Annotated in this window: 66 protein-coding genes (2 of these 66 running past the window's edge); 42 read left to right on the top strand and 24 right to left on the bottom strand. The window is 34.5% G+C overall.

Annotated features, from left to right (window positions below; translation table 11 throughout):
- From CAV_RS02975 to dnaG, 16 genes are all read left to right on the top strand, one after another.
- On the top strand, positions 1–236 hold the end of the coding sequence (locus tag CAV_RS02975; RefSeq protein WP_094325030.1) for a site-specific integrase. It extends 904 nt beyond the left edge of the window; the window shows 236 of its 1,140 coding nt (coding positions 905–1,140); the start codon falls outside the window, past its left edge; its stop codon occupies positions 234–236.
- Positions 229–489, top strand: a complete 261-nt coding sequence (locus tag CAV_RS02970) for a hypothetical protein (protein WP_094325029.1) — start codon at positions 229–231, stop codon at positions 487–489. The genes CAV_RS02975 and CAV_RS02970 overlap by 8 nt, the downstream gene beginning before the upstream one ends.
- Positions 486–1,124, top strand: a complete 639-nt coding sequence (locus CAV_RS02965; protein WP_094325028.1) for a hypothetical protein — start codon at positions 486–488, stop codon at positions 1,122–1,124. The genes CAV_RS02970 and CAV_RS02965 overlap by 4 nt, the downstream gene beginning before the upstream one ends.
- Complete coding sequence (locus CAV_RS02960; protein WP_094325027.1) at positions 1,121–1,399, top strand: hypothetical protein; 279 nt, start codon at positions 1,121–1,123, stop codon at positions 1,397–1,399. The genes CAV_RS02965 and CAV_RS02960 overlap by 4 nt, the downstream gene beginning before the upstream one ends.
- Positions 1,392–1,619 (top strand): hypothetical protein, encoded by a 228-nt coding sequence (locus CAV_RS02955; protein ID WP_094325026.1) that lies wholly within the window; start codon positions 1,392–1,394, stop codon positions 1,617–1,619. The genes CAV_RS02960 and CAV_RS02955 overlap by 8 nt, the downstream gene beginning before the upstream one ends.
- 72 nt (positions 1,620–1,691) lie before the next feature.
- Complete coding sequence (locus tag CAV_RS02950; RefSeq protein ID WP_094325025.1) at positions 1,692–2,297, top strand: hypothetical protein; 606 nt, start codon at positions 1,692–1,694, stop codon at positions 2,295–2,297.
- A gap of 2 nt (positions 2,298–2,299) precedes the next feature.
- Positions 2,300–2,458: a hypothetical protein gene (locus CAV_RS08870; RefSeq protein ID WP_157676307.1), complete on the top strand. Its 159-nt coding sequence runs from the start codon at positions 2,300–2,302 to the stop codon at positions 2,456–2,458.
- Positions 2,455–3,555, top strand: a complete 1,101-nt coding sequence (locus tag CAV_RS02945; protein WP_094325024.1) for a helix-turn-helix domain-containing protein — start codon at positions 2,455–2,457, stop codon at positions 3,553–3,555. The genes CAV_RS08870 and CAV_RS02945 overlap by 4 nt, the downstream gene beginning before the upstream one ends.
- Positions 3,555–3,839 (top strand): hypothetical protein, encoded by a 285-nt coding sequence (locus CAV_RS02940; RefSeq protein WP_094325023.1) that lies wholly within the window; start codon positions 3,555–3,557, stop codon positions 3,837–3,839. The genes CAV_RS02945 and CAV_RS02940 overlap by 1 nt, the downstream gene beginning before the upstream one ends.
- Positions 3,840–3,929: 90 nt before the next feature.
- Positions 3,930–4,271, top strand: a complete 342-nt coding sequence (locus tag CAV_RS02935) for a hypothetical protein (RefSeq protein WP_094325022.1) — start codon at positions 3,930–3,932, stop codon at positions 4,269–4,271.
- A gap of 12 nt (positions 4,272–4,283) precedes the next feature.
- Positions 4,284–5,486, top strand: coding sequence for an ATPase domain-containing protein (locus CAV_RS02930; protein WP_094325021.1), 1,203 nt, complete (start codon positions 4,284–4,286; stop codon positions 5,484–5,486).
- A 156-nt stretch (positions 5,487–5,642) separates the two neighbouring features.
- Positions 5,643–5,876, top strand: coding sequence for a hypothetical protein (locus CAV_RS02925; RefSeq protein WP_094325020.1), 234 nt, complete (start codon positions 5,643–5,645; stop codon positions 5,874–5,876).
- A gap of 394 nt (positions 5,877–6,270) precedes the next feature.
- Positions 6,271–6,477: a hypothetical protein gene (locus CAV_RS02920; protein ID WP_094325019.1), complete on the top strand. Its 207-nt coding sequence runs from the start codon at positions 6,271–6,273 to the stop codon at positions 6,475–6,477.
- Positions 6,477–6,821, top strand: a complete 345-nt coding sequence (locus tag CAV_RS02915; RefSeq protein ID WP_094325018.1) for a hypothetical protein — start codon at positions 6,477–6,479, stop codon at positions 6,819–6,821. Before CAV_RS02920 ends, CAV_RS02915 begins: the two co-directional genes overlap by 1 nt.
- Entirely contained in the window at positions 6,818–6,979 is a 162-nt protein-coding gene (locus tag CAV_RS09025; RefSeq protein ID WP_186821776.1) for a hypothetical protein, read from the top strand. The genes CAV_RS02915 and CAV_RS09025 overlap by 4 nt, the downstream gene beginning before the upstream one ends.
- Complete coding sequence (dnaG, locus tag CAV_RS02910; RefSeq protein WP_094325017.1) at positions 6,969–8,570, top strand: DNA primase; 1,602 nt, start codon at positions 6,969–6,971, stop codon at positions 8,568–8,570. Before CAV_RS09025 ends, dnaG begins: the two co-directional genes overlap by 11 nt.
- Before the next feature lie 43 nt (positions 8,571–8,613).
- On the opposite strand, the gene CAV_RS02905 is transcribed toward dnaG, so the two are convergent.
- The 4 genes from CAV_RS02905 to CAV_RS02890 all read right to left on the bottom strand — a co-directional run bounded on the left by CAV_RS02905 (position 8,614) and on the right by CAV_RS02890 (position 12,225).
- Positions 8,614–8,814 (bottom strand): hypothetical protein, encoded by a 201-nt coding sequence (locus tag CAV_RS02905; RefSeq protein ID WP_094325016.1) that lies wholly within the window; start codon positions 8,812–8,814, stop codon positions 8,614–8,616.
- Positions 8,815–9,251: 437 nt separating this feature from the next.
- Complete coding sequence (locus CAV_RS02900; protein WP_094325015.1) at positions 9,252–9,641, bottom strand: D-Ala-D-Ala carboxypeptidase family metallohydrolase; 390 nt, start codon at positions 9,639–9,641, stop codon at positions 9,252–9,254.
- A 448-nt stretch (positions 9,642–10,089) separates the two neighbouring features.
- Positions 10,090–11,904, bottom strand: a complete 1,815-nt coding sequence (locus CAV_RS02895) for a hypothetical protein (RefSeq protein WP_094325014.1) — start codon at positions 11,902–11,904, stop codon at positions 10,090–10,092.
- A 3-nt stretch (positions 11,905–11,907) separates the two neighbouring features.
- Positions 11,908–12,225, bottom strand: a complete 318-nt coding sequence (locus CAV_RS02890; protein WP_094325013.1) for a hypothetical protein — start codon at positions 12,223–12,225, stop codon at positions 11,908–11,910.
- 196 nt (positions 12,226–12,421) lie between these two features.
- Between CAV_RS02890 and CAV_RS02885 the strand changes: the two genes are divergently transcribed.
- From CAV_RS02885 to CAV_RS02875, 3 genes are read left to right on the top strand one after another with little or no spacing between them, the layout of a single operon-like run.
- Positions 12,422–12,991, top strand: coding sequence for a hypothetical protein (locus CAV_RS02885; protein WP_094325012.1), 570 nt, complete (start codon positions 12,422–12,424; stop codon positions 12,989–12,991).
- A 9-nt stretch (positions 12,992–13,000) separates the two neighbouring features.
- On the top strand, positions 13,001–13,366 hold the full coding sequence (locus tag CAV_RS02880; protein ID WP_094325011.1) for a hypothetical protein: 366 nt from the start codon (positions 13,001–13,003) through the stop codon (positions 13,364–13,366).
- A 15-nt stretch (positions 13,367–13,381) separates the two neighbouring features.
- Positions 13,382–14,563 carry a phage capsid family protein gene (locus tag CAV_RS02875; protein ID WP_094325010.1) on the top strand — a complete coding sequence of 394 codons (1,182 nt, stop codon included), beginning with the start codon at positions 13,382–13,384 and terminating at the stop codon, positions 14,561–14,563.
- 356 nt (positions 14,564–14,919) lie between these two features.
- On the opposite strand, the gene CAV_RS02870 is transcribed toward CAV_RS02875, so the two are convergent.
- Entirely contained in the window at positions 14,920–15,123 is a 204-nt protein-coding gene (locus CAV_RS02870) for a hypothetical protein (protein ID WP_094325009.1), read from the bottom strand.
- Positions 15,124–15,604: 481 nt separating this feature from the next.
- Between CAV_RS02870 and CAV_RS02865 the strand changes: the two genes are divergently transcribed.
- The 5 genes from CAV_RS02865 to CAV_RS02845 all read left to right on the top strand — a co-directional run bounded on the left by CAV_RS02865 (position 15,605) and on the right by CAV_RS02845 (position 20,460).
- A complete protein-coding gene (locus CAV_RS02865) occupies positions 15,605–16,525 on the top strand; it encodes a GumC domain-containing protein (RefSeq protein WP_094325008.1) in 921 nt (306 codons plus the stop codon).
- Positions 16,525–17,427, top strand: coding sequence for a hypothetical protein (locus CAV_RS02860; protein ID WP_094325007.1), 903 nt, complete (start codon positions 16,525–16,527; stop codon positions 17,425–17,427). Before CAV_RS02865 ends, CAV_RS02860 begins: the two co-directional genes overlap by 1 nt.
- 3 nt (positions 17,428–17,430) lie before the next feature.
- The gene (locus tag CAV_RS02855; protein WP_094752809.1) at positions 17,431–19,854 is read left to right on the top strand and encodes a hypothetical protein; all 2,424 of its coding nucleotides are present in this window, start codon (positions 17,431–17,433) and stop codon (positions 19,852–19,854) included.
- A gap of 92 nt (positions 19,855–19,946) precedes the next feature.
- Positions 19,947–20,288: a hypothetical protein gene (locus CAV_RS02850; RefSeq protein ID WP_094325005.1), complete on the top strand. Its 342-nt coding sequence runs from the start codon at positions 19,947–19,949 to the stop codon at positions 20,286–20,288.
- A gap of 16 nt (positions 20,289–20,304) precedes the next feature.
- Positions 20,305–20,460, top strand: a complete 156-nt coding sequence (locus tag CAV_RS02845; protein ID WP_245807426.1) for a hypothetical protein — start codon at positions 20,305–20,307, stop codon at positions 20,458–20,460.
- A 197-nt stretch (positions 20,461–20,657) separates the two neighbouring features.
- Here CAV_RS02845 and CAV_RS02840 read toward each other — a convergent pair whose 3' ends face one another.
- Positions 20,658–21,080 (bottom strand): hypothetical protein, encoded by a 423-nt coding sequence (locus CAV_RS02840; RefSeq protein ID WP_148131215.1) that lies wholly within the window; start codon positions 21,078–21,080, stop codon positions 20,658–20,660.
- A 180-nt stretch (positions 21,081–21,260) separates the two neighbouring features.
- On the opposite strand from CAV_RS02840, the gene CAV_RS02835 reads away from it, so the two are divergent.
- The 4 genes from CAV_RS02835 to CAV_RS02820 are packed head-to-tail and all read left to right on the top strand — an operon-like array spanning position 21,261 to position 22,957.
- Positions 21,261–21,734, top strand: coding sequence for an ImmA/IrrE family metallo-endopeptidase (locus CAV_RS02835; RefSeq protein WP_094325002.1), 474 nt, complete (start codon positions 21,261–21,263; stop codon positions 21,732–21,734).
- Positions 21,727–22,140, top strand: a complete 414-nt coding sequence (locus CAV_RS02830) for a hypothetical protein (RefSeq protein WP_094325001.1) — start codon at positions 21,727–21,729, stop codon at positions 22,138–22,140. The genes CAV_RS02835 and CAV_RS02830 overlap by 8 nt, the downstream gene beginning before the upstream one ends.
- 42 nt (positions 22,141–22,182) lie before the next feature.
- Entirely contained in the window at positions 22,183–22,716 is a 534-nt protein-coding gene (locus CAV_RS02825; RefSeq protein ID WP_094325000.1) for a Panacea domain-containing protein, read from the top strand.
- On the top strand, positions 22,703–22,957 hold the full coding sequence (locus tag CAV_RS02820; protein WP_094324999.1) for a hypothetical protein: 255 nt from the start codon (positions 22,703–22,705) through the stop codon (positions 22,955–22,957). Before CAV_RS02825 ends, CAV_RS02820 begins: the two co-directional genes overlap by 14 nt.
- A gap of 378 nt (positions 22,958–23,335) precedes the next feature.
- On the opposite strand, the gene CAV_RS02815 is transcribed toward CAV_RS02820, so the two are convergent.
- The gene (locus tag CAV_RS02815; protein WP_094324998.1) at positions 23,336–23,752 is read right to left on the bottom strand and encodes a hypothetical protein; all 417 of its coding nucleotides are present in this window, start codon (positions 23,750–23,752) and stop codon (positions 23,336–23,338) included.
- A 143-nt stretch (positions 23,753–23,895) separates the two neighbouring features.
- A complete protein-coding gene (locus tag CAV_RS02810; protein ID WP_094752807.1) occupies positions 23,896–31,389 on the bottom strand; it encodes an ADP-ribosyltransferase-containing protein in 7,494 nt (2,497 codons plus the stop codon).
- A 139-nt stretch (positions 31,390–31,528) separates the two neighbouring features.
- Here CAV_RS02810 and CAV_RS02805 point away from each other — a divergent pair, with 139 nt between their 5' ends.
- From CAV_RS02805 to CAV_RS02770, 7 genes are all read left to right on the top strand, one after another.
- Complete coding sequence (locus CAV_RS02805; RefSeq protein WP_094324996.1) at positions 31,529–32,971, top strand: hypothetical protein; 1,443 nt, start codon at positions 31,529–31,531, stop codon at positions 32,969–32,971.
- Between the two features lie 179 nt (positions 32,972–33,150).
- Positions 33,151–33,774, top strand: a complete 624-nt coding sequence (locus CAV_RS02795) for a hypothetical protein (RefSeq protein WP_094324994.1) — start codon at positions 33,151–33,153, stop codon at positions 33,772–33,774.
- On the top strand, positions 33,775–34,437 hold the full coding sequence (locus tag CAV_RS02790) for a hypothetical protein (protein ID WP_094324993.1): 663 nt from the start codon (positions 33,775–33,777) through the stop codon (positions 34,435–34,437). It abuts the gene before it with no gap.
- A 3-nt stretch (positions 34,438–34,440) separates the two neighbouring features.
- Positions 34,441–36,126, top strand: a complete 1,686-nt coding sequence (locus CAV_RS02785) for a portal protein (protein ID WP_094324992.1) — start codon at positions 34,441–34,443, stop codon at positions 36,124–36,126.
- Between the two features lie 34 nt (positions 36,127–36,160).
- Positions 36,161–36,649 (top strand): hypothetical protein, encoded by a 489-nt coding sequence (locus CAV_RS02780; protein ID WP_094752806.1) that lies wholly within the window; start codon positions 36,161–36,163, stop codon positions 36,647–36,649.
- Between the two features lie 307 nt (positions 36,650–36,956).
- Positions 36,957–37,154 carry a hypothetical protein gene (locus CAV_RS02775; protein WP_094324990.1) on the top strand — a complete coding sequence of 66 codons (198 nt, stop codon included), beginning with the start codon at positions 36,957–36,959 and terminating at the stop codon, positions 37,152–37,154.
- Positions 37,155–37,602: 448 nt separating this feature from the next.
- Positions 37,603–38,403: a hypothetical protein gene (locus tag CAV_RS02770; protein WP_094324989.1), complete on the top strand. Its 801-nt coding sequence runs from the start codon at positions 37,603–37,605 to the stop codon at positions 38,401–38,403.
- Here the strand turns inward: CAV_RS02770 and CAV_RS02765 are convergent.
- Complete coding sequence (locus tag CAV_RS02765) at positions 38,400–38,606, bottom strand: hypothetical protein (protein WP_094324988.1); 207 nt, start codon at positions 38,604–38,606, stop codon at positions 38,400–38,402. The two genes, CAV_RS02770 and CAV_RS02765, sit on opposite strands and share 4 nt — an antisense overlap.
- A 541-nt stretch (positions 38,607–39,147) precedes the next feature.
- Positions 39,148–39,348, bottom strand: a complete 201-nt coding sequence (locus CAV_RS02760) for a hypothetical protein (RefSeq protein WP_094752805.1) — start codon at positions 39,346–39,348, stop codon at positions 39,148–39,150.
- A gap of 313 nt (positions 39,349–39,661) precedes the next feature.
- Between CAV_RS02760 and CAV_RS02755 the strand changes: the two genes are divergently transcribed.
- Positions 39,662–41,227, top strand: coding sequence for a terminase large subunit domain-containing protein (locus CAV_RS02755; protein WP_148131214.1), 1,566 nt, complete (start codon positions 39,662–39,664; stop codon positions 41,225–41,227).
- A 233-nt stretch (positions 41,228–41,460) separates the two neighbouring features.
- Complete coding sequence (locus CAV_RS02750; RefSeq protein ID WP_094324986.1) at positions 41,461–41,676, top strand: helix-turn-helix domain-containing protein; 216 nt, start codon at positions 41,461–41,463, stop codon at positions 41,674–41,676.
- 2 nt (positions 41,677–41,678) lie between these two features.
- On the opposite strand, the gene CAV_RS02745 is transcribed toward CAV_RS02750, so the two are convergent.
- Together CAV_RS02745 and CAV_RS02740 are read right to left on the bottom strand one after the other, a co-directional pair.
- Complete coding sequence (locus CAV_RS02745; protein ID WP_094324985.1) at positions 41,679–41,885, bottom strand: hypothetical protein; 207 nt, start codon at positions 41,883–41,885, stop codon at positions 41,679–41,681.
- A 286-nt stretch (positions 41,886–42,171) separates the two neighbouring features.
- Entirely contained in the window at positions 42,172–42,576 is a 405-nt protein-coding gene (locus CAV_RS02740; protein ID WP_094324984.1) for a hypothetical protein, read from the bottom strand.
- Between the two features lie 589 nt (positions 42,577–43,165).
- Between CAV_RS02740 and CAV_RS02735 the strand changes: the two genes are divergently transcribed.
- A complete protein-coding gene (locus tag CAV_RS02735; protein WP_094324983.1) occupies positions 43,166–43,417 on the top strand; it encodes a helix-turn-helix domain-containing protein in 252 nt (83 codons plus the stop codon).
- A 432-nt stretch (positions 43,418–43,849) separates the two neighbouring features.
- Positions 43,850–44,062, top strand: coding sequence for a hypothetical protein (locus CAV_RS02730; RefSeq protein ID WP_094324982.1), 213 nt, complete (start codon positions 43,850–43,852; stop codon positions 44,060–44,062).
- A gap of 56 nt (positions 44,063–44,118) precedes the next feature.
- Here CAV_RS02730 and CAV_RS02725 read toward each other — a convergent pair whose 3' ends face one another.
- From CAV_RS02725 to CAV_RS02695, 8 genes are all read right to left on the bottom strand, one after another.
- Positions 44,119–44,355 (bottom strand): hypothetical protein, encoded by a 237-nt coding sequence (locus CAV_RS02725; RefSeq protein ID WP_094752804.1) that lies wholly within the window; start codon positions 44,353–44,355, stop codon positions 44,119–44,121.
- Entirely contained in the window at positions 44,355–44,672 is a 318-nt protein-coding gene (locus CAV_RS02720; RefSeq protein ID WP_094324980.1) for a hypothetical protein, read from the bottom strand. Before CAV_RS02720 ends, CAV_RS02725 begins: the two co-directional genes overlap by 1 nt.
- An 8-nt stretch (positions 44,673–44,680) precedes the next feature.
- Positions 44,681–44,854, bottom strand: coding sequence for a hypothetical protein (locus CAV_RS08970; protein WP_169711633.1), 174 nt, complete (start codon positions 44,852–44,854; stop codon positions 44,681–44,683).
- A gap of 1,368 nt (positions 44,855–46,222) precedes the next feature.
- Positions 46,223–48,262, bottom strand: coding sequence for an autotransporter outer membrane beta-barrel domain-containing protein (locus tag CAV_RS02715; RefSeq protein ID WP_094752803.1), 2,040 nt, complete (start codon positions 48,260–48,262; stop codon positions 46,223–46,225).
- 308 nt (positions 48,263–48,570) lie between these two features.
- Positions 48,571–48,840, bottom strand: coding sequence for a type II toxin-antitoxin system YafQ family toxin (locus CAV_RS02710; RefSeq protein ID WP_094324977.1), 270 nt, complete (start codon positions 48,838–48,840; stop codon positions 48,571–48,573).
- Positions 48,837–49,055 (bottom strand): hypothetical protein, encoded by a 219-nt coding sequence (locus CAV_RS02705; protein ID WP_094752802.1) that lies wholly within the window; start codon positions 49,053–49,055, stop codon positions 48,837–48,839. The genes CAV_RS02710 and CAV_RS02705 overlap by 4 nt, the downstream gene beginning before the upstream one ends.
- Before the next feature lie 40 nt (positions 49,056–49,095).
- Positions 49,096–49,584, bottom strand: coding sequence for a phosphohistidine phosphatase SixA (gene sixA / locus CAV_RS02700; protein WP_094752801.1), 489 nt, complete (start codon positions 49,582–49,584; stop codon positions 49,096–49,098).
- Positions 49,581–50,102 (bottom strand): rhomboid family intramembrane serine protease, encoded by a 522-nt coding sequence (locus tag CAV_RS02695; RefSeq protein WP_094752800.1) that lies wholly within the window; start codon positions 50,100–50,102, stop codon positions 49,581–49,583. The genes sixA and CAV_RS02695 overlap by 4 nt, the downstream gene beginning before the upstream one ends.
- 101 nt (positions 50,103–50,203) lie before the next feature.
- On the opposite strand from CAV_RS02695, the gene CAV_RS02690 reads away from it, so the two are divergent.
- Positions 50,204–50,617 carry a PepSY-like domain-containing protein gene (locus CAV_RS02690; RefSeq protein WP_094324973.1) on the top strand — a complete coding sequence of 138 codons (414 nt, stop codon included), beginning with the start codon at positions 50,204–50,206 and terminating at the stop codon, positions 50,615–50,617.
- An 11-nt stretch (positions 50,618–50,628) separates the two neighbouring features.
- Here the strand turns inward: CAV_RS02690 and CAV_RS02685 are convergent, their stop codons facing one another.
- On the bottom strand, positions 50,629–51,897 hold the full coding sequence (locus tag CAV_RS02685) for an aminotransferase class V-fold PLP-dependent enzyme (protein ID WP_094752799.1): 1,269 nt from the start codon (positions 51,895–51,897) through the stop codon (positions 50,629–50,631).
- A 122-nt stretch (positions 51,898–52,019) separates the two neighbouring features.
- Between CAV_RS02685 and CAV_RS02680 the strand changes: the two genes are divergently transcribed.
- Entirely contained in the window at positions 52,020–52,862 is an 843-nt protein-coding gene (locus CAV_RS02680; protein ID WP_425426151.1) for a DUF234 domain-containing protein, read from the top strand.
- Positions 52,828–53,844: a sensor histidine kinase gene (locus CAV_RS02675; RefSeq protein WP_094324970.1), complete on the top strand. Its 1,017-nt coding sequence runs from the start codon at positions 52,828–52,830 to the stop codon at positions 53,842–53,844. Before CAV_RS02680 ends, CAV_RS02675 begins: the two co-directional genes overlap by 35 nt.
- Here the strand turns inward: CAV_RS02675 and CAV_RS02670 are convergent.
- From CAV_RS02670 to CAV_RS02660, 3 genes are all read right to left on the bottom strand, one after another.
- Complete coding sequence (locus tag CAV_RS02670) at positions 53,839–54,408, bottom strand: LysE family translocator (RefSeq protein WP_169711632.1); 570 nt, start codon at positions 54,406–54,408, stop codon at positions 53,839–53,841. The genes CAV_RS02675 and CAV_RS02670 overlap by 6 nt on opposite strands.
- Before the next feature lie 166 nt (positions 54,409–54,574).
- Positions 54,575–54,907 carry an ArsC/Spx/MgsR family protein gene (locus tag CAV_RS02665; protein ID WP_094325530.1) on the bottom strand — a complete coding sequence of 111 codons (333 nt, stop codon included), beginning with the start codon at positions 54,905–54,907 and terminating at the stop codon, positions 54,575–54,577.
- Positions 54,907–55,563, bottom strand: the 3' portion of a protein-coding gene (locus CAV_RS02660; protein WP_094324969.1) for a class II 3-deoxy-7-phosphoheptulonate synthase. 690 nt of this gene lie beyond the right edge of the window; 657 of the gene's 1,347 nt are visible here — the last part of the coding sequence; its start codon lies beyond the right edge, outside the window; it ends in the stop codon at positions 54,907–54,909. The genes CAV_RS02665 and CAV_RS02660 overlap by 1 nt, the downstream gene beginning before the upstream one ends.

The following is a 55,563-nucleotide window of genomic DNA, read 5'->3' as shown; positions in this document are numbered from 1 at the left end:
GAAGCGATTTTAAAGCCTTGTTAAAGGACTTAAATTTGCCTGAGCTTCGCCTTTATGATACCAGACACAGCTTTGCAAGTATTATGCTAAGCAAGGGCGAAGAGCCTATGTGGGTTGGTTGTAAGATGTTAGGGCATAAAAACCTAAACGAAACCTTTAAAACTTACGCCAAATACCTGCCACAAGAGGTCAAACAAAGGGCAAGTTTTATAAATGAAGGAGAATTTGATGAGTGACAAGCTAAAAGAGGAAATAATAAAAGAGGAGCTAAAAGAGCTTATAGATGAAATGCTTATAAATTTCATCTCGGTTTTACATATCGACAGCTCTTATGCTTTGACTTATCTTGAAAATGCCTTAGCAAATTTCAAGGCTTTTATAAGGCTAAAAGGAAGCGATGAGAGTGAAATTTTAAAGGAGTTAAATATAGCAAGTGATGAAAAGGCAGATGAGATAGTAAGAAAACTTTTAAGAGAGGATAAGAGATGAAAGTAAAAGAGCTTACTAAGTTTGACAAAACGTTAAAAGAGAGGTTTTGCAATTATTTAAAGAAGTATTTCAAGGAGGATTGCGAAGTAACCTGGGTATTTGATGACAAAATATCAATTGATATTGATTTTGAAGTTGTAGATGAAAAAGAGCATGCATATTTAAGAATTACAGATGGGGAGAGTTACAAAATATACTTAAATGAATTAAGTAGTAATATAAACATTCTAGACTTTAAAAAATACATAGATAAGTTTTTAAATGAGGAATATAAAAAGAAAGACTATATAAACACAAGGGATTTTAAAAAGATATGTGCTTTGTATGATAGCCTTGGTGTGAAATATAAAAAGGACGATATAAAAGAATTTTACAAGGCAATAGCCTCCGTTTTAAGCAAAGATCGCAAGCCTTATATTTTGGATAGTAAGAAAATTTTTGCTTATTCTAATAAAAGATGCGCGCAACAAGATATATATAGCGATGGAGAAACGCTTACTTTTGCGGTGCATTTATGGAACGATTTAAGAATTATTAAGACGTCTTTTGATGTTAATTACGAACAAATAAACATTTTAACACTGGCGCAAGAGCTGGTAAATATGCAAAAGAAGCTGGAGGAGATTATAAAATGAAGCGATACAGCTTAAATAGCATAGTTGGCGGACGCTATAAGGCTATTATTTTAAAACAGCTTATTAAGTCCTTAGTAGATGTTAAGACTTTAGGTGAGAGGCAAGGTAGCAGATTACCTAAATTTTACACATTAGAGGAGCTTAGGATAATTAGGGACGCTTGTTTGAAAAGACGGGCAACAATCAAAATCGCATATTATGCAGAAACAGAGGAAGCGCGCATTTTTTCAAAGTTGGCAACATTTATAAAAGAGGAGGAGCAAAAACATGCTTAACACAAAGGAAATAATTAAGAATTTAAAACAAAGACTAAGCGCTAAGGATAGGGTAATTGAAAACTTAATGGAGGAAAACCAAAGACTAAATACACAAATTAAAAATATAGTTGATTTACACCTTGAAAAGCTTAAAAATGAGCTTCACGAAAAAAAGCTTAAAGAGCAAAGCTACGAGGGTTGGAAAGCCTTGCAAGAAGATAGCTTTATAAGGGGCTAAGATGAATATTATTTTAGCAGGTTTATTAGGTGTGAATTTCTTTTTTGATTTTAACGCAACAAGGAGTGAAATATGCTCATAAAGGACTTTATCACAAGAATTAGAACTAGGCTAAAAGACACGGGCTCTTACAAAAGATACAGCGATGGTGAGCTTATGGATACCATAAATCAGGAGCAAAACATAATCATTTATGAATTTGATATGAATGTAGGCCATTTTACAAAGCAAATAAGCCCTGATGATAATGCCCTAAGCTTACCAAAGGTTATGCTTAAGGTGGTGCATTCAAAGCTTGATAATACGAATTTAAGCCTTAGAAATTACAAAGAGCACCTGCAAAATCCACAAAGTAGCGTGCATTTAATGAGCTTTTCAAATATGCAAACAGTAGCGGTTGTTCCAAAGGACAAGGCAAATGGCAACTTAGAACTTTGGGCGAATTTATGCGTTTTTCATAAAGAGCTAGATGAGAGCCTTTTTGTGAATGATTTGTTTGTATCTTTGCTTTTGTATGGCTGTTTAAGGACTATTTTACAAGCTGAAAATAGCGAGGTGTCTTTGCAAAAACTAGCATATTACGAAAGCATGTATAAAAAGGAAATGGCAAGTATAAAAGACATAAGCTCAAGGGTAAAAGAGGAAAATATCTTTTACTCAAAGGTAAATAAGGTTTAAAAATGAATGTTGCTTTCAATAAAAATGATGGCTTGCTCGGTAGATCGGGGCAGGCCTTTAGCAAAGAGAGTGCGAAGCACAAGAGTAAAGTGGCTTTAACGCATTACTACTTAGACATAAATTTATTTTTTGATTTTAATAATACAAAGGATATAAAATGATAATCAAACCAAAATATAACAGCAATTATTCAGTTATACCAAATGAGTTAATAAAATGCGAGCATTTAAGCGATAAGGCTTTCCGTTTAGCTTGTTATTTGCTTTCCTTGCCAGCTTCTTGGGAGGTAAATACCGCTCATTTAGCTAAGGTTAGCGGGGGTTCTACAAGAAGCATACAAAGAGCCTTAAAAGATCTTATAGACTTAGGTTTTTTGCAAAAAATTCAACACATCGATGAAAAAAGCGGCAAATTCTTAAGAAAGGCTACTTATGTTTTTATAAACAACGAAGAAGAAAAAGAAAGCTCACAAGAGATAGAAAAAGAGCTTAAAGAACAAATTGATTTAAGCATTAAAAAAGAGCTAAATTTGCCTTTAAAAGATGAGTGGATTGCTGAAAAGATAGAGGAGATTAAAGCCCTTGATAAAGAGGATTTAAAAGAAATTGAGCAAGAGCAAAGCTCTAATTTAAACGGCTTTGAAAGCAAGGAACAAAAGCAAGAGCCTAAAAATGCAGATTTTAAAGATGGCGACAAAAACACGACAAGCGGATTTATGTCGCACATATTAAATAAAGAATTTTTACAAAGTAAAAATTCATTCCTATCAGCTTTTTTAAAGAAAAATTCCTTTGCTAAGGACTGCTATTTGATGAAAACAAATGACAAATCCTTGCTTTTTTTATACTCTAAAAAACAAAATGTAAAGCCTAATACCTTTGATTTTAGCGGACTAAGTGATTTTGAAATTTTAAAGCTAAATGAGTTTTTTGCCTACAAGCAAAAAAGTGGCAAAAGATTACTAGCACTTTCAAAGCAAAAGATTATAAATCAGTGCAAGGACTTTAAGCTAAAAGGACAAAATATAGGGCTTATCATCGATAGAAGTATAAGAAATGGCTGGGCTGGGCTTTTTTCACTTAAGACAGATTTACACACAAAAAAGGCTAAAGAGCTTAGTCAAAAAGAGATTTTAAGGCTGGTTTTAGAACAAGAGCCAAATTTTAATTTCAGCCAAGATTATGACTTAAGCAAGATTAGCATAAATGGCAAAAGCGTTAGCTACATCGAAGACAAAGACGAGTTTAAGGTTGTTTGATGGCTTATCTTTATAAAGAGGCAAATCCTAGAGTAAAAATTCACAGCTCAAGCTTTTATCTAGAGCAGGATTTTTTAAACAGACTTGATGCGATGGCAAATTATTTTGGCACTTCAAGGTCGGTTTTTGTGGAGGGTGTTTTAAAACTAGCTTTTAAAAGCTGTTTTGATGAAAGGGTATTTTATGAAGAATTTGAAAGAAAAAAAGCTAAGAAAAAAATTTTTAATGCAAAAAAGCACCATAAAAAAGCTAAACAAAGTAAGCAAGGCACAAAACTTGTCTAAGAATAAAATTTTACTTTTAAGTGTGAAGCTTTTTAAGGATAGCTTTTTAAAATCTGATTTATTTGCTGATGAAATTTTAGAGGACAAAAAATGACAAAAAGCGATTTTAAAGCAGCGGTTTTAAGCTCTGAGTTTTGTAAATTTAGCAAGGATGAGAAGAGGCATTTTTTAGAGCTTTTAGAAAGTTTTGAACCACTTTTTGAGGACTTTTTTGAAAATGTTTTTTTTGCACTTATCTTAAATCACCGCTTTTTTTATCTCAAAGAGCTTATAGAGCTTTTTAAGCAAGAGACAGAAAATGACCTAGAAAAGTTAGCAAAGCAAACGAGGATTAAAAATTTTAATCAAAAGCTTTTTTTAAGCGAGAGCGAACTTATAAAAAGATTTTTTAGGAAAAAACTTTATGAAAAATTACCTAAATGGTTTATATAAAAGGAATAAATAATGCTGGAACAAGAGATCTTGAAATCTTTCATAGCCTATCCGCATTTAATAGATGATTTCTTAGAAAAAGCACCCTTAAAATGCTTTTCAAAAGAGGCACAGCCTTATTTAAAAATCATCTTGGATTTAAAGGATAAGAATTTATTAAATTTGTCTGTTTTTATGCAAAGTGTGGATAAAAATCAGCAAAAAAGTGAGTATTTTTTAGGACTTTTGTCTGCTGATGAGAGCCCTTTATTTGTGCAATACGCTTCTTATTTGCTAAAGGCATACAAGCTTAAAAAACAAGAGGAAATTGCAAACACCTTAATGCAGGCTAGCAACGCAAACACGCTTTTAGACTTGGACTTTTTAAGCAAGGAGCTTGAAGTTGAGGCTAAGGACATTTTGGACCTAAATAAATGGCTTGAGTATTACGAAAAAAAGCCAAGTATGACAAAGTATAGCACCTCCTTAGCCTTTTTAGATAATGCCTTTGAGGGTGGTTTTGAGTTAGCCCAGCTTATGCTTATAAGCGGCGATGAAGAAAGCGGAAAAACTACGCTTTGTGTGCAAATTTTAGAAGAATTAGCAAAGACCACAAAGGTGGCTTTCTTTTCTTTTGAATTTACTGTGGAGCAGTATTTAAGAAGCTTTAAGGAGCTAAACAAAAAAACCCGCTTTGAAAATTTCTTTTTGATAAATGATGGGTATGAACTTTTTGAAATCGTAGATAATATCAAAAAACTAGCAAAGCAAGGCGTAAAGTTTTTTTTAATCGATTCACAAATGCGTATAGAGGTAGATAGCAAGGGCAAACAAGCCTTAAATATGGAGGAAAAAGAAAGCTTGAAATTTTCAACACTTGCTAAGCTTTGCCACGCCTTAGAAATCTTTGTGTTTTTGATAGTTCAAACTAGCAAAAGCGACACTACAAGCCCAACAGGCTCTAAAAAAGGGGCTCACGAGGCAAGTATCATCCTAAGGATAGAAAAGATAAAGCCTGATAAAAACGACATCGCACAAAAAAATAATGACTTTGATGAGTTTAAAAGGGTTTTAATCTTAAAGAAAAACAAGCAAACAGGCAAGCATTTTAAGGGCGAGGTTGCTTTTAATCCACAAAAACGCAAATTTTCAGACCTAGGAGTGGCCCAAAAGCCAAAATCTTATGTTGATATGAAAGAGATTAAAAGCGAACTTGAGTATTTGGATATATTTTAGGCGGCTCTCTTGGACTGGCTTTGTTTTTAGAGGGTTTAAACTCGCAGGGCTTGGACTTGGTCGGGCAGGCCTTTGGCAAAGAGAGTGCGAAGCACAAGAGTAAAGCGATTTTTACGAAACTTGTTTTGTAAAAATGATAGCAATAAAAGGAAAAAGATGAATTACATAGCAAAACTAAGAAAATTAGGCGAGGCAGAGCAAAAACTGCAGGATTTAATGGTGCATTGTGAAAATGGCAAAAGTATGAAATTTAGCAAATTTCAAAAAGACTTTGACTTTTTAAGATTTAAGTTGCAAGGCTACGAGCTTACGCCTAAAAGCAAGGAAGCGGTAGCAAAAGCAAGGAGCGAGTTTTTAAAAGCTAAAAAAGAAGTTAAGAAAAGGAGTTAAGGATGTATTTTATTTTAGGATTTATAACAGGGCTTTTTGCCTATATCAATGTGTATTTTTGGGGCAAAATTTATAGAGAAAAAAAGAGTAAAAAAACTTGACAAAACAAATTAAAAATGTTATAATAAACCTACAAAACAAAGATAAAATGTTTTGTAGGAAGGAGGTTTTAAAGCTATGGGAAAACTTGATTTAATGATTAAAATTGCCGTTTTAGTCTATATCCTAATCAAGACCCTTAAGCTTTTACTAGCTTAAGTAAAAGGGCTTTTAAGCCCTTTACAAAGCTTTTAAAAAATTATAGCACAAGGAGATAAAAAATGAGTGAAATTTTAGATATTTTAGAACTTGTCATACTTGCTTATATAGCCATTATGATAACAAAGGACAAAAAATGACTTATGAAGAATTTAGCCTCAGGCTTAAAGAGCTAGGTTTAAGCAAAAAGGACTTTGCAAATTTAACAGGACTTGAGGCTACAAGTGTTACAAATTGGAAGGCAAAAAACGAGGTAAAATCAAGCTGGGTAAAATCTTGGCTTGATAATTACGAAAAGGCTTTAAAATTTGAGAAAATCAAAGAGCTTGTAAGGGAGTTTTGATGTTTGATAGTATTTTAAGTTTTTTGTTATCAAGTGCAAGTGTTGATTTTTTTGTGGGATTTTTACTAGGTTTGGCTGTAGCTTCTATTATTTGCTATAAAATTTTAACAGACAGGGCAAAAGTGCAAGAAGAAAGCTTAAAAGAAAAAGATAGATTGCTACACGATAAAGAAAAAGAATATCAAAAGCTTTTAAACGAAAAAGAACGTTTAAGGCTTGATGAGATAAAGGCAAAGAATGAGGAAATTAAAGAGTTAAAAGCAGAGATTAACTATCTACACAAAGACCTTGCAAGGCATAATATGCAAGAATCCTTTGTAAATGTTTTTGGAAGTGAAAAATGAAAAAAGATTTAAATTATTACCTATATTTGCCTTATGAAATCATCTTAAGAAAGTTAAGCGATGATGAAGCTTATCAAGCAAAGCAGCAGTGCGGTCGCAGGGCTTGGACGGGTTTTGTAAAAATGATAGCAATAAAAAAGGCTTACAATGATTTCTAACATAGATGAGATAAAGGCAAAGGCTGATATTTTAAGCGTGGTGGAGCATTTTTTGCCCTTGCAAAAGGCAAACGGACTTTTTAAGTGTTGTTGTCCTTTTCACGAGGAAAAAACGCCCTCATTTACTCTAAATACAAGGCATAACTACTTTTATTGCTTTGGTTGCAATGAAAAAGGCGATGTCTTTTCTTTCGTGCAAAAATACAAGCACCTAGACTTCACAGAAGCTGTAAAAGAGGTCGCTAGGATTTGTAATATCGAGCTAAAAGAAGCAGGACAAGCTTTAAAAAGAGCTGATTACACAGAGCTTTTGGAAAATATCAACTCCTTTTTAAAAAGCTCTTTAAAAGAGGATGAAAAGGCACTTGATGAGCTTTATAAAAGAGGCTTAGAAGCTGAGGATATAAACAAATTTGACATAGGATTTTTTAAGGATTTGCCAGCTTTGATGAAGCTTTTAAGCAAGGAGGATTTAAAAAGAGCCTGTGAGCTTGGTTTCATCTCTTTTAATGCCAAAAACAACAGCTATTACTCAATGTTTATAAACCGCTTTACCTTTGCCTTAAGGGATAATGCTTATAAAATCATAGGCTTTTCATCACGCAAAACAAGCTTTTTAAAATGCCTAAACGAGGAGGCTAAGTACTACAACTCAAAGGAAAGCTTTTTGTTTAAAAAAAGCGAGTTTTTGTATAATCTCGTAAATGCCCGCCAAAGTATCTTAAAAGAAAAAGAAGTCATCATTTTAGAGGGCTTTTTTGATGTTTTTTGTGCTAGAAAATACGCACTTTCAAACTGCGTAGCAACTTGTGGCACGGCACTCAGCTTAGCTCATTTATCCCAGCTTAAAAAGCTAAGCGATGATTTAACTTATATCCTGTTTTTTGACAAGGATAATGCCGGAGAAAATGCAAATTTAAAGGCTTTAAAACTCTTTTTTAAGGAGGGCATTTTTAAGCTAAAGGTTAGAGTTTTAAAGACCAGGTGTAAGGATTTGGGCGATTTGCTCTTAAAAAAGGAAGTAAATGCTGAGAATTTAAAGGAGTATTTTCACGATTACACAGGGCTTGAGTATTACATAAAGCTAAATTTATTAAGAGCGAACAAGGACAGCCACAAAGAAAACGAGCTTTTTAAGGAGATAAAAGAGCTTGTAAATTCGCAAAATTTCTTTTTAAGGAGCGAGCTTGTAAAGGAAGCTGCAAGGCATTTTAAGTGCGAGGAAAGGCTTTTTAACCTAAATGAGAGCTTAAACAAGGCAAAGCCTGTTTTATCTTTAGAAAAAAGCATTTTAAAGGCTGTTGCAAGTGATGAAAAGAGCCTTTTTTTAGCTAAGAATTATCTGCATAAAAGCGATTTTAAGGAATGCGGTGCTGATTTTGATGCCTTTGTAAATGAAAATGTCTTAAGTGAAAGCTTAAAGATGATTTTGCTTGATGAAAATATCTTAAAACCTGATGAAAAGCTTTTTAAAGAGTGCCTAAAAGGACTTAAAAAGCTATCTTTAGAGGCTGATTTAAAAAAGGCTAAGCTAAGTGCAAATTTAAATTTGATAGTGGAGCTAAAAGAAAGGATGAAAGGCCTTGCCTAAGTGCTCTTTTACAATGTTTTTAGCACCAAAGGCGTATCTAAAACTACTCTTTGCGTTTTAGCTCTTGTCTTAGTTCTATTATCATAGTAATGAGTGGCAAAAACCAGCTAGGCACCTCGCAAACAAAGCCCCATTTAGAAACCGTATCGCTTTTATAACCTACAAAGCGTGAAAATTCAGCCTTGCTTTTAAACCCAGCCCTTTTTACAAGTGAGCTTATTTCTTTTTGACTTAATTTCTGCATATTTAGCCTTTAAGCCTCAGCCCGTCCTACACAACTGAGACTTTAAATTTTATTTATCTGTTTAAGCAAGGACTAAGTAGGACGAACCTATAATTAAGCAGGTTGTTTTATTGAAAGTAGCACGGCTTAGCTTTTAAGAGCTAAGACCAGTGCGGTTAAAACTATCGTAAAAGCGATAAGTTCCACCATCGCAACTCCTTTCAGCTAAAGCCTCAGTCAGTCGCCTTAAACATTGGATAAATTATACCCATATTTTACTTATATCTTACTTAAAAACTTATATAGTTATAACAATTTTAGTTATAAAACACTTCAAAATCGCAGGAAAAATAAGAAGTGCTGTCGTTATACATATGCCTATAACTTTTCTTCCCCCCCCCCCCTCAAGTCCTACCTGAGTTGTTGGGGTGTGGAAAAATTCTTTTTGAATTTTAATATTAATTATAAGTCCATCTAGCCTTTTTGCCTCTTGTGTCTAAATGCACAAAGCCTTTGTAAGCGTCGTTGTAATTATGCTTTATGGCTATTCCGTAAGGCTTATCGCCGTATTTTTCCAAGACGAAGCTATGCACATCAGCAGTCTTAACGCCCTTAACGATAAAATCCACCGCAGAACCTATAGTGTGCTGTGAGGATTTCGCACCGCCTACCTTTGCATTGTGCGTAGGGCAACGATAGCCCGAGTTTATGATAATAGGAGCCTTATAATGCTCTCTTATCTCGCATAAAGTGTCGATAAGCTCATCACTTGGCACATTTTCAGGTAATTTACACTTGCCACACCTGCACTTAAATTCATCGATTATAAAATATGGGTTTGATTTCATTTTTACCTACTTTCTATGCTATCATTTTTACAAAACAAGTTTTGTAAAAATCGCTTCTCTAAAGGCCGAGCCCGCCCTGTCCTGTGGCTATCATTTTTTGCCAACAAGTTGCCAAAAAATCGCTTCTCTAAAGGCCTGCCCCGTCCCGTCCATTGCGACTGCCTTTGCTTAACAAGTGAAGCAAAGGCCGCACACTAAAAGCCGAGCCCGTCCTGTCCTTTTTAAACCTACTTTTATTACTATCATTTTTACAAAACAAGTTTTGTAAATTTAAACTAAACAGGGCAGCCTAAGCTACCCTGTTACTTAAGAAATTGTAAATTGTTTTAAAGCTTGTCCTGCTAAAGCAGGTGTTAAAAGAGCTTAACTCTAAACCTCAAGGAAAGATACAAGAGAATTAAAACAAAAAATGAAAATCTTAAAAAGGGTTAAAAAGCTAGAAAGAGAGCTAAACTCCCTCTTCCTCGAACAAAAGCCTCACATACTCATCAAAATGCTTTTGCAAAAGCTTGTCAAGCTCTTGTTTTTGTGTCTCGTCTTTAACAGGGATTTCTAAAAAGCCTTGTTCAAGGCTATCTTTTAAAAATTTGATGATTGTCTTATCCTCAAGATTAGCTAGATATTCTTTATCGTCTAAGTAGATAAGCTTAGGGTGCTCAAAGGCTGGTTTGCTTTTGTCGATGGTGTGTTGCCAATATGTCCAAACGCCTCCATTGTTGCCACCAATAGTGTTGGGTGTCGTACGTGTACTAATCTTAAAAATATCTACTTCTATATTATCAACAATTAAATATTTATTATCCCACAGATTATATTTATCTCCTATATCAACATAAGCAAAGTTGTTAATTATAGTCTTTTCACCCATGCAAAATTTAGCAAAACTTAAAAAACTTTCATAAGTAGGGAACATCTTTTTAAAGTCATTTTCTTTCATATTATCGAAAGAAAAAAGGTAAGTGCTAAAAAGATTAAACGAATTTTTATAATTAGTGTTGTTGTAATTAGTTACTGTAAGTGGATTATATGAAGGCGATAATTTGTGATTATAAAAAATATACTTGGCCACAGAACTCATATCGCCAATCCGTTCAACGCTAAACACCTCCTCGCCCAAAAACACAGCTTCAAACACTTGCCCTAGCATATCCACATAAAACATAGCCTTTTCATCATCAGGGATATTTGTGGCAAACAGCTCTTTTAAATCCTTATACATCGTTTCATACACGCTTTGTTCTTGATTTTTTATATCCACCTCAGGCACCTTAAAATGATACATCTCCTGCGTAAAAAAGTCCCTTAAAAGCCCCTTTTGATATGCCCTGTTTTTTTCTAAAAAATCAAGCTGACATTTTTGAGACTGAAAGGGCTTTATGGTTGCAGCATCTATCCTATTCCAAGTGTATTGAAAGGTATTAGAATCACCAACTCCTAAGCCGTAACCTTGCTCAAGCATTTTTTGAAAGCCGCTCGTGCTTTTAATGCACCTTGCCTTATAAGCCTCATCCACAAGCATAGCGTATTCGTTCGTGCTGATAGCCTTTACTAAAGGCACATCACCGCCTAGTGTCTCGTTAGCGTAGTTGATATTGCCCGCGTCCTTTTTTTGATAGCGGTTATAGCTCATCTCCTCAGCCTCATCTAAGGGCTTAAGCTCGCCATTTATGCCTTTCATCGCGTCGTAAGGCTCGCTGTATCTAAAATTTGTGTTTTGTCCGCCTAGTTGGTTATCATTATAAACGCTACCTTTTGGCAGGATTTCATAAGGGGCGTAGATTAAAGAATTTGTTAAGGTTTCACTTTTTGCCTTGGCCATTCTAGCATCTTGTACGCTTTCGTTTAAGCTTGAGCTTGCTATCTCACCATACGCTCCTATCTCGGCATTTAAAAGCTTTTGTTGATTGTAAGCAGTGCTAACTACGGAGGCTATATTAGCTGTTATATTCGCAGCAGAGACTAAAGAACTAAACCAAGCAGGCAGGGTCGAATTCGCTATCACATTTAAGCCAGGTATAAACTGAACCACGATATAAACGGCTAGGATTAGCAAATTCACAGGGTTTGTGATGATATTTACCAAAGCACCTAAGAACCCTCTTTGAGCCATTATATAGCCGTAATCGTTTGCTTCGCTGTAAAGTGAATTTACATCTATTCTTAGGTCATATTCTTTTATCGTGCGTCCCCAATTTTCAAGGGCTCGGTTGCGAAATTTTTTTATCCTTTTTGCAAGCAGTGTCTTTTTTAAAGAAAAAGCCATATTTTAGTATCTTGAAAAGACTGAGCCTATCATATCTACATTGTCTTGCAAATTCTTTTTATTTTCCTCGTAGCGTTGGTTTTCTAGCCTTGCTTGCTCTTTTTGTAGATTTAGATTATCCTTTGCGATATTCACCATTTTTTTACCATTTCCAAAAGCAGAGTCCAAAGCACCAAATAAAGACCCAACACCACCTAATAACGAGCCTATTCCTTCTAACATTCCTCCTCCTTTCGCAGCTTTTGTTCTCTCTTTGCTTGCTTGCGGGGCACCAGCACCGGTACCGGCGAAAAATCCTCCAGCTATACCATCGGGAAACATCATGCCACCTTTGAGATTATCATTTATAAAAGAATTTAAACAAAAATAAGAGCTTTAAAAAAGGGTTAAAAACAGTAAAAATAAAAAAGGATTATTCCTTTTAAACATTATACACAAAAAGAGCTTGCAAAACTTTAACCCTTTTTAAAATTTGAAAAAAGCCTTAAGATTTGACAAATTTTTATAAAGGAAAAGTATGCAAGAAAATCAACCATCCCCTTACGACACCTCGCAAGATAAGGCTAGGTTTGAGGCTTTAAACAACGAATTAGCACAGGCTGAGGCTTCTTTAGAAAACAACTTCATAGATTTTGCAGTGCAAAATTTAGATGAAAAGGCTGAAGAGCTCTTTTTTGAGGATAAAAAAGCCTTTATTAAAAACCTGCTAGATATGCAAAACGCTCACTACGCCCAGCAAGTAGGCAGTAAAAAAGAGGAGTTAGCAAGCTTAGAAAACTCCATTAAAGAAAAAGAAGGCTTGCAAGGCATAGAAGCTGCGCAAAATGAGTTTTTGCAAAAGCACCCTGAAGCTGACATAAACACTTTAACCGAGTTTTATAACGAGGATTTGGGTAACAAATACAAGGCCGAGCTTGATAAACTAGCACCAAATGAGTTTTTTGAAGTGCTTTATCAAATTTATCAAAGTGCAACAGGCACAGCAGCTAAGCAAGAAGAGGACTTGCCAAAGCAACTGCAAGCAAACGCAAGCGATACACAAACAACATCTTTAAGCAGTGATGAACTGCCAATGAGTAGAATTTAAGGAGAAACAATGGCTATACAGTATGTAAATAATGTCTCTTATCTAGCAAGAGCACAGGTAAATTTAAACGAGGTAGAAAAGGAAAATTTCAAGGCTTTAATGCTGCCTAAGGGTGCTGAAATTTTGCACTTAAGCGTAGAGATAGTAGAGCCTGATACGATGGGAAATACCCTTGATGTAGGGCTTGATGAGGAAAAAAGCTTTTTTATAAGCTCCTTAGGGCTTGATAGCAAAAAAAGCGAGTTAAGCTCTGTGATAACCAGCACGAAACAAAACTCCTTTGTCAGCATTTCAAGAAGCGAGGCTAGTGCTGATGGCGTTGTGGTTATCAGGGCTGAGTATTTTTTACCATCTTTAATAAAGACTGAATATTAGAATAAAGGATAAACAATGTATGCAGAATTAAATCAAATCAATATCGAAAATTGGCAAAGTGACCCAAATGTAAGTATAAACATAGGCAAGGTTATAGAGCTTGCTTCTTGGAAAAAAAGCCCTTTTGAACCCTTTGTTGGAAGCGGAACAGATAGAGGCATAAGAACTTATAAGGTCGATGTTAAAGCACCTTACCGCCCAAGACTTCAAGCTCCTTTAACAGGAAGCGGAGTTAGAGGTAATGCTGACTTTGATACAAATTTAGACACTATGGAGATTTTAAGCCAAACCGTAGAGCCTGATAATGTAGGCAACTCGATGAAAAGCGAGATTAAACAATACTCAGACATTAAAAATATCGACTTCGTAAAACAAGCCGTGCCTAGCCTTACGGATTGGATAGTAAGAAAAAGGGATAAATACTTCGTTACAGCCTTAAGTAATGATGTAACAAATTGCGTAGTAGCTGATGCGGGTGCTACTGGCTTTAAGGACGGAAGCAATGCTAAAAGCGTAAATGAATTAAGCAGACAAATTCAAAAAGGCGATGTTTTAACGGTTAAGGCTTTAAGCAAGGCTATATTTATGGCTAAAAACGGAGTTAAATACAACGGCAAAGAAGCCTTTCCTATAAAGCCTATGCGTTCTACAAGACACACCGTAGGAGGCATTAACATAGAAAATTACTCTTATGTTATCTTGCTTGATAGCTATCAGTGCAACCAGCTAAGAAATGACCCTTTGTGGCGTGAAATGCAAAAAATCGGCGTAAGAGGTAATGAAAACAACATCTTCACAGGTCTTGTTGGAATTATAGAAAATTGCCCTGTTATTGATATGGGTGTTTGGACCAAGCTAAATGTAGGACTTTTAAATAGCGAGGTTAGCGATGCTGAGTATAAAGAAAATATCATAGCCGCTAATTTTTCTAATAAAATCACGCCTCCATCTTACTACACAGACACCCAGCCTTTAAGTATGGGCTTTTTAATCGGTGCTTCTGCTTTGCTAATGGTAGGAAGCGAGCAAACTAAATTTTATATTGATGATATGCAAGATGTTGGAAGAAAGACGATTTGTGGTGTTGATAAGCTCTTTGCTATCTCAAAGGCTAGGTTTCAAAGTCCAGCAGGACAAAGAACTATTTTTGATAACCAAGACTTTGCCACCATAGCAATCTTTTCATCTAAGGAATAAAGGTTACGCCCGTCCCGACCTAAATATCATTTATTCTGTTTTAAAGTTTAGCCGCCGCTGTGCTTTTCTAACGGCTAAAATATTCTCTAAGCTAGGCTTAAGCACAGCTTTTATAGAATTTCGTTCAGTTTGAGAAAGATTTAGTTAAGGAGGTTCAAAATCTCTTTAACTAATGTTAGTATTAGTATCAAGATAGTGAGTATCCTCTCAACCATTAAACCCTCCTTTCCGCCGAAAGAAGTAAGTCTTTAACGCTTAGATGAAATAATTATACCGAAACAAACTTGGAATAACCTTGCAATGTAAGATATTTATTAATCCTTGCAAAGGCGGTGGCGATGTCAAGCTATTAATTTTTAAGCTTCTATCTTTTCATACTTTGAAAGCCTTTTAATAAAATCTAAACAAGGCAAAAACCAGCTAGGAACATTTCTTTGTTTTGTCCACATACCTACGCTATTTGGATTAAGCCCAAAATGACGAGCAAAAGAAGCCTTAGACTTAAATCCCGCTTCTTTTACAAGCCTTGTTATATCTTCTTGTGTTAAATTTTCTTGCATTTTTATCCCTTAAAAGTCTTAGTCCGTCCTACACAACTAAGACTTTAAAAAATTTTATTTATCTGTTTAAGCAAGGACTAAGTAGGACGAACTTATAATTAAATAAGTGTTTTATAAAATTAGCACCGTCTTAGCTTTTTATTGCTAAGACCAGTGCGGTCAAGGTTATTTAAAAATAGTTATCTCAACCATCCACAACCTCCTTTCAGCTAAAGCCTCAGTCAGTCGCTTAAACATTAGATAAATTATACCGAAACAAACTTGGAATAACCTTACAATGTAAGATATTTTATTAACCCTTTCATTTTTTTAAAAAAATCTGCAAAATTAATATAAAAAAGTCAAAATGGGCTTTGCCTAGCAAAAGCACGGGTAGGCTTTAGGTTTAGGTGGCCACTCGGTCGGTCGGGTGCGGCCTTTAGTCTGCGATTTTTACGGAACTTGTTTCGTAAAAATGATAGCATAGAAAAGTAGGTTTTAAATGAACTATGAAAATGAAGCTTTAGATACTATAAATCAAAATTTACAAGAAAGCAAGGAGCTTTTAAGCGAGGCAAAAAGCACCCTTGCTTCTGTAAATTCACAAATCGATACTAAGTTAAGCGAGGCTAAAAGCACCTTACAAAGTGAGTTAAACTCAAAAAGCAAGGAGCTAGAACAGGCCTTACAAGCTAACTTACAAAGCCTAGCAAAAAGTGAGCTTTTAAAGCTTTATACAAGTGAGCAAGAAAATATAAAAAACTCGCTAAAGCAAAACATAGACTTGGAAGCACTTAGCGAAAAAATAGCGAGTTCTTTTACATCTCAAAACGAAAGCAACTTAAAAGAAGCTGTAAAAGAGGCCTTAAAAGAGGATGAAATTTACATCTTTTTAAATAGCAAAAAGCAAGAACTACAAAACGAGATACAAAACAGCTTTAATGAAATAGACGAGCTTAGCCAAAAAGAGCTTAAAAAGCTTGATGAAAAGATAGAGGCTAGATTTATGCTTTATCTAAACACCTTAAAAGAGCAAAGCAAAGAGCTTTTAAAGGAGTATATAAACGAGCATAAAACGGAGCTTTTTAAGCCCTTTAAGCTGGATTTTTTAAAAAAGGACTTGCTAAGAGATGAGGATTTTAAAAAGAGCTTTAAGGATGTGGCCTTGCAAAGTGTGGTTACTTTTATAAACACTACGAGTTTTAAGGATGAGATAGATGAGAGGCTTTTAGCCTTGAATGCTAAAATCAGCGAGGATTTTTTTAACTCGATTTATCTGCAAAAGCAAAAACACATCGCAAATAATATTTTGATGTCTATTTCTTTGAGCTCTGCCTTAAAAGAAATCAGCAAGGAGCTTGATAAAATCTCGCTTAAAGATGAAACGCTTTTAAAAAGTCAAAAAATATTTAAGGTTATTTAATGCAAGATGAACTTTTAAGTAAGTTAAGCCAAAGTTTAGAAGAAAAGAACGAGCAAAAGCAAGATAAAAAGGATTTAAGCTTTGATGAGTTTTTCTCTAATGAATTACAAGATTTAAACGAGCAAAACGAGGCTAAAGAGCAAGAAAATTTAAAGTCAAAGAAGCCTTTAGAGCCTTTAAAAGAGGAGCCTAAGCAAAATTTAGCACAAGAGCCCACAGCTTATGATATATATCACGCTAAAAAATACGGCTATTTTGAGCAAAAATACCCTGAACTTGCAAGCAATGAAAACCCAGACGCCTTAAACTTAAAGCTTAAAAAGCTAAGCGGTGAAAAAGAGTATCAAGAATTACAAAGCATAAACAAAGCCTTGGGAAATTTAAACGACATCGTAAGTTTAAGTAACGATACAAGCGGCACTATAAATGCTCTTGATAGATGGGCAGGAAGCGTTACAAATAACTTCTTAACTCCAAGCGAGAAAAACATACAAAGGGCAAATGCAAATTCCAGCCTTTACACAAACTATCTTAACGCCGTATCGCTAAGAAGCGGAGGCACGGCAAGAGAAAGGGCAAAGATAAGCGAGAGCGTGAATTTTGGTGCGATGAACGCAAGAGATACAAGAGTAAGAGCCTTAAAAGTGGCTGATGACTTGCTAAAAAGGCAAAATGTAGCCCTTGATACCCTAAGGGCTAAAGGATACGATGATAAGCTTATATTTGCAAACGAAGGCACGGATATAAATAGCTTTAACAAGAATTTAAACGCTTATGAATACTTAAAAAACAATCTTAAAAGCTTTGATGAAAAAGAATTTGAAAGCATTTTAAGCAATGGCAGCCTTTTTAATAGGCTAAATGAAAGCCGTTTAAAAAGATTAAAACAAGATGAAAGGTAAAAGATGTTAGACAATGAAAATTTAGAGCTTAGAACAAAGCCAAATACACAAGAGCAAGAAAAAACACTTTTAGAGCAAATCACAAGTGCCTTAAATGATAATGCTAAATTCACAGAGCAAATCAAACTTTCCTTACTAGCCTTACACGAAATTTTAACATCTCACAAGGCACTAGAGGATACTTACGCCTTTTTGGTTGATGAGTGCTCTAGCTTAATAACTGAGCTTGAGAACAAAAAAGGAAGCTTTGAAGCAAGAGCTAAGGAGTATTTAAGCCAATTTGACGCCCTTTTAGAACAAACAAACACAGCTAAGGATGAGAGCTTAGAAAATGCAGAGGATGCAGCCGAGCTTCACAGGCAAAATACCGAGATAAAAACGCAGTGTGAAGCCTTTTTAAATGAAATCAAAACAAAGTCTTTGGAGTTTGAAACTCAACTAGCCTTTTTAAAGCAAGTTAGCGAGGAAGAATTGCCAAAGATAGAAGAGGCACTAAATCTAATCCCTAGCAAAATAACAGAGCTAGAAAGCAAAAAGCAAGAGATTTTACAAGAATTTCAAAGCCTTGCAGCTGAAGTGCTAACAAAGGCAAATGAGGCTTTAAGCTTGATAGATGAAAAGATTTTAAGCTTTGATAAAAAATACACCAGCATTAAATTTATAAACAACACCGAGCCCACAAACACGGACGGCGTAAGGCTTAGTGATTTATGGCTTGATACCAAGCAAGGCATTATAAGAGCTTACACACAAAATCCTTTCTTTTCACACTACGGCACTAGCTACCCTCAGCACTTAGCAAGGCTTAGCGATTTATGGTTAAATTTAAGCAATGAGCTTTTTTGCTTAAGAGAGGATAGCGACTTAAATCTTAAGTTTTTAAAGGTAAATGAAAAGGTCTTAGAGGCTAAGTATAAGCAAAATACTGAGCCTAGTTTAGCACAGGCAAAGCTTGGGGATTTATGGTTTAAGTGTGAGCCTATGCAGGTGTATTACCTAGAAAATAAAAGCTGGGTGCAAATTGACCAAAAGCTAGTAAGATTTAAGCAAAATACCGAGCCACAAGCAAGCGATACAAATGTGATAGAGATAAACGACATCTGGCAAAACACAGACACAAACAGCTTTTACATTTACGCAAACAAGGGCGAGGCTAATGAGTGGATAAAGCTTGAAGAGGTTTTTAACTATACTAAATTTAAGGGCAGTGATTTTCCTGAACTTGCAAAGGATGATAGCGAGGACATCGCAAACAAGGCTTTAATGCGTGATTTATACTTTAAATGTGATGAAAGTGAGCTTTATATCTGTTTGCAAACTAACACGGATAAGGTTTTTAAAAAGATAAGCGAGGCAAAAGAGGAGGCTAAGTATAAACAGGAGCTAGAGCCTAGCATTTTAAAAGAAAATGTGCTTATTTTTAAAAATGAAAATGACGATGAGAACGAGGACGGCTTTTACACAGGCGAAGTTTATGCGTATAAACCGCAAAACTACGAGGATAAGTGGCTAAGGCTAAATTACCTAAAAGAAAATGCGCATTTTAAGGATAATGATAGCTTTGAGATTTCAAGTCGTTATGCAAGGGCTTACGATGTTTGGTATAAAGAAAGTGAGGACGAGCTTTATATTTATTTACCTAAAAATGAGGAGCCAAATTCAGTCTTTGAGTGGAAAAAAATAGCCTTTAAGACCCCAACTTACGCTCACACGAGCATTGAAACGGATAGAGAAAACGCAAAGCTTGGCGAGGTTTATCATAGTGTAGAAAATGACAGCAATCCTTACATTTTTAGCAAAAAAGGCATAAATTTAGACTTTGTTAAAATCACAAATGCCGAGCTTTTAGAAAGGGAAATCAAGCCTTTTTGGTGGTATAACTCGCTTTTAAAGGACTTTTACGCTAGAGTTAAAAAAGTCGATTATAAACTAAGTAAGCTTGATAAGGATTTAAGGGAGTTAATTGCCAGTGAAAGTGCTAAGCTTAGCACCGCTTTAAACGAGGCAAAAGTTGAGCTAACAAACAATCTAAACAGTGCTAAAACAGACTTAGACAGCAAGATAACACAGACAAATACAGAGCTTACAAACACAATCAACACAAAGGCTACTAGCTTACAAACTAGTATAAATAATGTAAATGCTAGGTATAACTACGCTTACAAGGTCTTAGCTACAAATGTCGCGGCAATTGATTTTAGAACGGCTTTAAATTTCAAACTTACCTTAACAGCTGCAAAGCAAATCACAAGCGTTTCGGTTGCTGGTTGTGAAGGTAAAACAGGAGTGATTTTCGTGCAAGGTGCAAATTTCATAAGCTCTTTTGCAAGTCCTTTTAATTTTAGGATAGCTCAAAGTGGCTTTGGAACTTGGGAGCTTTTTTCTTACTGCATAATAAACGGCATTATAAGACTAACAAGAAGTTAGGTTTATTGCCATCATCAGGCCGGGGCCTGCCCGACCTACCGAAATATTATTAACCCTTTAGAAAATAGGGCGTTTTACTCTAAACTTTAGCTATGAAATTAAAGATAATTTTAGGCATTTTACTTTTTTCTGCTTTTGTCTCCTTACTTTTTTACATCAAAGCTTTAAAAGCTGACAATGAAAGGCTTAATCTTGAGCTAAATTTAGCCATAAATGCTAATAAAAGCTTAGAAGCCTCCTTAAATGAAAGCCTTAAAAGGCACGAAAAAGAACTTAGGCTTTTAAGTGAGGCTAGGCAGGATGAAAAAGAAGTGCAAGAAAAAATCATAAAGGTTAAAGAATATGTATATAAAAGTAAGGAAAATAATCTTACTAAGCTTTTTAACGATGTTGTTTCTAGGCTGTGGACAAAGGCAAATACTAACGCAAACTAAGACTATAAAGCAAAAAGTGCCAGCCGAGCTCTTAAGCCTTGAAGAGCTTAAAAAGCCTGTTGTTGAGAATGATATAGACATTATAAACGCTTACTCTACGCTGTTTTTGCACTATAAACAATGCGAGATAAAAATTCAAAAGATTAAGGCTTTGCAGGAGGGCGAAAAATGAGCTTATAAAAATACACGCTAGGCTTGTGGCTTCCCTCTCTTGTTTGCTCTACCACAAACAAAGGATTTTTAAAGGTTTCAAAAAATCCGCCTTTTATATTGTCTCTATTTGTGTTGTAGGTATTGTGCCTAAAATGATTGTAGGCATACTTTGCTCAAGATTTTCGTTTTCTTTTTGCTTTTAAAAATTATAAAAAATCAAAAATAAATCTCCATATCACAAGAAAAAAATGTTTTATTTGCTTCGTAATAGCTAGAGTAAATGGGATTTCTACCATTAAATCCTAACCTAAAAGCACCTCTTATACCCAAATGCTCACTCCTTATATCGTGGTAAAAATTTTCTCTTTTAAACATTATGGTTTTAGCTGGAGGTAAGGTCATTTGGTCTACTACCCTACCATAAGACATAATATCAACATAAGCGTATTGCCACTCTGGGCGACGCACGTTAGAATAAACTATTATCTTTTTAACAAAAATTTTAGAATTTAGAGGTATGTGCGTAAAATATTCATTTGTAACAGGGTGATTTTCAAGAAAAAATGCTTTTTCAAAATACCTAAGCCCCCCCCCCGTATCTACTTCATATGCACTTGTGTTTAAAAGTATGTTTCCCATCTTTTTTCTCCTTTTTTGACATATTGGCTGTATTTGTGCTAAAGCAAACATTAAAATCCTTGTTTTTGCTAAATTTTAATGAAAAAGTAAGGTATAAAAAAAGGCTTAAAAAATAAATATAAGCTTTGCTTAAAGCTAGAATATGCTAAAATAGTTTTGAAATAAGTTCAAGGCAAGGCAATGAATGAGGCAAAAATTATAGCAAAGGCAGATGAGGCAAGAAAGCTTACAAATCAGCTTTTCCCTATTGACCCTATACTTATTGCTAAAGCTATGGGATTAAAGGTTTTTACGGCTTCTTTGCCTAGAGATGTAAGCGGAGAGATATTTTACAAAGAAAAAAAGATTTTTATAGAGCAAACAGACTACATCACAAGACAGGTTTTTTCTGTAGCACACGAACTAGGGCATTACATACTTCATAATGACGGCACAAGCCATATAAGCAAAAGAGATACTACAAGCTCCCAAGGCATAGATATAAAAGAAATAGAGGCAAATTTTTTCGCCGCAAATCTCTTAATGCCACAAGATGAAGTTTTAAGGCTCACAGGCTTAAAATTTACCTTAGATTCTATGGCTAGTTATTTTAATGTATCACCACTTGCTATGCAATACCGCTTAGAAAAATTAGGAATATCAGCTTATGTCTAATGAAATCCCAAAAAATGCTAATCTTGCTGAAAGTATAGAATCTTTAGCTAGTAATGATAAATTACAAGAATTAAAACTGCAAAACAAAATATCCAAAGAACTTATTGAGATAAAAAATAATGAAAAAAAAGAAAACGATGCACAGGCAATCCTACATAACACTAAAATCTTAAATAGCTTAAGTAAAAACTTGGTTAAAATCTTTTTTAGCTCTTGCTTTTTTCTTTGGATTGCATTTTATATTATCTTAAATGTAGTGTTAGATTATTATTTTAAAGATAAGGCTTATTTTTATATTTCTTTATTAGATAAAGTCGTGTTATTTGTAATAGTCTGTGTTTTAGGCAAATTCTTAAAAGATAATCTAAGCCTTTTTATAGAAATGTTAAGAAAAGACAAAGCATAATGCTAGAAAGCATGATAAAATAAGCTAAGAAAAGGATTTAAAATGTCTAAGGCTTTTTTAGTTATAAATTATATCATCTCTGCCTTTCAAGCTGAACCTAAAAAGCTAAGCAAGGTAAAACTAGCAAAGATTTTATGGTTTGCTGACAAAGAATACATGTATAAGTATGCTAAACACCTTAGCACCTTAGAATACATAAAACTCCCACAAGGTCCTGTGCCAAAAAACTATGATAAACTTTTAAAAGAGCTTGAAAATAAAGGCATTATACATTCTTTTTCCTTTCTTTCTTATGGTAAAAAACAAATATGCTTTCATTCTTTAAAAGAGCCTTGCTTAGATGAGTTTAAACCACAAGAGATAAGCATCTTAGACAAGGTAATACATACTTTTTATAATCAAAAATCAAGCACCTTGTCTAAAAAAACGCACGATGAGTTATGGGATAAATTAGAAATAGGCGATGTTATGCCTGTTGAGTCTGTGTTTTGGCAAGATATACAAAGCCCTAGTGCTGAGGATATAAAACAAGCCTTAAAAGAGCTAGAAAATAAGGGCTTACTTGCAAGTAAATAGCCCTGATATTTTATTTAATGTTTATGAATTTGATGAAGAAACAAAGCTAAAGATTAGACAGGCTTACAATGCTAATGCTGATGTGATTTTTAAGTTAAATTCTTTATGCTTAAATGCAAAACTAGGCATTAATAAGCCTTATTTGTTACACACAAATACTTACTTATTAAAGCAAGGTTCTTTAAGCATAGTATTTCAAAAAAGCAAGTCTAAGATAAAAATAATAAACTTTAGCACTTAAGCTTAGAAAGATTGTTTGTGTCAAGGGTGGAATAATGAGCCAAAAAGAACGCATTAAAGCCGAAATAGATGTGTTAAAAGCGTTAATATTAGCCTTTTTAACTGCTATCTTTGGAATTTTTGGCTTCACACTTATAAATTATCAAAAAATCTAAATAAACTTGAGGATTTACAATGATAGGAATGATTTGTGCAAGTTTTGCTTTAATCACTTTTTGTGTTGCGGGCTTTATGATTGTTAAAATGCTTGAAAACAACGATAAAAGCCTATCTTAATTTCAAGCACAAAGACAAATATCACGCAAATGCCATTAACACCAATTCCAAACAAATTTAAAAGCTTTTTATTTTCATCATAAAAGGGCTTATAAAATACACACTAGGCCTTAGCGTTAGCCTCTTTTTTTTGCTTTGTAAAACATCTAAAACATAGCTTTTGCTTTGGATCATACCAGTAGAACTCTAAATTAGCATTATCACGCTTTGCTTCTAGCTTTTTTTTGTCTGCGGAAAAACCACTTATTTTACCGCACTTTTGACATTTATACTCTAGATAAAAGCCCTCTGTTAGCATTCTAAAAAAATCCACAATATTTAAGCCCTGTTTTATCTCCTTAAACGCTTCAGTTTTAAACATATCTCTACTAATCAATAAGCCAAGTAGTAATAATAGCAAATAAACAACCACAAGCAGTGGATAAGAGATTATGTATTTAAGTGCGATTCTTGCTGAAAAAAGAAAGACTTTTAGCCTTGCTTTTTTAGCAATGTATTTGTAGTAATTAAAATAGTTCATTTATCATCTCCTTTAATAAAGTATCTCGCTATCAAAAATTCTCTTAAGTTTTTTAAACCTGTTTAACTTTAATATGTTAAAATTGCCTAACTAAAAAGCTGAAAGCAGGATTGGCGACACCTGCCACCACCTCGAGGGTGTTTTCATTTAGAATTTACATGCGAGAATTGGAGGACGGGCTCTCCCAGCTTTTTTGCTTCTAGTAATTTCTTTTTGTATTGCGAATTTTTCATTAAATGCAAACTTCGTATTCTGTGCTTTCCACCTTTTAATTCCAAATCCAAAGCAAACACTCCTTTACCGCCTTTTATCTCGCTAAAAATAAGCTCGTAATCTTTTTTTGTAGCTGGTATAGCAGTGCTAGGATTTTGTGCTATATATTCTGTTAGGGCTTTTGCCTCCATAGGATTTGCAAAATATTCGGGGTGCTTTTGTGCTAAAGTAATGTAATCTGCATAAATTTTATCCTCAATATGCAGTTTTTCTAAAAGTTGCTTTGAAGCGTTGACCTTATTTTCTCTAAATTCTTTTTCTAGCTCTTTTGTTATTTCAAATCTAGGCTTTATTTTATGCTTTTGTTTATTCACATCATCGATAAATTTGCTGAAATTCTTTTCGTAATATTTAGCTTTGGCTAATTTAAAGCCCTTTGATACTGCTACGCTCCCGCTTACTCCTCCCAAAAAGCCTAGGGCAAATTTTTGCGGATTAAAGCCTATTACATTTCCCTCTTCATCGGTCTCTACTCCTGCGAGAGTGCCACTTGCTAAACCTGTGCCGATGTGGCTATTAGAGTAAAAAATATTTGGGCTATTTTCATTAAAATATCTATGCTCTGCCTCTGTATCCTTTGGCTTTGTGCTTGTGATGTTGCCGCTTACATCTGTGTAAGAGCCTTTGTTTTTTATGTGTTTTATTTGGCTAGAGTCAAAGACTACAAATACTTCATCATTAAGCTTAATACCATCATATTTGGCTTGTTTAAGTAGTTCTCTTGTATTGACACCGCTATATTGTGCTTTGCCTTTGATGCCTAATAATAAACCTAATTCGCTATTTAAATGAACTATATCTCTTAATTCTTTAGTAGCAAAATAATCAAAAACAAAAGCAGAATGAGATATATTTTTTAGCTGTTGAGGAGAAAAACTTATTATTTCATCATAGCTATGTTGTTCTAAAATATATAACAAATTATCATCTTTTTTAAAAATCTCTATATTTTCATCAAGGGCTTTTTTAAGTTCATCTTTTGCATAGCCTCCTCTTTCTTTGTCACTTAAAATTACCCATTCTTCATATAAATCATCTATTAAATATTTATCTTTTGATAATCTTTTTTTAAAATCAAATACCCCTTGTCCATAAGAATCAAAAATATATCCTTTTTGATAAGCTTCTTTTTTCATCTTATTAAAATGTTTTGATAAAAGTTTATATTTTTCTATGCTTTCTTTATCTAAAACATTTTTAAATATATTTTGCAAAATTTTTAATTCTTTTGCCTTAAAAGGCTGTGAGGCATCAAGAGGATTTTTTAAGCTTAAAAAAGCTTCGGTAAGCTGTGATTTGTTATTATCAGCATATACATCATTTACAAAGTTTTTATCGCTTGAAAACCAAAAGCCCCATTGACTAGAATCAAATTCACTCTTAAACTCCTCTAAGCCTTTTTCTTTGCTCCCGTGATAAAACACCTTAGGTAAGCCCTCTTTATCTTTTGTGATAGGGCTTGAGTCTTTGTGCCATTCTAGCAAATCACTTGCCTTTTTCTCATCAAATTTAAATTTGCTTTGTGCTTTTGACAAAAGGGCTTTATCTATGGTAGAATTAGATTGTGAAGTTGATACATTTTCTGTTTTTGCAGTCGCTTTGGCGGTCGGGCTTAAGGTATCAATAGAGTCCATACGCCTTGTTATAAAATCTGCTTTTTTAATCTGTCTTATCACTTCCCGCTTTTTGCTTGTTGGGATACCTGTTATTAAAAGCTTATCTTTATCCTCTGTGATTAAGACATAAAATAAATTTTTATTTTCATCTTTGAAAGCCTTAATATAGCCTTTGCGTTCTCCTTGTGTAAATTCTATATTAGCTCTTTGCTTTGTAGGTTCTACAAGATTTAAGTATTTTAACCGCATAAAAGAATCTTGGCTATTTGATAGGTGTTTTACAAAATTTTCTTTATTGATAACCTCGTTTAAGCCTTTAGTCAAAAATTCCTCTTTGCTTAGTTCTTGTGGTATATTTTCAGCTATGAAGTTGTCTAAATCTTTGATAATATCTTGCTTTGTATGCTCTAGATTTTGTTTTTCTATCTTTTTTATCAAATGCCCTGCTTGTGCTACCCGTCCTTTTTCATTTTGCATAATGTATTGTGGTTTTACTATCAAATCTAAAAGCGGGTATTTAGTGCTAGCATTTTCCCAGCCTTTAGCTAAAGTATCGGCTAATTCTTTTTTAATAGCTTCTTTATACTTAGGATTTTTATCTAAAAAATCCTTGCCTTTTTTAAAGGCTATACTACCCGCACTGCCTCCTAAAAAGCCCAGTGCGAATTTTTGCGGGTCAAAGCCTATTACATTTCCCTCTTCATCGGTCTCTACTCCTGCGAGAGTGCCACTTGCTAAGCCTGTGCCGATGTGGCTATTAGAGTAAAAAATATTTGGGCTATTTTCATTAAAATATCTATGCTCTGCCTCTGTATCCTTTGGCTTTGTGCTTGTGATGTTGCCGCTTACATCTGTGTAAGAGCCTTTGTTTTTTATGTGTTTTATTTGGCTAGAGTCAAAGACGATAATATCATCATCGCTTGCCTTTCCATTTGGTAAAATAGAATCATAGCCTTTAGCTTTTAAATTCTGCAAAAACCTATGAGTATTCTTTTGATATTCTCCCATTTCTTTTTCATTCAAAAGTTCAGTGATTGTTTTAGTTTGATTAAGGTTTTGGGCTTTTTGCATAAAAGGTAAAAGCTTTTGTAACCCCTCTCTTTGTAAATCAGTTTCATTATATAAATTGACATACCACTTGCCGTTATAAGCATACGCATATTCACTTGGTTTTTTGTTGCTTTCAAGCATTAGTCCTCTACCTTCAATAACTGCAAAATCCTTACTATTTGTTGCCTTATCTAATTCCTTTTGTAAGCTTTCTTTGTTAGTAGCTACATATTTATGCAAATCCTCACCTAGAAGTTCGCTTAATTCTTTGACATTCTTAGTATTAATGCTTTGATTCAAATCAAAAGGTTTTTTTATATACAAAAAGACAGGATAAAGCTTATCACTACTGCTTCTAGCAAAGGCTTTGGCTCTGTTTTCATTGGCATTAAACCAAAAGCCAAAACCGCTTTCATCAAATTCACTCTTAAACTCCTTTAAGCCTTTTACCTTGCTTCCGTGATAAAACACCTTAGGTAAGCCCTCTTTATCTTTTGTGATAGGGCTTGAGTCTTTGTGCCATTTTAGTAAATCACTTGCTTTTTTCTCATCAAATTTAAATTTGCTTTGAGCCTTTGACAAAAGGGCTTTATCTATGGTAGAATTAGTTTGGGTGTTAGGTAGTTCAGGACTATAAACACCCTTAAAATCTGTAAAATTTCTATCGCTGTAATAATCAAATATCTTTTTACCATCTTTGTATTCATCAACTACAAGTCTTAAATTTACATCATTTTCTTTTAAATTATAAGCATATCTTACAAAATTATCATATTGTGTAAAACTTTCTCTGTCTAAATCTCCATCTTTAATTACTCTTTGCATATCTAAAAGCTCATCAGTGCTTAAACCGCCTGTTTTTTCAAGTCCTGCGTGTTTTACTAAAATTTTATGCAAACCTGCTTTACGACTTCCTTTTTCTAAGGTATAAATATCGTTTAAATCCTTACCTTGTAAAATAGCCTTATCCTTATTTCCAACTATCACATCGTAAATATCTTTTTGGTTTTGGCTTAAATCTTTAACATTGACTTCATTTTTTATTTTTTGTATAATCCTTTGTGAAGTGGTATCGGAGGGTGTTGCCTCTGCCACTTCTTTATTTATGTTTTCTTTGGGCAAATCCTTTAAGCTTTCATCACTTAGCTTTGTATCCTTTAAAATTTCCTCATCTAAAGACTTAGAAAATTTATCTACTTCATTTAAAAATTCTTTTGAAAGCTCCTTTGTTTTGGAGTTAAAAGTGCCTTTTTTTAGGCTTTGTCTTAGGGTGTTGTTAAATTCGCTTATAGTATCGCTTTTTTGCAGGGCTTTTTTAAGATGATACCTTAAAGCCGCTCCTTGTATGCTATCTTTAAAAGCACCAAAAAGCACATTTTGCCCTAAATTTCTAAAGACTAGATCAAAGCCACTTTTAACCACCTTTTGCAAAACCGCACCCTTTGCGGAGGTTGCAAGAGCTGAGCCTTCTTTTTTAGCCGTAACAGGTGCTAGTTCTAAGGCTATTTTTGCGTCATTTTTAAAAAGCTTATCAAAGCCCTTTACAAGCTCGATAAACTCATTTGCTTCCTTGCTTTTAAAGGCATTGTTTTGTAAGCTGCTAAGCTCATTTAAAAAGCTAGTGCTATCAAAAACCCTTAAGCTCTCATCAGTATTTGCTATGCTTTTTTCATAAAGGCGGTTTAATAAATTCATCTCTAAAATGGCTACATCTTTTTCATCTAGCTTAGCCCTTAAAAAGTCAAGATTGTTTAGCCCATCTTTTCCTTGTCCTTTGGAGTATTTTATAAGCTCATCTAAAGCCTTTTCTTGTGTTGTGCTTTCATTTCTTGCCTTTTTGTAAGCTGAGGCTTTTAGTAATTCTTTCATCTGGGCGTATTCGCTTAGTGAAGTTTCATAAAGCTTACTTGCCTTTGCGTATAAATTTTTATCTTGCTTAAAGATTTCATTTATGCCTTTTTTTATATCCTCTCTTAAAAAGCTTTGGACTGCGTTTTTGATGTGTTCTTTAAAGCCCGGGTTTGTGCTTTGCTTGTAAAAGGAGTTGATGTTTTTTAAGGCATTATTTAGCTGAGTAAAAGTAACTCCCTTTGGATTATAAATGGTGCTTTCTACATAGTTTAAAAACTTCATAGCCTCTTCATCTAAAAGCCCTTGCTCTTGTAAATCTTTTCTAAATTTTGTATAATTGTTTGAAGCCGAAGTGCTATCTAAGAAAACGCTTGGCTTTTGGCTAAGAGGTGTGATCGCTTCACCTTGTGGAGTTAGTATCTTCGGTGAGCTCATAAAGTCCTTATTGTCTGTGATTTTGCCTTTTTCTTTATAATAACTCTTGAATTTTAGTTCATTATTCTTTGTGCTTACACTTTCTACTATAATGTGGTGTCCGTTTATTTGCTTTGCACTTAGTAAAATTTTAACATCATCTACCTGTTTAATCGCATATAAATCCGCTTTATTTACTATGTTGTGAGAATTCCCTATATCTTCATAAGTCGTAGCCTCTTGTCCGCTTTTTTTGACAAGGTTAGAATCTGTGCCATGTCTGTTTAAAGTGTGTATAATTTTATCGCCTTGTATGCTTTGGAAAATATCTTTGCTAGTATCAAGCCCTAAAATTTCAGCTATCTTATTATTTGTAAAAAGTCCTGTTTTTAGTTTTGTATTTTTCTTTGTTAAGTCTTTTAACTGCGACTCTTTTATTATTGGCAAAAGTTCTTCTGCCTCGCCACCGCCTAGCACTACCTTAAATCTATCATCGTAAGTTTTGGCTAAAATTTCATTCATAGCCTCGTTGTAGCTGTCTTTGGTGCCACTTTCAAGCTCATCAAGTATATTTTTAATATCGCCCTTGTTTAGATTAAGATTTTTAAGAGAGCTTTCAAGCTTTGCCGTGCTTAAATTTAGGATATTTTTAAGGTTTTTAAAAGCCTTTACATCATAAGAGGCCACCTCTTTTATGTAAGGTAGTAAAAAGCCGCTTTCATCAGCTCTTATGGCTTCAAAAAGGGCGTTTTGCTTAGCTGAAAGCGAATTTAGATTTAAGATGTCGTTTAGCTTTTGTGTATTTTTGCTTATAAAACTATCCTCGCCAAATTTAGCTTTAAAGGTATCAACCAAAGCATCAAGTGCCTTGCTATCGGCTAAATCACTCCTTCCGCCGTAAGCTTTGTAAAACTCATCTAATTCTTTTTGCGTTTGCGTAGGCACTGATTTTTCAACCAAATCCTGAGCTGCTTTGATATTTTGCGTAGGAAAGTTTTTGGTGGTGGAAACTAAAGGAGTGTAATCAAGTATCTTGCCAAAGTCTTTTATACTGTCCTTAGCTGTTTTTAAAAGCGGTTTAGCCCCTAGAACCAAAGCATCACCTACGGCTGAAAGTGCGGACTCTTCTAAGGCGTGATGCAGCATTTCATCAAAGCGGTTTTTTCTATCTAGCAAGTAATTTGTAGCCAAAACATCCGCGCTTGCTCCAATGCCGCTGCCAAGGGCTGAGTAGGCTATGCTTTTTGCCAAAGCACTTTGCGGACTTTTAGCCGAGCTTGCACCCTTTGCAGCACCTATTAGCCCTCCTGTGATACTTCCTGTATTTGCCAAAAGAGTATTTGTAAAATTATCAAAAAAGCCCTCATTTACAAGGTATTTTTGACCCTCTTTTTCAAAATACATCTTGCCTTCTTTTTCATCCACCAAAACATCATCAAAACCAGCATTTAAGGCTATGTTTAAAACAGAGTTTTCATAGTCTTTCTTTTCCTTTTCATCCGCTGATAAGATAAGAGAGCTCACGCTTTTGCTTTGATGTATGTTTTTAAGAAATTCTAAGTCTCTTAAAACATCCTTGCTTATGAAATTTTTAGCTTCATACTTTTCTTTTAGCTCATCAAAGCTTTTTTGTTTATACTCATCATCTCTTAAATTCACAAAAAAGCTTTCTACCGCTCCTCTTTCTTTATCGATTAATTCTTTTTCTTGCTCGTTTAAATCCTCGAACTTTTCTTTACTTAAAGCTTCTTGTGTGCTTTTCATCTCAGCAAAAGCCTTTTTAGCTTTTTCTTCCTCATTAGTACCATAAAGTGAGGCTAGGCCTTTTATGCTTTTTTCTTTTGAAAAGATATTTGTGGCATCTCTTACATTTTCCCTGCTTTCTTTATTTGCTAGGTAGTTTTTTTCTAGCTCGTTTAAGTCCTCGTAACTTGCACCTTGTTTTATTAAATCCTTGATGTTTTCATCAGCCTTTGACTTTATATCACTATCAAAATTTACCAACTCATCAAGACCTACAACATCGCTTAAGGTCTCAGCACCTCTTTTTAAGGAGTTTTTTACATCGCTTAGTAAGCTAGTATCGTTTAAAATCTCGCTTTCTTTGCTTAAATCATGCTTACGTTTAAAGCTTTTGTTTTCTTCTAAATTCTCATCTTGTAAAGGCTCTTTTTGCTCGGCTAGCTCTTGCTTTAAATCCTCTTTGCCTTGCTCCTGCAAGGGCTCTTTTTTCTTAAACTTAATCTTTTTTGAGTTAAATTTTAAATAATCGTACAAATCAAAGCTTGTATTGTTTTCTTTGTTAAAGTTCTCTATGCCTTTTTGCACTCTTTCATAAGTATCATTTTCTAAGTCGTAGTTTTTAGTAAAGGAGTTTAAAAAATGCTCCTTAGAACCACCCTTGCTTTCGTAATTTTCAAAATTAAAGTACATTGCGACCGTCCTGTGTATCCTTTTCTTAATGTATTAAGGAAAATAGCTAATTTGAAAGCAAAAAAGAAAGGGTTAAACTTTTTTAACCCTTTAAAAAAAGGCTAAGTTTTAAGTAGCATTAAAAGAAAAAAGGCTAAAGATGAATTACTACTACGAGGAACTTTCTAGCGGTCTTACCTTTACAAATGAGCTTTATTTTGTAGATGATGAGGCGTATTTTTTAGATAGCTTAGATGATGAAGCCTTAGCACAAATTGGCATTAAAAGAGTAAGCGTGGAGCAAAACTTAGAGCAAAACTCCCCGCAAATAAGCTACACAATGCCCAAAGAGCAAACAAAACAAAGCCTAGATTATGACATAAGCTCTATGCAAAAAACTTATATATTTATGCTAGAACAAGAAGCAAAGCTATATCTTTTAAGCCAAAACGAGGATTTAAGCCTTGGCTTTAAAGCTTGCGCAAAGGCTTTAAACAAGGAGGATTTAAAGGCTTTTGCAAGTGAGATTTTAAAAGAGGCTAAAAGCTTAAGGGCGTATTTAGCATATTATTTTAAAGGCTTAGTAGGCTTAAAAAGTGAGCTTGAAAGCTTAGATGATGAAGAGGCTTTTAAAAGATATGAAAGCCTTTCAGCCTTAAGTGTAAAAAATGAGGAAGTTAAGAGCTTTGCAAAGGAGCTTAAAGAGGGCGATTTTAATGCCGATGAAATCAAACAAAAGCTACTTAGCCTTTTAACAAGTTTAAAAGCTGAGCTAAAAACTGAGTGTGAAAAGGCAAAAGAAAGCTTAAAAAGTGAGATTAAACTTGACTTTTTAGAAGAATTAGAAAGTTTAAAAGAGGATTTTAAAAGTGAGATTAAAGAGGATTTAAAAGCTGAGTTGCAAGATTACAAGCCACCAAGCACTGAAAACGAAGGAAATTTAAGCCCTGATGAGACCTTGCAGGATGAAACAGCTTCAAAGGATGAGAATTTAAGCCCTGATGAAAACTTGGCTAATGAGGATACGCAAAACTCACAAGATGAAAGCGGACAAAATAGCGCGAGTGCTAATACAGCTTATGTAAAGAAAATCAAAATCACAGCAAATAGGAAAGGCATAGCTACTTCTTACACCGCTTTTGGTTTTAGGCATTTATTCCCACTTTTAGAGGATGGCAAAGAAGCTTATGTGTATTCTAGAACCGACTTAAGATATAAGGATTTAGACGATGTGGCTATAAGCATTACAAAACAAGATATATTAAATTATCCTACCAGCGTGTGGCTTTTAGCAAATGTTTTAACCTATCCAGAAAATGACAATGCTAGTTCCTTTTTATCTGCCGTAACAAATCCAAATCAAAACTATGACTTTGAATTTAGCTTTGAAAGGCCTGTAAAACTTAAGGGCGTGATGGTTTCGCCTTTTACTTGGATGAGCAATAGAGACTTTTGCCCTTATATCAAAATCTCTTTATATGGCGAAAATGAGCTCTTATTAGCAAGTGCTGAGTATGAATTTAGCAAGGCCACTGATGCGAATAAAATCAGGCTAGGACTTGGAGTAAATGGAGAGGACTTAAGCTATGCCTCAGGTCTTTAAAAAAATCATTTACTACTTCTTACTTTTAAGCTTTTTTTGCTTTTGCATTTTTTGCTTTTTGCTAGGCTTTTGCTTTTATCCTTTTTTTAGCAAAGAAAGCAAAAAAGCCCTTAAGCTTTCATTAGCAAATTTTAAAGAGGATTTTAAGAAGCTAAGATTAAATTTAAGGTATTTTCTTAATGTATGATAAGGACATAAGAGCTAGAGCAAGGCTGCATTACGAAACCCACGATGTAGGTTTAAAAGAAGTAGCACAGCATTTTAAGATCCAGTATAGAACTCTTTTAAATTGGAGCAAGAAAGAAAAATGGCAAAGAGCAAAGGCACTTAAAGATGTCTTTGAAAATGAGATTAAAAAGGATTTGGTTAAAAAAGAATTTGCCACAGTCATTGATAGCGTGGGTAATAAAATCAAAGAAAAACTAGCTTCTAATCTAGGCGAGAGCCTTTACGATGTGGATGAGATAGTTAGAAAAAACACCCTTGATTTAGTCAGTGATGAAATTTTACTTAAGGCTATGGGTATAAATTTCTTACAAAAAAATATGGTCTTAGCCTCACTTTTAGCAAAAGATGAACTGCTTAGAATGCTAAGCTTAAGACAAGGGCATAAGGGTGATCCTATGCTTATAGCTTGTGCTGAAAAATATGTAGGCATACTTCAAAGCATACAAAAAAGCTTTTACCCCGAAAAAGATAGCTTTTTAAAGCTAAATTCTTTAAACAATGAGAGCATAAATTTAGAAAATCTAAGCGAAAACGAACTAATAGAACTTTTAAATAAAGAAAACAAAGGAGAATAAATGCCGATTTTAGATATAAGAGCGGGCTCGGCAGCTACCGCAAATGTAAATAACGCCACTGCTAATTTAATCTCAGCTTATATGGCAAGAAGTAAAGGCATTAGTGAGGGAATTTCTGGTATTGGCAAGGCTTTTAGCGATTATGCAAAGACTAAGGATGAGATGGCAACAAATGAAAGCAAAAGAGAGCATTTAGACGCAAATACCGCCGAGCAAAAGGCACAAACTGAGCTTTTAAATAAAACAGATGAAAATGGTGTGAGCATAAGAGAAAAACAAATAAATAATGAAATAACAAAACAAGGCTGGCAAAACACCCAGCTAGAACAGCTTTTAAGCAAGCAAAGAAACGGCAAAAGCTTGTATCAGCAAGGACTAGATGCAAATATAGACCTAAGCAAATCGCAAGAAAATCAAAATTACGCAAATTCAAACTTAATAAAAGCAAAAGCAGCAGGGCAAAATATAGACAATGCCTTTAATTTCACAGCTCATCATAAGCTTGTAAGCAGTGATGAGAACGCTTTAGGAGTGTATGGCAATACTCTAAATGGCAATAAGCCTATTAGTGATTTTGAGTATTTCAAACAAACAGGCACTATAAGAACTCCTAGCAAAGATGGCAAAAATTATACCTATCAAAGATTTTTCTCGTTAAGGTAAAAAATGGCAGTGGATTTAAACTACTTACAAGAAATTTACAAAAGCGATTTAGAATTTAACAACACCGCCTTAAATGAGTATAAAGAAGCGGTTAAGTACTATCACGGCAACCAACTAGCCTCAAACATCTTAAGCACCATCCTAGAGCGAGGGCAAAGTCCTGTTGTTGAAAACATTTACAAGATGATAATTAATAAAATTCTAGGCTATAAAGCTCAAAGCATAAGCGAAATAAGAGTAAGCGGCAGGCAAGAAAGCGATGCACATTTAGCAAATCTTTTAAATGACTTGATAAAGGTTTTTTCTCACTCTGATTTTTACAACAAAGAGATAATGAAAAGGGATAAAGAACTCATCTTCGGACTTAGCGTGGTTGAACTTTGGATAAAGGAGGATGAGGAGGCTAACCGCTATGTTGATTTTAAATGCCTAGACACCACAAGCTTTTTGATTGATAAATTTAGCCGTGATTTTAACGCCGCAGACGCAAGACGCTTTCACAAAAAGCTAAATATGGACTATTTACAAGCACAAGAAATCTTTAAGGACAAGCAAGTTACACATCTAAGCAATCCAAACACAAGCGATACAAGAGCTATCATTTACGAGACTTGGTTACTTGAAAATGGCACTTGGAACAGGTATTTTTGGCAGGATAGTCAAATACTAGCTTATGAAATATCGCCCTTAAAGACAAAGAAACACCCCTTTGTAATCTCAAAGTATCAAATTGACGATGAGAATGTTTGGTACGGACTTTTTAGAGACATTCGTTTTATGCAAGATTATATAAATTACGCTGAAAATAAGATGGGTAATATGCTAGGAAGCTTTAAGGCTCTTTTTGAAAGTGATGCAGTGGATGATACGCAAGAATTTATAGATAGCTTCGGGCTTGATAATAGCATCACAAAGGTTAAACCGGGTGCTTTAAAAGAGGGTAAATTACAAGTCATACAGCATCACGCAGATATACAAGCACTTTCACAAAAGGCAAATGAAAAAAGAAGCCTAGCAAAGATTTTAGCCGGGCTTAATGATGAGTTTTTAGGAGTTGGAAACTCAAGGCTTAGTGCTGAAGCTATCGCACATCGTAGAGAAACAGGGCTAATGGGCTTACAAGACTTTTTAAATAAGGCTGATGATATGGATAAGCTTATATTTCAAAAGGCACTTGACTTAATGCAGCACTACTTCACAAAAGAACAAATTTTTAAAATCGTAGATGAGGATAGGCATATAAGGTATTTTGAGATAAATACAAACGAAAAAAATGCCATAAAAATCGGTCGCTTTGATTTAGAATACCGCTCTCAGCTTAAAATGCAAGGAAGCGAGGAAAGATTTATGTATTGGTCCGAGATGATGAAGGTTATTGGCAATACTCAGCCTGATTTAATCTCAGGGCTTTTACCGCTAATCTTAAAGGATAGTGACAGCCCTGTAGCACTTGAGGTTAAAAAGCTACTTGAGCTAAAAGAAAAACAAGCAAGGGATTTAGCACAAAATAGCAGCGAGGCACAAGTGCAAGAAATGCAAATCAAACTAGCACTTGAAAAGGAAAAAGCTCAAATTGAGGAAACTAAGGCAAAGGCGGCTAAATACACAGCACAAGGACTGCTCGCTCACGAGGTCAGCAAGGATGATAACAAGCAATCAATGCAAAAAGGCGGGATTGATTTAAGGTAGAACTAGCGAAAGAACATTTTACAAAGGATAAAATATGCCACTTTTAATAAGCACTGAACTTGATGTAGCAAATTTTAAAAACGATGGCTTTAATCTAAACTCACAAGCCTTTATTTACCCTCAAAACATTAACATAAAAGGCGAGTTGCTAGTTAAAAGCCCAAGATATGATAACATGAAAATAGGCAAGCAGTATGACACGAGTGCGTATTTAGGTTCTTGGTACACTGCTGAGGCTTTTGAGGTTTATCTTATGCAAGGTGCATCTAGTACAGCCTTAACTTCGCAAAGCCTTTTTTTAGGTCAGGGCAAGGGCGAGGCTTTAGCCCTTAAAACAGCCACCGCCCAAATACCTGCTAATACTTACTTTTGCCTTAGGGTAATTCATATCTTTAGGCATACGCATACTTGGTGCGAAAAAAGATCTTGGGGTCGCAGAAGATGGCATAACGATAGAAGCGATACCTACGAGCTTATTAACAAGGCTTTGGATTTTGATATTTTGAATTTTGAATTATACTAAGAAATACCTACACTAAAGCAATATTTGCTTAACAATGCTAAGCAAATATTAAGCAAAACACTGATATAATTACATTAATGTTTAAGTGACTGCTGGAGGCTTTAAGCTTTTAGGAGGTCAAGATGGTTGAAATAATTGTCTTTATGATTGTTTTAATCGTCCTTGTCTTAGTTTCTAAAAACTAGACAAGAGACTAAAAAAAAATTAAAACTTATTTAATTTTAATCTCACTTTGCTTAGTCTAAACTTAAACATTTAAAAAACTTTTAAAGCCTCCTTGCAAGGTGGGAGGCTAAAAAGGCTTAAGGTGGATAAAAATTTAACACAAGATGATATTTCAAAGCTTATCAAACAAGCGGGCTTTAAGTCTAAGGCTTCTTTTGCTCGTCATTTTGGGCTTAATCCTGACAGCGTAGCTCAGTGGGGCAAGCAAAGAAACTATCCAGCTTGGTTTTTGCCTTGCTTAGAACTTGTAAAAAGGCTTAGAAAATACGAAGAGCTTTAGCTATTTTGTGGCTATATCTTGGTATTTTTGAAATAATCTTTAAAACCTTACAAATCACAAGTTACCCAGCCAAAAGATAAGTAAGCCTTAACGCTTAAACATTGTAATTATACCGACATTTAACTTAGTTTGACGTATTTAATAAATAATTAGCATTATTAAACCCATAAAACGATTTAACCCTTTATCATTTTTTCTTTTCTTGCTTAAATTATTTTATAAAATGATAGCCACAGGTCAGGTCGGGGCAGGCCTTTAGTGTGCTATCCTTTTTAATTTATTTTTAGCCTTGTTTGTTAAGGTAGGACGGGCTCGGCCTTTAGTGTGCGGTCTTTGATGAACTTGTTCAGCAAAGGCAGTCGCAATGGACAGGTCGGGAACGGCCTTTAGAGAAGCGATTTTTACAAAACTTGTTTTGTAAAAATGATAGCATAGAAAGTAGGTAAAAATGAACTCACAAAATTTTTTTAAAAATTTAAGTCTAGCACACGAAAGCATGAAAGACTTTAATGTAGGAAGCGAGGAAGCAAGGCTAAAATTTGCACTAGAAATAGCCCTAAAACTCGAAGAACTAGATTTACAAAATCGCCAAATGGCACTTGCCGAAGAAGAGGGACGGCAAAAACTAGAGCTTAATTACATGGAAGCAAAGCTAAAAAGCCTTGAGATGAGAAACAAGCACAATTTAGCAGAGGCCGAAGTTTTAAAAAGCTTAATCCAGTCAAACACCATGCTAAAAAGCGTTTGGGATAATGCAAACATAAACAAGGTTAATGCTTTGGTTGGGCTTTTTAACTCCGTGATGAACGCACAAAATACAAGCAATTTAAAAAGCTGGGAAACAATTTTTAACGAGATTAAAAATGCCTGTTACGCCATCGGTGCAGATACAGACAGCAAAAACAACACCAACACCGTTTTAGCTGCTTACAAACCTTTACTAGATGAGATTTCACAGGCCTTAAAAGAAGCAGAATTTGACAAAGCAAATGTAAAACAACTCAGCCTAATCGCTCCAAAACTAGAGCTTTTAAAGGGCGAAAGTATGAGCGTAAGGGCTGTTTGTGGCTTTGAAAGCAAGGATTATGGCTTTGTATATGAGGATAAAACCTACAAAAGCTTTACATTTTTGTTTGAAGCAAAAGAGGAGGGCGAATTTTTACTTAAATTTTACGCACTAGATGACAAAGGGCAAAGGATAGAAGATGAGATTAAAATCAGCGTTTTAAGTGATGAGAAAAGGCTTTAGCTTTCTTTCATCAGCTCATCGTATTTTTTAGCTTTTTTCGCCCACTCAAGCACCTGTTTAAAATACAAAGGAGGTTGATTTTTAATCCCCCAAGAATTCACAGTTACAACATTTAAGCCCATTTTTCTGGCAAACTCAGCCTTGGACCTAAAACCCGCTTGTTTAATAGCTTTTGAAATCTCTTTTAAACTTAGATTTTCCATTACTACCGCCTTTCATTTTTACCTACTTTCACCGCAAGGCAAAGCCTTGCTAAAGTAGCAAACCTAAAGGCCGAGCCCGTCCCTTTGCTACGCAAAGCCCGAAACGCTTTAAGATTGCTATTAAAACTCTAAGTGAGCACCTTAGCCATTGCTATCATTTTTACAAAACAAGTTTTGTAAAGACCGCTTTACTCTTGTGCTTCGCACTCTCTTTGCCAAAGGCCACGCCCGACCTACCTAAATAATAATCAAAGTTTTTTAGCCGTTACCCCGCTTTCCAACGGCTAAAGTATTGTCTAAGCTAGGCTTAAGCGGGGATTTTATAGAATTCAATCAGTTAATGAAAAGAGTTAGTTAAGGAGTGCTATGAGCTCTTTAACTAATTGTAAAACTAGTATCAAGATAGTTAGCTTTCTCTCTAGCATACACCCTCCTTTCCACCGAAAGAAGAAGCCTTAACGCTTAAACATTATAATTATACCAACATTTAGCTTATTATAAACTTAAAATAATAGTTTTAATTTATCTTTTTTATTTTATTTTAATTATTTTCTTTCATCAACTCGTCGTATTTTTTAGCTTTTGCGTAAGCTAGCAAAAAAGGTTTTAAATACCTTGGATATTCATTTGAAGCACCCCAATTATTCACACTTTGATAAGATAAATCCAAAGCCTGTGCTAAATCAAGTTTTCTTTTAAAGCCCGCTTCTTTCATCAAAATTTTAAATTCTTCCTTTGTCATCTTTTAGCCTTTAAGCTTAGATTAAATCCACCCCCGCTATAATGCGGAGGTTGGATTGTTTAATTAGAGACTTTTAATTTTTATTTTTATAAAAATTTTAAGTCTCAAAAATCTCACAACCCTTTTAAATTTAAAACTTAACATTTTAAATCCTTTGAGGTTATGAAATTTAGCCTTTTTCAAGGCAACTATTCTAAACAAAAGCACCTCACTTTTGTCTTTATAATTATACCGAATGAATTATAAATAAAAGCTTAAATTGCCAATCTTTTTAACCCTTTTTAAAAGCCCATTTACTTGCTAAATTCATCTTATGAAAGATGTTAAAAAAGAACTAGCAACAAGGATTTTAGCTAGGAAAAATTTTTATTTTTTCTTAAAGCTTAAATGGCAAAGATACAACAAAGCTGCCTTTTTGGATAATTGGCATTTTCAGTACTTAGCTAAGCTTTTAACGCATACTTTACACACAAAAGCAAGTTATGACAAGCTTATAAAAAGGCTTATGCTAAATATGCCTCCAAGTTATGGCAAAACAGAAACCATAGCAAGAACCTTTATAGCGTGGGCTTTAGGCAATGATAGAAGCCGTAAATTCATCTACATCTCTTATAGTGACGAGCTTTGTAAAAAGATAAGTAATCAAGTAAGAGACTTGATAAAATCAAGCTTTTGGCAAAGCATTTTTAAACAAAAGGCAGAATTTTTACAAGATAACTCAAGCGAATTCATCTTTAAAGAGGGTGGCGGACTTTTTGTAACCACTTTAAAATCAGCTATCACAGGCTTTCACGCTCATTCTATCCTAATCGATGATCCTATCAAAGTAAGCGAAATGAGCTCAAAATCCGCAAGAAACCTAGTCAATCAAAATTTCAAAGAAAGCGTTTTAAGCCGTTTGCAAGATACGAACTCAAACATCACCATACTTATGCAAAGGCTAGGATATGAGGATTTATGCGGCTTTTTGCTAGATGAAAGAAATTTTGATAAAGAAACCATAGCTAAGTGGCAAGTTATAAGGCTTGAAGCCTTAAATGACAAGGAGCTTATTTATGAAATTGAGGATTTTTCCTACACAAGAAAGGCAAATGAGCCGCTTTTCCCTTTAAAACACGACCTAAAACAGCTACAAGAGCTTAAAAAGCAAATGGGAGATGATGAGTTTTCCACGCAGTATCAACAAGAGCCACAAGCTAGCGAGGCGGGCTTTTTTGAGGCTTCTTATTTTAAGGAAATTGCAAGTTTTGATATAAATGAGCATAATGAATACATCTTTGTAGATAATGCCTTAAGCGTAGAAAAAAACGCAGATAATAGAGCTATAGTTATACTTGGCGTTGATAGGGTAGACAATAATGAAAGATACATAGTAAAAGATTGTTTATACGGCATTTGGGACGAGGAAAAAACCTGCTTAAATGTCATTGAAAGCCTCTTAAGCTATCCAAAGGCAAAGCTTTTTATAGAAAATGACGGAGGCGGGATTTTGCTTTATCGTTTGCTTTTAAAAGAGATAGTTAGAGTAAATGAAAAGCTTAAAAAGCAAGGTAAAAGCATAATCACAAATGAGATAAAAACTTATAACGCAAACCGCAAAATAAGCAAGGTAGAAAAGATAAAAGCCATAAAACCCTACTACAACAGCGGCTTTTTAGTCTTTTTAAACAAGGCTAGAAATTTAAATCAAATCAAAAAAGAGCTTCTAGCCTTTAATCCAGCAAAGCCCTTTAGAAAAGATGACTGCATAGACTGCATAGCTTCAGCCATAGCAATGAGCGAGGTAAGTGCTCCATATAAGAGCGAGGAAAAGCCAAAAGATAAACAAAGACTTAGCACAGCAAATAGCAAAATTTACACAAGCTCTTGGAGGGTTTAGGTTTTTTAAGGCTATAATTTATCCAATGTTTAAGACGGCTACTAAGACTTTTGTTAAAGGAGTCGTGATGGGAGAGGTTATTAATCCTAGTTATTAAAAACTAAGATTAAAACTAATTTTGAAAAACCTTATAAGAAATTATAAGACGTCTTGCTTAGTCCTTGCTTAAACAGATAAATAAAATTTTAAAAGTCTTAGTGTGCAGGACGTCTAAGACTTTTAAAAGGCAAAGAATGCAAAAACTAACACAAAAAGAATTAAGCAAACTTATCAAACAAGCGGGCTTTAAAAGTAAAGCTGAATTTGCTCGTCATTTCGGCTTTAATGTAAATACCATTTCGCATTGGGCAAATACTAGGGATGTGCCCGATTTTTTCTTGCCCTTGATTGAAAAATGTATAAAGGCTAAGAAGTATGATGAACTAATGAAAGATAAAGTTAAGCTTTAAAGCTATTTTTTCGTAAGCTCGTCATATTTTTTAGCCTTTTTTGCAAGGCTTATCACGGGTAAAAAATACCCAGGCACAGGCAAATCCTTGCCCCACCTTAAAACCGTATTTGCATTAAGCCCTAAAAACCTTGCGAATTCGCTTTTGCTTTTAAAGCCACTTTCTTTTATTAGCTTTGAAATTGCTTTTGGGTTTATATTTCCTTGCATTGCTATTATCCTTAAATTTAGCCGTTACCCCGCTTTCCAACGGCTAAAGTATTGTCTAAGCTAGGCTTAAGCGGGGATTTTATAAGATTTCTTTGGTTTTTTAGTTAAGTGAGTTGAAGAGTGCTAAAAGCTCTTTGACTACTTGTAGAAGTGGTATCAAAATTGCTAAAACTCTTTCAAGCATACACCCTCCTTTCCACCGAAAGAAGAAGCCTTAACGCTTAAACAATAAGATAATTATACTAGAATTTTACTTAAATATAACTTATCTTTAATACTTAAGTTATTAATCCCAAAACACAAAGCCACTTAATAAAAATTGATTTGTAGATGTTGCTATGCTAGAATTGTAACCATCTATCCTAAAGTAATCATCACTTGGAGTTATAGCACTTGTCCTTACATTTAAAGTAGCTCCCACTGCCATATAAACACTCTTAAAGAAAAAGCCCTCAGGAAAAAGCAAAGATGAACGATTAGCATTTAAATTCATCCTCAAAAAATTGCCCTGCTTATAGCCCGGGTTTTGCTGTGAAATGTAGATAATATCTAAGTAAATTGTAGTGTTATAAGGTATTTGCTTAAGCTCGGTTTGAGAGCTTGTGGCTCTTGCGTTTTTAAATTCTATAAAATTATTAAAATACCTCTTAAAATGCTGTGAGTAGCTTCCATTTTCTATAAGCATTGCCATGTAAAAATCCTTTTTTTATCGCTATCGCCTTTGCTTAACAAGTGAAGCAAAGACAGCACTACTAAAGGCCATCCCGTCCCTTTGCTACGCAAAGCCCGAAACGCTTTAAGATTGCTATTAAAACTCTAAGTGAGCACCTTAGCCATTGCTATCGTCTTTGATAAACAAGTTCATCAAAGACCGCTTTACTCTTGTGCTTCGCACTCTCTTTGAGAAAGGTCTGTGCCCGTGCAAGAGAGCGAGCTAGCCCGAAGCGAATTTTTAGGATTTTACAAAAAAAAAAAAAACGAAATTTAAGGGTTAAAGTTTGATTTTTTATAGCAAAAATGTTATAATTACATTAATGTTTAAGGCGACTGACTGAGGCTTTAGCTGAAAGGAGTTGCGATGGTTGAAGTTACAATTTTCATAATAGCTTTGACCGCACTGGTCTTAGCCGTAAAAAGCTAAGCCGTGCTAATTTTTAAAAAATACCTGTCAAAATTATAGGTTCGTCCTACTTAGTCCTTGCTTAAACAGATAAATAAATTTTAAAGTCTCAGTTATTGTAGGACGGACTGAGACTATCATAACACAAAAAAGATGATTTATGATAAATTTCAAAACTAGGAAAGAAGTAATGAAAGATTTGCAAGAGCAAGAGCCTTTTTACAAAATCCAAGCACAGCTTATAGCGGCAAGAAAAAAGGCAAAGCTAAGCCAAGAAGACATTGCTAAAAAAATGCAAACTCCGCAAAGTGCGGTGGCTAGGTTTGAAAGCTCTAGCAAGTCTTGCAATTTTAACACCATCGTGTCTTACGCAAGGGCTGTGGGACTTAAAAAGCTAGTGATTGAGCTTTAAAGCTTAATCCCAAAAGATAAAAGCCATTCTATAATCTTAAGCTTGCAAAATCGGGACTATATAGTAAAATAGCATATATAATAAGCTTATATTAATTAAATGTTGGTATAATTATAATGTTTAAGCGTTAAGGCTTCTTTCTCAAAGAGAGTGCAAGGCACAAGGGTGGAAAGGAGGTCTTAAAATGAAAGCTAAAATTTTAAATATAGTAATTTTAGTTTTGATAGTAGCTAAAGAGCTCTTAGCTCTGTTAGCAAACTCTTAATTTAAATAGCTGATAAATTTTAAAAAAATCTAGCTTTAGCCTTGCTTAAACCATCTTAACCATTAAGGTAGGTCGGGTGTGGCCTTTAGCGTGCTATCCTTTTTGAATTTATTTAAAAAGGATGATAGCAATGTTAAGGCTAGATTTTGCTTTCATTTTAAAAAAATATGAGAAAAAACACTATAGCAGATGATATTTCAAAGGCTATCAAACAAGCGGGCTTTAGGTCCAAGGCTGATTTTGCTAGAGTTACGGGCATTTCACACGCTACGGTTAAGGCTTGGGGCGTGTCAAATCCTGTTCCACCTTATCTTTTTTTAATGCTTGAGTGGGCTAAAAAGGCTAAAGCATATGATGAGCTGATGAAAGAAAAGGATTAAATTTAGGCCATATTTAAAGAGTTATTAAGCCCCCCCCCCGTTTAGCATTAGTATTTTTACTCCTTGTTAATGCTTTTATTGCCTTCTTTCATCTCGATTATTTTAGCCTTTGTGATGTCCTCTACCACTTCTTTACTTGCGTTTAGGCTTTGCGAGAGCAAGGAAGAAAGGGCTAAATTTTGCACATAAAGGCTGATGTTTAAGGTGATTGAAAGAAGCAAAGAGCCTACTATGGCCAGCCTTATATACTTAAAAAATGGTAGTTTTTCAACTAGGATTTTTTTATTTCGCATTATTTTTTCCTTATACTTAAAACTTTTTCTACTAATTCCATCGCCTTATCAATGCCAAGATAAGCGATTAAGGCACCAACGCAGACCTTAAAGATGTAAGGAAGCTCTGTTAGGCTCAAAAGACCATAAACCACGAAGCAAAAAACCGCTCCTTGTATGCCCTCAACTATGAAAATTTTAAGCACATCAAATTTTGATGTTACGCTTTCATCCTCCTCATCCTCTCTTAAAACTTCAGCTCTTAAGGCCTTAAAAAGCCCCATGAAAAAGCCAACTAAAATCAAGGGCAGGTATTCTAAAAAATCTAAGAAGTTCATTTTTTCCCTTATATAAAAATGCTGATAAATGAAGCTGAGCTAAAGGCCACGCTAAGGATTATAATGCTCCAAAATATCTTATGTATGATGTAAAAAGTCTTTTTAGAGATAAAACTTAAATCGCAGTGATATTTACCTATCAAAAACCATTTAAACAAAAAAAAGTATTTTTTAAAATTCATTCTCAAACCTTTAAATTTAGGTATATTTTCACCCACTCTTGCCTGTGCTTTAGCTAACTCGCTCGGTCGGTCGGGCTCGGCCTTTAGTGTGCGGCCTTTCCTTGACTTGTTAAGGAAAGGCGGTCGCAGGACAGGACGGGAACGGCCTTTGGCAAAGTCTGTCGCAATGGCACGGTCGGGTGTGGCCGCAAGGCTCTTGGTCGGGGCAGGCCTTTAGAGAAGCGATTTTTACGGAACTTGTTTCGTAAAAATGGTCGCAATAGCAATGAAAGGCGCTCGCAAATAAAAGTAGATTATAAAAAGATAAAAAGATTTATGTAAGGGTTAAAGATTGCAATTTAAACCTAGAATGACACTAAAGCTAGATTTTTTAAAATTTAGACTGAATTATTTGTTTAGTTTGCTAAAAGAGCTAAAAACGCTTTAGTAATCATTAAACTAAAATTGTCATATTCAAAATTTTAGCTTTCATTTTAAGACCTCCTTTCCACCTTTGTGCCTTGCACTCTCTTTGAGAAAAGTAAGCCTTAACGCTTAAATATTATCTAGCTTAGCATTTACTTAATATAATTAATATTTATATGAGTTTTTAAAGCTTACAGCCGTTTTGACCTTAGTTCGTCCTTGCAAATACGCTTTGTTTTGCTTTGTGCTTTGCCTTGCCACCTTTGCCAATCCTCGTAAGCTTAGCTTGCTTAGCTTACGAGGGCCTTTATAAACAGGCATTTGCCTTGTTCGCCGAGCCCTCATAAGCTTTAGAATTCACACCGCCCGCCCTCATAAAATGAAGTGGAAATTAAGGCTTTTTAGCCTTGTGTTTTTTTGTTTGCTTTTAAATTAAGCTTGTTGGCAATTTTAAGGCTTTTTTTGGGCTTGGCTTTGCTTGAAAAATTTTAGTGGTGAAAAAGTGAAATTGTGAAAAATTGTGAAATTGTGTTTGCGGTGTTTTGGGCTTTTAGGGCTTGCTGCTTGCTTGTGGTGTTTGTATCTTGCTTGGTCTTGGGCTTTTCTTAAAGAGTATGCAAAAAGGGTATCGCTTAGGCTGTGGTTGGAGCCATTTTGTGGCTTAAAAAAGTCTAGTCTTGTGTTTGGATGTAAAACCTGCTCTGCACTTTGTTATGTTTACTTAAAATACATTGTGCTGGGGCTTTAGAAAAGGCTTTATAAAAAAAATGCGAGAAAATTGGCGAAAAGCTTCAAAAAAAGTGTATAATTTGCTTGTTTTGTTTTTTGAGCAAATGCTTTTTTGGTGTTTGTATGCGGGCAAGTTGCGATAAAATCACGCTTTGGGCTGTGTTGGCTTGTGTGGTTTTTGCTTTGCAGAGCAAAAAAACAAAAGACACAAAAAAACTCTTACAAAAATGCCTTTTACTCGGCGTGGGGAAAGAAAGAATTTTCATTAAAATATTGTTTTAAACCTATACCTAGATCAAATGATATTGCAGAAGCTGCATAAGATTTATGCTCTAAAGAAAAATCAGAATTTGTATTATAAGCTGGAGTATAAGTATTATAATAATTTACTCCTATAAAATGCTTTATAGATGTTCCTCCATTATCAGCTAAATCAACTACCTTACCTACAGAAGCTGAGATTGTATAATAGTTTCTTGTAAAAGATGAAGTAGTATCATATGAACCTAGCATATAATTTTGCTTAGCAGGATTAAAACCAAAATTTGCTTTTAAATCAAGTTCCATATTATTAGCAAAGTTTTTATTATAATATAGTCCTAATTGATATGATTTTCCCTCTTCATTTATAATCTTATCATTTAAATTTACATCTGCATATGTTAGATAAAGTCCTAGTAAGCTATCATCAGATATTCTTTTATCAAATCCTAAACTTCCTCCTAATACAGAAGCAGAATTACTATTAAGTATATTTTTACCACCAAAAAAATTTGCCCATAAACCATTATCTGTATTATTTATAAAGGTAGCATATGTTCTTCCTGCTTCATCATATGCCATATTACCCATCTTTTCTTCATCACTTTTATAAGGATTTTTAAGATAAACCATTCTTGCATTTATAGCTGCTTCATTAGCTAGATTTATTATTTGTTGTTGAGATGAGATTGCTGAGTTTGAATTTGCTATGCTTTTTGTTGATTTATTAACAGCACTTGCTGTGGCTGCTTTGTGGGATGGGGAGTTTAGCATTTCAAAGATTACATAGTTTTTTAGATAAGAATTTGCTATGTTTTTATCTATAAGATTAGTGCTTAACTCAAGTATTTGTTCATCTTTTATAAATAAAGCATTATAAGCTTTTAAGGCTGCGTCTTTTTCAACTTGGGTGGAAGCATTTGTGTAAGCGGTGATGGCTGCTTGCTGACGCTCTATATCTTGCATAGCCGCACCTAAATTTCCCTTTAAGGCTGCGTTATCAGTAGTACTTCTTGATTCTTCTAACTGAGTATAAAGAGATCTTAAGTAAGTATTCTTAGCATTTAAAACCGCATTTATATCCCTTGCGTTATCATTAAGCTTTCCACTCATCACACCATAAGATGAGCCTGTACCATTTGCTGGTCTCTCAGCCCATACATCATAAGTTACGAAATTATTTAAATTTTGCTCTCTAGCCTCAAAGGCTCCTAAGTTTATATTTGAATTGCTTAAAATTTCTTTGTAGTCTTGCTTTAAAAGAGCCGTAGTTTGGCTTCCTCCATCCACAGAACCGTCTATAGTACCATTTACAGTTAGAGCTACGAAGCGATCAAATTCTAAGGCTTTGTAATTTGTAGCTACCATAACAAATAAAGCACTTGAAGTATATATTCCTCCGGTTCCAATATCGCCATTTATCACAAAATTTGAGTGATTTTTCGAGCCATCGCTTTCAAAAATCAAAGCGGCATTTTGAAAGTCAAAGTCCCCATTTATAGTAACAGAGGCGTCTTTGCCTACGTAGAATTGATTATGTTTATCGTTTAAATCAAAATCAGCAGCACTAGGTTTAGAACCTGCTGTGCTTTGCAAAATCACCTTAGAATTTATGACAGAGCTTGTATTAGACGCAAATTTAAAGGCAATGTCAGTGGCCGTGATGTCGTTTGTAAAAAAATCCGTGTTACTAAGCTCTACCTTGTAATTTGAGTTGTTGTTTAAAATCAAACCTCCAGTTGTTTCAATGCTAAATCTAGTATTTAAATCAACCGGAGCGCTAAAATCAAGCGGCGCAGTGAAATTTTCTTGAAAAGCATTTGTGAAATTTATAGTAATATTTTGGGTTTTATCAACGCTAGAGCCTAGCTCTATGCTGTTTGTATTAAGATTATATACCAAATTTGTAGGCAGATTAACACCTGTCACATCAATAGTCGTATCTGCTGCGCTTATAGTGGGAAAAAGGGCACAGGCACTTAGGGCACATAGGGTTTTTATCTTACAAGTCATAAAAATTCTCCTTTAGATGATAATTATAAAGTGCAAGTATATGCAAAAAAAAAAAAAAACAAATGGGATTTAAAGTATCTTTTTTAGGGCATTAGAAGTACTTTTAAGAGGACTTTTTTAAATAAAAAATAAACAAAAATGCAAAAAAATTTGAAAAAAATTTGAAATTTTTTAAAATTTCTCTAAATTTATGCTACGAAAAGTTACAAAAAAAAAAAAAAAGAAATTTGTTTTTGAAAAAAGTTTGAAAAATTTTAAAAAATTTTGAAAAAAATTGAAATCTATGTTTAAAAATTTTTGTTTTGAATTTAAAAAACATAGCTGTGAGAGCCCAAGCTAGCTAGATAAAGTTCTAAAATATCTTTATTTTTGCGGTATATTAACAATAAATCAGGCTTTATGTGGCACTCTCTAAAACCTTTGTAATTACCTTTTAGCTGATGGTCTTTATACTTTGCTTCTAGGGGCTCGTCCTTGGATAGTTTGGTTACTACATATTCAAAACTATCTAGCTCTTTTGAATTTAGTTTTATAAGTTGTTTTTTAACTTTTTTGGCTAATTTAACTTTATACTTCATTTTCTTAAAGCCTCCATCATCTCTGCAACGCTGTTATAAGTTTCATATTCGCCGTTTTCATACTGCCTTATCGCCTCGTCAAGCTCAGGAATTCTTACTTGTTTTGTTGTTTTTTTTGCCTTTTCGTCTGTCCTTATCCTAGCATTTATGGCTTTTGCAAGCTCCTTAAAGGTTGGTAAAAACTCATCTTTTACATTCTCAATAACAAGGGTCATTTGTTCTCCTTTATTTGTGTTTTAAAATATTATAGCAAAATCAATTTATATTTTTCACGCACTCAAAAAATAAAATTTTGCCGCTATGTTCTTTTATATCCTTAAAAGAAGTCACATCAAATTCAAGTGCAAGCATGGAGCTTGTGGGGAAAGAATTTATGCAAATATCGCTTAAAAGCTCTGCTAACTCGCAAAGGCTTGGGTTATGTCCTACAAGCAAGATAGAGTTTAACTCATCATTTAAGCCCTTTACATAGCTAAAAAGTTCGCTAGCGTTTGCTTCATAAATGCTTTGTTCAAAGTGAATTTTATCCTCAGCATATGAAAGAAACTCGGCCACTTTTTTAGCTGTTTTAGAAGCTCTGGTTGCGGGGGAGGAGACTATCAAATCAAAAGCTATGTTGTAAGCTTTGAGCTTTAAACAAAGCTTTTTGATGTCCTCCTTACCTTTTAAATTCAAATCCCTTTTTAAATCACTCTTGGCTTCTTTTTCAGCCTTTGCGTGTCTTAGCAAATAAATTTTTTTCATCTTATAATCCTTAATCTTGCTATCATATACCCACAAATAAAACCAAAAATATGAGCATACCAAGCCACATTAACACCCACAAATATAGGCACGAAGCTCATCAACAAAACCGCAATAAGCAAACCTAAAAAGCTATTTTTATACACAAAGGCATAATAACCTATCAAAACACAAATAGCCCCGCTAGCACCGAGTAAATTGAAAAATTTTTCATCTTGAAAAGAGCGATAATAAACATAAAAAGCACTAAGCAAGGAGCTTAAAACCCCGCCTATAAAATACAAGAGCAAAAATTTCAAAGAGCCTAAAAAACGTTCTAAAACTATGCCAAACTGATACAAAACTATCATATTTAAGGCAAGGTGCGTGAAATTTGAGTGCAAAAACATAGAGCTTAAAAGCTGCCACCAATAATCAAGCTCGATAAAAAAAATATTTATGGCAAAAATAGGCTTAAGCTCGCTGGGCAAGATAAAAAATACAAGAATATTAATGGCTATTATAATTATGCAAAACATTTACCGCCTTGAGTTTTAAATATGAAATTGTATCATTTTAAGATTAAGTTCACTTATAATTCACAAAGCTTTGCTAAATTTTCACAAATTAAGGGACTTAGATGTTTAGATTTGTTTTATTATTTTCTTTACTAGTTTTGTCATTAAAAGCTGATATGATAATGTCTCCTGACGCTTTGCCTAAGAACACAAGAGAGTTCATAAGCTCAAATTTCAAGGCTCCAATATCTTTGGTGCAAGTTGATGGCAGCACTTACGAGGTGTATTTAAGCGATGGGAGCGAGTTTGAATTTGACATATCTGGGAATTTCAAGGAGGTAAAATCCAAATTTACGCCCATACCTCCTAGCATACTACCGGCTAACATAGCTACAATAATAACTCACGAGTATCCAAACGCTCATATAGTGAAAATAGAAAGAAAGATACTATACTATGAAATCAAGCTTTCTAACCAACTAGAACTCAAAATAGACACGAACGGCACGGTTTTAAGCCGAGAATTTGATGATTAAAAATTTGCTGATTAAAAAGAAAGCCTTGCTATGCTTTTTTTAAGGCTGTCAAAAAAATACTTCAAATCCTCAATTTCTTGCGTGTAATGCAAGGAAATCCTTAGCCAACCAGGCTTAGTCTTTAAGCCCTCGCCGTCTTTTAAGCCTAGCAAATCATGTCCGTAAGGCCCGGCACAGTCACAGCCTGCCCTACTTTCAATCTTATAATACTTGCTCAAGGTGTAAGCCAAATCAAAGGGCGAAATTCCTTCTATGTTTAAGGCAAAGATACATAATCTATTTTTTAAATGCTCTGCGTAAAGCTTTAAATTTGGGATTTTCTCAGCTTCTTTGAAAAAATACTCTTTTAAAAGCTTGGATTTTTTTTCTATGAGCTTAAAGCCTATCTCATCTCTTTTTTGAAAGGCTAGTGAGGCGCGTATTAGCTGTAAAATTCCAGGAGTTCCTCCCTCTTCTAAGGCTTCAACATCGCAAAGATAATTTACTGAGCTTTTTGAAACATAAGAAACCGTACCCCCGGCTGCAAAACTAGGCTTAGAATAGCACAGGTCTTTTTTGATGACTAGCAGTCCACAAGATGCGACGCCACCCAAAAGCTTGTGCGTGCTTATAAATAAAGCGTCGTAGTATTTACATTCTATGTTTTTATAAGCGATAAATGAGGCTGCGTCAAAGGCTAAAATGGCCTTGTATTTCTTGGCTAGAGCATAAATTCTTTTATAATCACTTAAAATTCCAGTCACATTTGAGGCCAAGGAAAAGCTAAATATTAGCTTTCTATTTTTGTTTTGTTCCAAGGCTTTTTCGAAAAAATCAAAGTCAATTTCTAAATTTTCATTCAAAGGTACTCTAAGGCACTCGCACAAGGCCTCTCTAAAGGATACTTCGTTTGAATGGTGCTCATAAGGGCCTACAAAAACTAGGGGCAAATCCTTTGGCTTGATGTTTTGAAAATATTTTTGCTTGATTAAAGGCGGCACATAAAGCCCCAAAAGCTCTTGAAATTTTTTAATAGCCCCGCTAGCTCCTGTGCCACAAGCTATCAAAGCAAAATCATCACTTAAATTTAGACTTTTTCTAATGCTTTGCTTTGCGTTTTCATAGTGTTTTTGTGTCAAAAAAGAGTGCAAAGAGCTATCTGAGTGGGTATTTGCGTAGGTTAAAAGAATTTTTCTTATCTCTTTTTCAACAGATTTTAAAGCCAAGGCAGAGGCCGTAAAATCAAAATATCTTACATTTTTTTTTAATATAATGTCTTTTTTTAACTCATCTATACGCATAGTTTTGTGAAAATAAACCTTAAAGAATTTGTGTTTTTTTGTTAAAATTATACATAAAATTTAAAAAATAAGAGGTAAACATCAAATTCAGCACCTTTAGCACCCAATACAAAAATTTAGACTTGGCGAAGTTGGTTGATTTTTACTGTGTTTTTGATGGTTGCTTTATAAGGGCGAGCTCGAGCGATTTATTTGAAAGCATTAAAAATGACATCCTGCCCTTTTATCCGCTTTTAAGCTCCAAATTTAAACTAGACAAACAAAGTGCCAAAGCACTTCACATACTTGCTAAGAACTCAAGGAAAAGATACTCTATAAACAAGCAGTTGGGGCATTTTGCAGCTTCTTTTACGATGAATAAGCTTTTAGAAAGAGGTTTTTTGCAGATCGAAAAAAGCAAAGAGGAAAAAATCAAGAGGAAAAAGGGGCAAAAGCTTAAAAAAGCCTTAAGAAAATATACAATTCAAGACAAGGTTTTGTTTAGAAATAATTTTTTGAGGTTCTTTGCGTACTTTTTGCAACCAAATGAGAATTTGATACTAAACAAGGCTTATGATGAGCTTTTAGCTAAAATCAAAAAGGAATTTAAGCATTATCAAAGCCTGTGTTTTGAGGGCTTGGGCAGGGAGCTTTTAGAAAGCAAATTTAAGATAAATTCTATTTCTAGCTTTTGGTCTAATGATGTGGAGATTGATTTATTTTACAAAGATAGCAAATTAACGGTGCTTGGCGAGGTTAAATTTAAAGATAAAAAAATTTGTAAAAATGTCTTTAACAGTCTTCAAAATAAGGCTAAAATACTGAATTTAAAGCCTGATTATTTTGTTATTTTTTCAAAAAGCGGCTTTTCAAGCGAGCTGATAAAAAACAAGGAAGCGAATTTGCTTTTATTTGATTTTGATGAGTTAAAAACACTGCTAAAGGATACGGATGAACGAAAATATACTAAAAAGCCTAGACTCTAACGAAAAAGAGGTGTTAAAAGAGGGGCTTAAATCCTTAATAGAACAAAGTTATGTCATAGAGCAAGAATACAAGACATTAAATGAGAGTTATAGCTCTTTAAGAAAGATGATAAGCGATATTATCGATGTTTTGCCTGTGATACTTTGGGTGAGAAGCGGGGAAGAAACTGTGCTTCAAAACTACCAAGCCTCGCAAAATGAGGAGCTTTTAAAGCAAATAAACACCGAGGAATTAGGCTCTTACGAACTAGAATACAAAAGCAGATTTTACACAGTAAAAAACATCAAACACGAAGATTTGCTAATCATCCTAGCAACAGACATAAGCGATGAAAAACGCAAGGAAAGACTAGCAAGCATGGGCGGCGTAGCAGCGCACCTGGCACATGAAATAAGAAATCCCATAGGCTCCATCTCCTTGCTAGCCTCGACCTTGTTCGCAAAAAGTGAGCTAAAAAACAAACACATAGTGCTTGAAATTCAAAAATCAATTGCTAGGGTCGAAAGGATAGTAAATTCAACTCTTTTATTTACAAAAGGGGTGCATATCAATAAACAGCCGTTTAATTTGAGAGAATTGCAAGATGAGTGCGAGCTGGTGATTAGCTCTTATAACTACAACTGCGAAATTGACTTTGAATTTGACTTTATAGACCTTGTGATAAACGCTGATAAGGCCTTGCTAAGCCTTGTTTTGCAAAATTTAATCTACAACAGCATAGACGCCATAGAAGAAAAAGAGGATGAAAAAGCCTTTATAAAGATAAAAACCTGCGTAAAGGACGGGTGCTTGCTTGTGCAAGTCTTTGATAGCGGCGTGGAAATCAAGGATGAAAACGCTGTTTTTGAAGCCTTTAAAACCACGAAACTAAAGGGCAACGGACTTGGACTATCTTTGTCAAAAGAAATAATTAATGCTCACTTAGGAGAGCTTTGCTTTGAAAAAGAGCCAAAGAATTTTTATTTCAAGATACCATTATAAGTCATAAAGTATATAAAAACTCATCAAAGCTACGCACAGGGCTGAAATTTTGGCCAAAATATGTGCGTAATCTTTCAAAAAAAATCTAAAAGCATAGCCGCCCAAAGCATAGGTGCAAAGTGCTGAAAATTCGATAAGCAAAATGATAGCGCTAAGAATGTAGATGTTGGATAAGGATATAAATTTAGGCAGGATTGAAAGCATGAAAATCCAAGCCTTAGGATTTGATATAGTGGCCATAAAGCCCTGTGCAAAAAGCACAAACTTGGCCTTGTTGCTAATGACGCACTCAGCCTCAGCGAATTTAGCTTTAAGCAAGGTATAAGCTATGTATAGTAAAAAAATGCTAGATAGAATTTTAAATATCTTAAAAAATAACTCGTATTGTGCTATAAAACTAAGACTATAAGCACAAAGTAAGATTACTAAAAGCAAGGATAAAAGCTCGCCAAACATCATATACAAAGTGTTTTTAAAGCCCACACTAAGGCCTAAAGAAAGGGCTAAATTCATACAAAGGCCGGGCAGAAAGGAAACGCAAGCAATGGTTATTATAAAAATCATATAGTCCATGAAAAGCAATTTTATACACTCTTGCTTAATCAAAGTTTAAGTTATCTTGATAAGGTTAAATCTTAGAAAAGCTTGTAAAATAGCGGGCAAAAGCGATTTTAAAATGAAATTTGAGGACGAAAAAAGACTTTAAAAAACACTCACACTTGTCTTAAATTTATGAAAAATACTGCTCGTATTCCTTGCCAACAAGCACAGTATCATCTGAGCAAATGACCGGCCTTTTTATGAGGCTTGGATTTGTCAAAACGATGTTTTTTAACTCATCTTTGCTAGACTTTGCTATAAAGTCTTTGTTTATATTTAGTTTTCTAGCACTCATTCCGGCTGTATTTATCAATACCTCAAAAGGCTTTTTGCTCAAAAAGAAATCAAGCTCTTTTTCGCTAAGTTTCTTAATGTCTAAAAATTCAAAATCAAGCTTTTTAGCTTCTAAGAATTCTATGCCTTTCTTTACGCTTGAGCAGTTTTTAATACCATATAATTTTATCAAGCTCTTGCCTTTTTTAGCAAATCAGCCATTAAAAAGGCTAGCTCTAAGGCTTGGTCTGCGTTTAACCTTGGGTCGCACTGAGTTTCGTATCTTTCTTTAAGAGTTTGTTCTGTTACATTTAAAGAGCCGCCGGTGCACTCGGTTACATCCTGACCTGTCATCTCAAGATGAACCCCGCCAGGATACACTCCCTCACTTTGCGCTATCTCAAAAAACATCCTAACTTCTTGCATTATCTTATCAAAGGCTCTTGTTTTGTAAGAGCCTGCTTTTACTGTATTTCCGTGCATAGGATCTATGCTGTAAATCAAATTTAAGCCCTCTTTTTTCAGCTCTTTAAAGATGTTTGGTAGCACCGAAGCTATCTTGTCAGCACCCATTCTTATGATGATGTTTAGTTTTCCTTCCTCATTGTCTTTGTTTAGGATAGAGGCTAGCGTTTTTATCTCATCTACCTTGGCACTTGGACCTATCTTTACTCCTAAAGGATTTTTCACACCGCTTAAAAAGTGCGCATGTGCCTCATCAACTCCCCTCGTCCTCTCGCCTATCCAAAGCATGTGAGCTGAGCAATCATAAGTTTCTAAACTAAGGCTATCAACCCTTGTTAAAGCCTCCTCATAAGGCAAAAGCAAGGCTTCGTGTGATGTGTA

Source organism: Campylobacter avium LMG 24591 (genome assembly GCF_002238335.1).
Classification (GTDB): Bacteria; Campylobacterota; Campylobacteria; order Campylobacterales; family Campylobacteraceae; genus Campylobacter_D; species Campylobacter_D avium.
Note: the sequence above shows the minus strand (reverse complement) of the source record. Positions and strands in the feature narration are given on the sequence as shown.

Bases quoted from the DNA above. Each gene is read 5' to 3' on its own strand.
- CAV_RS02970 (WP_094325029.1), top strand. From the start codon at position 229: ATGAGTGACAAGCTAAAAGAGGAAATAATAAAAGAGGAGCTAAAAGAG.
- CAV_RS02965 (WP_094325028.1), top strand. From the start codon at position 486: ATGAAAGTAAAAGAGCTTACTAAGTTTGACAAAACGTTAAAAGAGAGG.
- CAV_RS02960 (WP_094325027.1), top strand. From the start codon at position 1,121: ATGAAGCGATACAGCTTAAATAGCATAGTTGGCGGACGCTATAAGGCT.
- CAV_RS02955 (WP_094325026.1), top strand. From the start codon at position 1,392: ATGCTTAACACAAAGGAAATAATTAAGAATTTAAAACAAAGACTAAGC.
- CAV_RS02950 (WP_094325025.1), top strand. From the start codon at position 1,692: ATGCTCATAAAGGACTTTATCACAAGAATTAGAACTAGGCTAAAAGAC.
- CAV_RS08870 (WP_157676307.1), top strand. From the start codon at position 2,300: ATGAATGTTGCTTTCAATAAAAATGATGGCTTGCTCGGTAGATCGGGG.
- CAV_RS02945 (WP_094325024.1), top strand. From the start codon at position 2,455: ATGATAATCAAACCAAAATATAACAGCAATTATTCAGTTATACCAAAT.
- CAV_RS02940 (WP_094325023.1), top strand. From the start codon at position 3,555: ATGGCTTATCTTTATAAAGAGGCAAATCCTAGAGTAAAAATTCACAGC.
- CAV_RS02935 (WP_094325022.1), top strand. From the start codon at position 3,930: ATGACAAAAAGCGATTTTAAAGCAGCGGTTTTAAGCTCTGAGTTTTGT.
- CAV_RS02930 (WP_094325021.1), top strand. From the start codon at position 4,284: ATGCTGGAACAAGAGATCTTGAAATCTTTCATAGCCTATCCGCATTTA.
- CAV_RS02925 (WP_094325020.1), top strand. From the start codon at position 5,643: ATGAATTACATAGCAAAACTAAGAAAATTAGGCGAGGCAGAGCAAAAA.
- CAV_RS02920 (WP_094325019.1), top strand. From the start codon at position 6,271: ATGACTTATGAAGAATTTAGCCTCAGGCTTAAAGAGCTAGGTTTAAGC.
- CAV_RS02915 (WP_094325018.1), top strand. From the start codon at position 6,477: ATGTTTGATAGTATTTTAAGTTTTTTGTTATCAAGTGCAAGTGTTGAT.
- CAV_RS09025 (WP_186821776.1), top strand. From the start codon at position 6,818: ATGAAAAAAGATTTAAATTATTACCTATATTTGCCTTATGAAATCATC.
- dnaG (WP_094325017.1), top strand. From the start codon at position 6,969: ATGATTTCTAACATAGATGAGATAAAGGCAAAGGCTGATATTTTAAGC.
- CAV_RS02905 (WP_094325016.1), bottom strand. From the start codon at position 8,814: ATGCAGAAATTAAGTCAAAAAGAAATAAGCTCACTTGTAAAAAGGGCT.
- CAV_RS02900 (WP_094325015.1), bottom strand. From the start codon at position 9,641: ATGAAATCAAACCCATATTTTATAATCGATGAATTTAAGTGCAGGTGT.
- CAV_RS02895 (WP_094325014.1), bottom strand. From the start codon at position 11,904: ATGGCTTTTTCTTTAAAAAAGACACTGCTTGCAAAAAGGATAAAAAAA.
- CAV_RS02890 (WP_094325013.1), bottom strand. From the start codon at position 12,225: ATGTTTCCCGATGGTATAGCTGGAGGATTTTTCGCCGGTACCGGTGCT.
- CAV_RS02885 (WP_094325012.1), top strand. From the start codon at position 12,422: ATGCAAGAAAATCAACCATCCCCTTACGACACCTCGCAAGATAAGGCT.
- CAV_RS02880 (WP_094325011.1), top strand. From the start codon at position 13,001: ATGGCTATACAGTATGTAAATAATGTCTCTTATCTAGCAAGAGCACAG.
- CAV_RS02875 (WP_094325010.1), top strand. From the start codon at position 13,382: ATGTATGCAGAATTAAATCAAATCAATATCGAAAATTGGCAAAGTGAC.
- CAV_RS02870 (WP_094325009.1), bottom strand. From the start codon at position 15,123: ATGCAAGAAAATTTAACACAAGAAGATATAACAAGGCTTGTAAAAGAA.
- CAV_RS02865 (WP_094325008.1), top strand. From the start codon at position 15,605: ATGAACTATGAAAATGAAGCTTTAGATACTATAAATCAAAATTTACAA.
- CAV_RS02860 (WP_094325007.1), top strand. From the start codon at position 16,525: ATGCAAGATGAACTTTTAAGTAAGTTAAGCCAAAGTTTAGAAGAAAAG.
- CAV_RS02855 (WP_094752809.1), top strand. From the start codon at position 17,431: ATGTTAGACAATGAAAATTTAGAGCTTAGAACAAAGCCAAATACACAA.
- CAV_RS02850 (WP_094325005.1), top strand. From the start codon at position 19,947: ATGAAATTAAAGATAATTTTAGGCATTTTACTTTTTTCTGCTTTTGTC.
- CAV_RS02840 (WP_148131215.1), bottom strand. From the start codon at position 21,080: ATGGGAAACATACTTTTAAACACAAGTGCATATGAAGTAGATACGGGG.
- CAV_RS02835 (WP_094325002.1), top strand. From the start codon at position 21,261: ATGAATGAGGCAAAAATTATAGCAAAGGCAGATGAGGCAAGAAAGCTT.
- CAV_RS02830 (WP_094325001.1), top strand. From the start codon at position 21,727: ATGTCTAATGAAATCCCAAAAAATGCTAATCTTGCTGAAAGTATAGAA.
- CAV_RS02825 (WP_094325000.1), top strand. From the start codon at position 22,183: ATGTCTAAGGCTTTTTTAGTTATAAATTATATCATCTCTGCCTTTCAA.
- CAV_RS02815 (WP_094324998.1), bottom strand. From the start codon at position 23,752: ATGAACTATTTTAATTACTACAAATACATTGCTAAAAAAGCAAGGCTA.
- CAV_RS02810 (WP_094752807.1), bottom strand. From the start codon at position 31,389: ATGTACTTTAATTTTGAAAATTACGAAAGCAAGGGTGGTTCTAAGGAG.
- CAV_RS02805 (WP_094324996.1), top strand. From the start codon at position 31,529: ATGAATTACTACTACGAGGAACTTTCTAGCGGTCTTACCTTTACAAAT.
- CAV_RS02795 (WP_094324994.1), top strand. From the start codon at position 33,151: ATGTATGATAAGGACATAAGAGCTAGAGCAAGGCTGCATTACGAAACC.
- CAV_RS02790 (WP_094324993.1), top strand. From the start codon at position 33,775: ATGCCGATTTTAGATATAAGAGCGGGCTCGGCAGCTACCGCAAATGTA.
- CAV_RS02785 (WP_094324992.1), top strand. From the start codon at position 34,441: ATGGCAGTGGATTTAAACTACTTACAAGAAATTTACAAAAGCGATTTA.
- CAV_RS02780 (WP_094752806.1), top strand. From the start codon at position 36,161: ATGCCACTTTTAATAAGCACTGAACTTGATGTAGCAAATTTTAAAAAC.
- CAV_RS02770 (WP_094324989.1), top strand. From the start codon at position 37,603: ATGAACTCACAAAATTTTTTTAAAAATTTAAGTCTAGCACACGAAAGC.
- CAV_RS02765 (WP_094324988.1), bottom strand. From the start codon at position 38,606: ATGGAAAATCTAAGTTTAAAAGAGATTTCAAAAGCTATTAAACAAGCG.
- CAV_RS02760 (WP_094752805.1), bottom strand. From the start codon at position 39,348: ATGACAAAGGAAGAATTTAAAATTTTGATGAAAGAAGCGGGCTTTAAA.
- CAV_RS02755 (WP_148131214.1), top strand. From the start codon at position 39,662: ATGAAAGATGTTAAAAAAGAACTAGCAACAAGGATTTTAGCTAGGAAA.
- CAV_RS02750 (WP_094324986.1), top strand. From the start codon at position 41,461: ATGCAAAAACTAACACAAAAAGAATTAAGCAAACTTATCAAACAAGCG.
- CAV_RS02745 (WP_094324985.1), bottom strand. From the start codon at position 41,885: ATGCAAGGAAATATAAACCCAAAAGCAATTTCAAAGCTAATAAAAGAA.
- CAV_RS02740 (WP_094324984.1), bottom strand. From the start codon at position 42,576: ATGGCAATGCTTATAGAAAATGGAAGCTACTCACAGCATTTTAAGAGG.
- CAV_RS02735 (WP_094324983.1), top strand. From the start codon at position 43,166: ATGATAAATTTCAAAACTAGGAAAGAAGTAATGAAAGATTTGCAAGAG.
- CAV_RS02730 (WP_094324982.1), top strand. From the start codon at position 43,850: ATGAGAAAAAACACTATAGCAGATGATATTTCAAAGGCTATCAAACAA.
- CAV_RS02725 (WP_094752804.1), bottom strand. From the start codon at position 44,355: ATGCGAAATAAAAAAATCCTAGTTGAAAAACTACCATTTTTTAAGTAT.
- CAV_RS02720 (WP_094324980.1), bottom strand. From the start codon at position 44,672: ATGAACTTCTTAGATTTTTTAGAATACCTGCCCTTGATTTTAGTTGGC.
- CAV_RS08970 (WP_169711633.1), bottom strand. From the start codon at position 44,854: ATGAATTTTAAAAAATACTTTTTTTTGTTTAAATGGTTTTTGATAGGT.
- CAV_RS02715 (WP_094752803.1), bottom strand. From the start codon at position 48,262: ATGACTTGTAAGATAAAAACCCTATGTGCCCTAAGTGCCTGTGCCCTT.
- CAV_RS02710 (WP_094324977.1), bottom strand. From the start codon at position 48,840: ATGAAGTATAAAGTTAAATTAGCCAAAAAAGTTAAAAAACAACTTATA.
- CAV_RS02705 (WP_094752802.1), bottom strand. From the start codon at position 49,055: ATGACCCTTGTTATTGAGAATGTAAAAGATGAGTTTTTACCAACCTTT.
- sixA (WP_094752801.1), bottom strand. From the start codon at position 49,584: ATGAAAAAAATTTATTTGCTAAGACACGCAAAGGCTGAAAAAGAAGCC.
- CAV_RS02695 (WP_094752800.1), bottom strand. From the start codon at position 50,102: ATGTTTTGCATAATTATAATAGCCATTAATATTCTTGTATTTTTTATC.
- CAV_RS02690 (WP_094324973.1), top strand. From the start codon at position 50,204: ATGTTTAGATTTGTTTTATTATTTTCTTTACTAGTTTTGTCATTAAAA.
- CAV_RS02685 (WP_094752799.1), bottom strand. From the start codon at position 51,897: ATGCGTATAGATGAGTTAAAAAAAGACATTATATTAAAAAAAAATGTA.
- CAV_RS02675 (WP_094324970.1), top strand. From the start codon at position 52,828: ATGAACGAAAATATACTAAAAAGCCTAGACTCTAACGAAAAAGAGGTG.
- CAV_RS02670 (WP_169711632.1), bottom strand. From the start codon at position 54,408: ATGATTTTTATAATAACCATTGCTTGCGTTTCCTTTCTGCCCGGCCTT.